The sequence below is a fragment of the Streptomyces sp. NPDC051909 genome (assembly GCF_040681095.1).
GTDB lineage: Bacteria > Actinomycetota > Actinomycetes > Streptomycetales > Streptomycetaceae > Streptomyces.
In genome coordinates, this window is record NZ_JBFAYA010000001.1 from 220,280 (window position 1) to 275,678 (window position 55,399).

Annotated in this window: 57 protein-coding genes, 4 tRNA genes and 2 pseudogenes; 40 read left to right on the plus strand and 23 right to left on the minus strand. The window is 72.0% G+C overall.

Annotated features, from left to right (window positions below; all coding sequences use genetic code 11):
• Positions 1–27 precede the first annotated feature (27 nt).
• Positions 28–156: a hypothetical protein gene (locus AB0M18_RS01125; protein ID WP_365754461.1), complete on the minus strand. Its 129-nt coding sequence runs from the start codon at positions 154–156 to the stop codon at positions 28–30.
• 79 nt (positions 157–235) lie between these two features.
• Positions 236–565, minus strand: a complete 330-nt coding sequence (locus AB0M18_RS01130) for a hypothetical protein (protein ID WP_365754463.1) — start codon at positions 563–565, stop codon at positions 236–238.
• A 365-nt stretch (positions 566–930) separates the two neighbouring features.
• Here AB0M18_RS01130 and AB0M18_RS01135 point away from each other — a divergent pair.
• Positions 931–1,332, plus strand: a pseudogene (locus AB0M18_RS01135) (DUF4157 domain-containing protein); the annotation flags it as partial.
• Between the two features lie 1,322 nt (positions 1,333–2,654).
• Here AB0M18_RS01135 and AB0M18_RS01140 read toward each other — a convergent pair.
• Positions 2,655–3,500: a helix-turn-helix domain-containing protein gene (locus tag AB0M18_RS01140; protein WP_365754465.1), complete on the minus strand. Its 846-nt coding sequence runs from the start codon at positions 3,498–3,500 to the stop codon at positions 2,655–2,657.
• Between the two features lie 405 nt (positions 3,501–3,905).
• On the opposite strand from AB0M18_RS01140, the gene AB0M18_RS01145 reads away from it, so the two are divergent.
• The 4 genes from AB0M18_RS01145 (at position 3,906) to AB0M18_RS01160 (ending at position 6,848) form a co-directional block, all read left to right on the plus strand.
• Positions 3,906–5,021: a hypothetical protein gene (locus tag AB0M18_RS01145; protein WP_365754467.1), complete on the plus strand. Its 1,116-nt coding sequence runs from the start codon at positions 3,906–3,908 to the stop codon at positions 5,019–5,021.
• A 72-nt stretch (positions 5,022–5,093) separates the two neighbouring features.
• Positions 5,094–5,609 (plus strand): DUF1203 domain-containing protein, encoded by a 516-nt coding sequence (locus tag AB0M18_RS01150; RefSeq protein ID WP_365754468.1) that lies wholly within the window; start codon positions 5,094–5,096, stop codon positions 5,607–5,609.
• A gap of 10 nt (positions 5,610–5,619) precedes the next feature.
• Complete coding sequence (locus tag AB0M18_RS01155) at positions 5,620–6,324, plus strand: DUF6882 domain-containing protein (RefSeq protein ID WP_365754470.1); 705 nt, start codon at positions 5,620–5,622, stop codon at positions 6,322–6,324.
• Positions 6,321–6,848: an ATP-binding protein gene (locus tag AB0M18_RS01160; RefSeq protein ID WP_365754472.1), complete on the plus strand. Its 528-nt coding sequence runs from the start codon at positions 6,321–6,323 to the stop codon at positions 6,846–6,848. The genes AB0M18_RS01155 and AB0M18_RS01160 overlap by 4 nt, the downstream gene beginning before the upstream one ends.
• A 73-nt stretch (positions 6,849–6,921) precedes the next feature.
• Here AB0M18_RS01160 and AB0M18_RS01165 read toward each other — a convergent pair whose 3' ends face one another.
• The gene (locus AB0M18_RS01165) at positions 6,922–7,374 is read right to left on the minus strand and encodes a VOC family protein (RefSeq protein WP_365754474.1); all 453 of its coding nucleotides are present in this window, start codon (positions 7,372–7,374) and stop codon (positions 6,922–6,924) included.
• Between the two features lie 87 nt (positions 7,375–7,461).
• On the opposite strand from AB0M18_RS01165, the gene AB0M18_RS01170 reads away from it, so the two are divergent.
• Positions 7,462–7,779, plus strand: coding sequence for a DUF6401 family natural product biosynthesis protein (locus AB0M18_RS01170; RefSeq protein WP_365754476.1), 318 nt, complete (start codon positions 7,462–7,464; stop codon positions 7,777–7,779).
• An 18-nt stretch (positions 7,780–7,797) separates the two neighbouring features.
• Here the strand turns inward: AB0M18_RS01170 and AB0M18_RS01175 are convergent, their stop codons facing one another.
• The 3 genes from AB0M18_RS01175 to AB0M18_RS01185 all read right to left on the minus strand — a co-directional run bounded on the left by AB0M18_RS01175 (position 7,798) and on the right by AB0M18_RS01185 (position 10,773).
• Positions 7,798–8,616: a hypothetical protein gene (locus AB0M18_RS01175; protein ID WP_365754477.1), complete on the minus strand. Its 819-nt coding sequence runs from the start codon at positions 8,614–8,616 to the stop codon at positions 7,798–7,800.
• A gap of 94 nt (positions 8,617–8,710) precedes the next feature.
• Positions 8,711–9,736 (minus strand): EamA family transporter RarD, encoded by a 1,026-nt coding sequence (gene rarD / locus AB0M18_RS01180; protein WP_365754478.1) that lies wholly within the window; start codon positions 9,734–9,736, stop codon positions 8,711–8,713.
• Positions 9,737–9,906: 170 nt separating this feature from the next.
• A complete protein-coding gene (locus tag AB0M18_RS01185) occupies positions 9,907–10,773 on the minus strand; it encodes an SDR family oxidoreductase (protein WP_365754479.1) in 867 nt (288 codons plus the stop codon).
• 97 nt (positions 10,774–10,870) lie between these two features.
• Between AB0M18_RS01185 and AB0M18_RS01190 the strand changes: the two genes are divergently transcribed.
• The 4 genes from AB0M18_RS01190 to AB0M18_RS01205 all read left to right on the plus strand — a co-directional run bounded on the left by AB0M18_RS01190 (position 10,871) and on the right by AB0M18_RS01205 (position 16,806).
• Positions 10,871–11,305, plus strand: a complete 435-nt coding sequence (locus tag AB0M18_RS01190) for a helix-turn-helix domain-containing protein (RefSeq protein ID WP_365754480.1) — start codon at positions 10,871–10,873, stop codon at positions 11,303–11,305.
• A 100-nt stretch (positions 11,306–11,405) separates the two neighbouring features.
• Entirely contained in the window at positions 11,406–12,239 is an 834-nt protein-coding gene (locus tag AB0M18_RS01195) for a hypothetical protein (protein ID WP_365754482.1), read from the plus strand.
• A gap of 128 nt (positions 12,240–12,367) precedes the next feature.
• A complete protein-coding gene (locus tag AB0M18_RS01200) occupies positions 12,368–14,602 on the plus strand; it encodes a bifunctional serine/threonine-protein kinase/ABC transporter substrate-binding protein (protein WP_365755016.1) in 2,235 nt (744 codons plus the stop codon).
• 2 nt (positions 14,603–14,604) lie between these two features.
• Positions 14,605–16,806, plus strand: coding sequence for a bifunctional serine/threonine-protein kinase/ABC transporter substrate-binding protein (locus tag AB0M18_RS01205; RefSeq protein WP_365754483.1), 2,202 nt, complete (start codon positions 14,605–14,607; stop codon positions 16,804–16,806).
• Between the two features lie 34 nt (positions 16,807–16,840).
• Here the strand turns inward: AB0M18_RS01205 and AB0M18_RS01210 are convergent, their stop codons facing one another.
• The 5 genes from AB0M18_RS01210 to AB0M18_RS01230 all read right to left on the minus strand — a co-directional run bounded on the left by AB0M18_RS01210 (position 16,841) and on the right by AB0M18_RS01230 (position 23,636).
• Entirely contained in the window at positions 16,841–17,929 is a 1,089-nt protein-coding gene (locus tag AB0M18_RS01210) for a 2-oxoacid:ferredoxin oxidoreductase subunit beta (protein ID WP_365754484.1), read from the minus strand.
• Positions 17,922–19,859: a 2-oxoacid:acceptor oxidoreductase subunit alpha gene (locus AB0M18_RS01215; RefSeq protein WP_365754486.1), complete on the minus strand. Its 1,938-nt coding sequence runs from the start codon at positions 19,857–19,859 to the stop codon at positions 17,922–17,924. The genes AB0M18_RS01210 and AB0M18_RS01215 overlap by 8 nt, the downstream gene beginning before the upstream one ends.
• 349 nt (positions 19,860–20,208) lie before the next feature.
• The gene (locus tag AB0M18_RS01220) at positions 20,209–20,898 is read right to left on the minus strand and encodes a response regulator transcription factor (RefSeq protein WP_365754488.1); all 690 of its coding nucleotides are present in this window, start codon (positions 20,896–20,898) and stop codon (positions 20,209–20,211) included.
• Positions 20,899–21,022: 124 nt separating this feature from the next.
• Entirely contained in the window at positions 21,023–22,309 is a 1,287-nt protein-coding gene (locus AB0M18_RS01225) for a sensor domain-containing protein (RefSeq protein ID WP_365754489.1), read from the minus strand.
• Positions 22,310–22,436: 127 nt separating this feature from the next.
• Positions 22,437–23,636 (minus strand): sensor domain-containing protein, encoded by a 1,200-nt coding sequence (locus AB0M18_RS01230; protein ID WP_365754491.1) that lies wholly within the window; start codon positions 23,634–23,636, stop codon positions 22,437–22,439.
• Between the two features lie 179 nt (positions 23,637–23,815).
• Between AB0M18_RS01230 and AB0M18_RS01235 the strand changes: the two genes are divergently transcribed.
• From AB0M18_RS01235 to AB0M18_RS01300, 14 genes are all read left to right on the plus strand, one after another.
• Complete coding sequence (locus AB0M18_RS01235) at positions 23,816–24,283, plus strand: NADH-quinone oxidoreductase subunit A (RefSeq protein ID WP_365754493.1); 468 nt, start codon at positions 23,816–23,818, stop codon at positions 24,281–24,283.
• A complete protein-coding gene (locus tag AB0M18_RS01240) occupies positions 24,274–24,849 on the plus strand; it encodes an NADH-quinone oxidoreductase subunit B family protein (protein WP_365754495.1) in 576 nt (191 codons plus the stop codon). The genes AB0M18_RS01235 and AB0M18_RS01240 overlap by 10 nt, the downstream gene beginning before the upstream one ends.
• A complete protein-coding gene (locus AB0M18_RS01245; protein ID WP_365754497.1) occupies positions 24,846–26,033 on the plus strand; it encodes an NADH-quinone oxidoreductase subunit C in 1,188 nt (395 codons plus the stop codon). Before AB0M18_RS01240 ends, AB0M18_RS01245 begins: the two co-directional genes overlap by 4 nt.
• Positions 26,030–26,998 (plus strand): complex I subunit 1 family protein, encoded by a 969-nt coding sequence (locus AB0M18_RS01250; RefSeq protein WP_365754499.1) that lies wholly within the window; start codon positions 26,030–26,032, stop codon positions 26,996–26,998. The genes AB0M18_RS01245 and AB0M18_RS01250 overlap by 4 nt, the downstream gene beginning before the upstream one ends.
• Positions 26,999–27,562, plus strand: a complete 564-nt coding sequence (locus AB0M18_RS01255) for an NADH-quinone oxidoreductase subunit I (protein ID WP_365754501.1) — start codon at positions 26,999–27,001, stop codon at positions 27,560–27,562.
• 2 nt (positions 27,563–27,564) lie between these two features.
• A complete protein-coding gene (locus tag AB0M18_RS01260) occupies positions 27,565–28,125 on the plus strand; it encodes an NADH-quinone oxidoreductase subunit J (protein WP_365755018.1) in 561 nt (186 codons plus the stop codon).
• Positions 28,125–28,487 carry an NADH-quinone oxidoreductase subunit NuoK gene (gene nuoK / locus AB0M18_RS01265; protein WP_365754503.1) on the plus strand — a complete coding sequence of 121 codons (363 nt, stop codon included), beginning with the start codon at positions 28,125–28,127 and terminating at the stop codon, positions 28,485–28,487. The genes AB0M18_RS01260 and nuoK overlap by 1 nt, the downstream gene beginning before the upstream one ends.
• Entirely contained in the window at positions 28,484–30,529 is a 2,046-nt protein-coding gene (locus tag AB0M18_RS01270) for an NADH-quinone oxidoreductase subunit L (RefSeq protein WP_365754505.1), read from the plus strand. Before nuoK ends, AB0M18_RS01270 begins: the two co-directional genes overlap by 4 nt.
• A 27-nt stretch (positions 30,530–30,556) precedes the next feature.
• Entirely contained in the window at positions 30,557–32,119 is a 1,563-nt protein-coding gene (locus AB0M18_RS01275) for an NADH-quinone oxidoreductase subunit M (RefSeq protein ID WP_365755020.1), read from the plus strand.
• Positions 32,116–33,666, plus strand: a complete 1,551-nt coding sequence (locus tag AB0M18_RS01280) for an NADH-quinone oxidoreductase subunit N (protein WP_365754506.1) — start codon at positions 32,116–32,118, stop codon at positions 33,664–33,666. Before AB0M18_RS01275 ends, AB0M18_RS01280 begins: the two co-directional genes overlap by 4 nt.
• 38 nt (positions 33,667–33,704) lie before the next feature.
• On the plus strand, positions 33,705–34,175 hold the full coding sequence (gene mscL, locus AB0M18_RS01285) for a large conductance mechanosensitive channel protein MscL (protein WP_365754508.1): 471 nt from the start codon (positions 33,705–33,707) through the stop codon (positions 34,173–34,175).
• Between the two features lie 170 nt (positions 34,176–34,345).
• On the plus strand, positions 34,346–35,209 hold the full coding sequence (htpX, locus tag AB0M18_RS01290) for a zinc metalloprotease HtpX (RefSeq protein ID WP_365754510.1): 864 nt from the start codon (positions 34,346–34,348) through the stop codon (positions 35,207–35,209).
• On the plus strand, positions 35,206–35,619 hold the full coding sequence (locus AB0M18_RS01295) for a YccF domain-containing protein (RefSeq protein WP_365754512.1): 414 nt from the start codon (positions 35,206–35,208) through the stop codon (positions 35,617–35,619). The genes htpX and AB0M18_RS01295 overlap by 4 nt, the downstream gene beginning before the upstream one ends.
• A gap of 9 nt (positions 35,620–35,628) precedes the next feature.
• On the plus strand, positions 35,629–36,636 hold the full coding sequence (locus AB0M18_RS01300; protein ID WP_365754514.1) for a hypothetical protein: 1,008 nt from the start codon (positions 35,629–35,631) through the stop codon (positions 36,634–36,636).
• Here the strand turns inward: AB0M18_RS01300 and AB0M18_RS01305 are convergent.
• Positions 36,602–37,834 (minus strand): amino acid permease, encoded by a 1,233-nt coding sequence (locus AB0M18_RS01305; protein ID WP_365754515.1) that lies wholly within the window; start codon positions 37,832–37,834, stop codon positions 36,602–36,604. The genes AB0M18_RS01300 and AB0M18_RS01305 overlap by 35 nt on opposite strands.
• A 57-nt stretch (positions 37,835–37,891) precedes the next feature.
• Here AB0M18_RS01305 and AB0M18_RS01310 point away from each other — a divergent pair, with 57 nt between their 5' ends.
• Positions 37,892–38,161: a GlsB/YeaQ/YmgE family stress response membrane protein gene (locus AB0M18_RS01310; RefSeq protein WP_365754516.1), complete on the plus strand. Its 270-nt coding sequence runs from the start codon at positions 37,892–37,894 to the stop codon at positions 38,159–38,161.
• A gap of 7 nt (positions 38,162–38,168) precedes the next feature.
• Here AB0M18_RS01310 and AB0M18_RS01315 read toward each other — a convergent pair whose 3' ends face one another.
• The 3 genes from AB0M18_RS01315 to AB0M18_RS01325 all read right to left on the minus strand — a co-directional run bounded on the left by AB0M18_RS01315 (position 38,169) and on the right by AB0M18_RS01325 (position 39,883).
• Entirely contained in the window at positions 38,169–38,801 is a 633-nt protein-coding gene (locus tag AB0M18_RS01315; protein ID WP_365754517.1) for an alpha-ketoglutarate-dependent dioxygenase AlkB, read from the minus strand.
• On the minus strand, positions 38,794–39,315 hold the full coding sequence (locus AB0M18_RS01320) for a methylated-DNA--[protein]-cysteine S-methyltransferase (protein WP_365754518.1): 522 nt from the start codon (positions 39,313–39,315) through the stop codon (positions 38,794–38,796). Before AB0M18_RS01320 ends, AB0M18_RS01315 begins: the two co-directional genes overlap by 8 nt.
• A gap of 76 nt (positions 39,316–39,391) precedes the next feature.
• Positions 39,392–39,883, minus strand: coding sequence for a YajQ family cyclic di-GMP-binding protein (locus AB0M18_RS01325; RefSeq protein WP_362523583.1), 492 nt, complete (start codon positions 39,881–39,883; stop codon positions 39,392–39,394).
• 170 nt (positions 39,884–40,053) lie between these two features.
• Here AB0M18_RS01325 and AB0M18_RS01330 point away from each other — a divergent pair.
• Positions 40,054–40,135: transfer RNA gene (locus AB0M18_RS01330), tRNA-Tyr, on the plus strand.
• A 77-nt stretch (positions 40,136–40,212) separates the two neighbouring features.
• On the opposite strand, the gene AB0M18_RS01335 is transcribed toward AB0M18_RS01330, so the two are convergent.
• The 5 genes from AB0M18_RS01335 to AB0M18_RS01355 form a co-directional block, all read right to left on the minus strand.
• Positions 40,213–40,809 carry a hypothetical protein gene (locus AB0M18_RS01335; RefSeq protein WP_365754520.1) on the minus strand — a complete coding sequence of 199 codons (597 nt, stop codon included), beginning with the start codon at positions 40,807–40,809 and terminating at the stop codon, positions 40,213–40,215.
• A 660-nt stretch (positions 40,810–41,469) separates the two neighbouring features.
• On the minus strand, positions 41,470–42,549 hold the full coding sequence (locus AB0M18_RS01340) for a hypothetical protein (RefSeq protein ID WP_365754522.1): 1,080 nt from the start codon (positions 42,547–42,549) through the stop codon (positions 41,470–41,472).
• Between the two features lie 9 nt (positions 42,550–42,558).
• Positions 42,559–42,903 (minus strand): hypothetical protein, encoded by a 345-nt coding sequence (locus AB0M18_RS01345; RefSeq protein WP_365754523.1) that lies wholly within the window; start codon positions 42,901–42,903, stop codon positions 42,559–42,561.
• Between the two features lie 89 nt (positions 42,904–42,992).
• Complete coding sequence (locus tag AB0M18_RS01350; RefSeq protein ID WP_365754525.1) at positions 42,993–43,649, minus strand: SDR family oxidoreductase; 657 nt, start codon at positions 43,647–43,649, stop codon at positions 42,993–42,995.
• A 2-nt stretch (positions 43,650–43,651) separates the two neighbouring features.
• A complete protein-coding gene (locus AB0M18_RS01355) occupies positions 43,652–44,935 on the minus strand; it encodes an amidohydrolase family protein (RefSeq protein ID WP_365754527.1) in 1,284 nt (427 codons plus the stop codon).
• Positions 44,936–45,178: 243 nt separating this feature from the next.
• On the opposite strand from AB0M18_RS01355, the gene AB0M18_RS01360 reads away from it, so the two are divergent.
• The 7 genes and pseudogenes from AB0M18_RS01360 to AB0M18_RS01390 all read left to right on the plus strand — a co-directional run.
• Positions 45,179–45,251, plus strand: a tRNA-Thr gene (locus AB0M18_RS01360).
• 44 nt (positions 45,252–45,295) lie between these two features.
• Positions 45,296–45,368 (plus strand) — tRNA-Met (locus AB0M18_RS01365).
• Between the two features lie 88 nt (positions 45,369–45,456).
• The gene (rpmG, locus tag AB0M18_RS01370; protein WP_003956487.1) at positions 45,457–45,621 is read left to right on the plus strand and encodes a 50S ribosomal protein L33; all 165 of its coding nucleotides are present in this window, start codon (positions 45,457–45,459) and stop codon (positions 45,619–45,621) included.
• A gap of 85 nt (positions 45,622–45,706) precedes the next feature.
• On the plus strand, positions 45,707–46,159 hold the full coding sequence (locus tag AB0M18_RS01375; protein WP_365754528.1) for a MaoC family dehydratase N-terminal domain-containing protein: 453 nt from the start codon (positions 45,707–45,709) through the stop codon (positions 46,157–46,159).
• Between the two features lie 2 nt (positions 46,160–46,161).
• Positions 46,162–46,590 (plus strand): MaoC family dehydratase, encoded by a 429-nt coding sequence (locus AB0M18_RS01380; RefSeq protein ID WP_365754529.1) that lies wholly within the window; start codon positions 46,162–46,164, stop codon positions 46,588–46,590.
• A gap of 64 nt (positions 46,591–46,654) precedes the next feature.
• Positions 46,655–47,713 (plus strand): UDP-N-acetylmuramate dehydrogenase, encoded by a 1,059-nt coding sequence (locus tag AB0M18_RS01385; protein WP_365754531.1) that lies wholly within the window; start codon positions 46,655–46,657, stop codon positions 47,711–47,713.
• 60 nt (positions 47,714–47,773) lie between these two features.
• Positions 47,774–48,010 (plus strand): annotated as a pseudogene (locus tag AB0M18_RS01390) (TetR/AcrR family transcriptional regulator); the annotation flags it as partial.
• A gap of 20 nt (positions 48,011–48,030) precedes the next feature.
• On the opposite strand, the gene AB0M18_RS01395 reads toward AB0M18_RS01390, so the two are convergent.
• Both AB0M18_RS01395 and AB0M18_RS01400 read right to left on the minus strand, forming a co-directional pair.
• Positions 48,031–49,065, minus strand: coding sequence for an adenosine deaminase (locus AB0M18_RS01395; protein WP_365754533.1), 1,035 nt, complete (start codon positions 49,063–49,065; stop codon positions 48,031–48,033).
• A 125-nt stretch (positions 49,066–49,190) separates the two neighbouring features.
• Positions 49,191–50,417, minus strand: a complete 1,227-nt coding sequence (locus AB0M18_RS01400) for a pyridoxal phosphate-dependent aminotransferase (RefSeq protein ID WP_365754535.1) — start codon at positions 50,415–50,417, stop codon at positions 49,191–49,193.
• A gap of 225 nt (positions 50,418–50,642) precedes the next feature.
• On the opposite strand from AB0M18_RS01400, the gene AB0M18_RS01405 reads away from it, so the two are divergent.
• The 7 genes from AB0M18_RS01405 (at position 50,643) to rplJ (ending at position 55,351) form a co-directional block, all read left to right on the plus strand.
• Positions 50,643–50,715 (plus strand) — tRNA-Trp (locus AB0M18_RS01405).
• Between the two features lie 106 nt (positions 50,716–50,821).
• Entirely contained in the window at positions 50,822–51,106 is a 285-nt protein-coding gene (secE, locus tag AB0M18_RS01410) for a preprotein translocase subunit SecE (RefSeq protein WP_265863989.1), read from the plus strand.
• Positions 51,107–51,150: 44 nt separating this feature from the next.
• The gene (gene nusG / locus AB0M18_RS01415; RefSeq protein WP_365754538.1) at positions 51,151–52,047 is read left to right on the plus strand and encodes a transcription termination/antitermination protein NusG; all 897 of its coding nucleotides are present in this window, start codon (positions 51,151–51,153) and stop codon (positions 52,045–52,047) included.
• 159 nt (positions 52,048–52,206) lie between these two features.
• Positions 52,207–52,641: a 50S ribosomal protein L11 gene (rplK, locus tag AB0M18_RS01420; RefSeq protein ID WP_365754539.1), complete on the plus strand. Its 435-nt coding sequence runs from the start codon at positions 52,207–52,209 to the stop codon at positions 52,639–52,641.
• A 103-nt stretch (positions 52,642–52,744) separates the two neighbouring features.
• Complete coding sequence (gene rplA / locus AB0M18_RS01425; protein ID WP_365754541.1) at positions 52,745–53,473, plus strand: 50S ribosomal protein L1; 729 nt, start codon at positions 52,745–52,747, stop codon at positions 53,471–53,473.
• Positions 53,474–53,638: 165 nt separating this feature from the next.
• Positions 53,639–54,562, plus strand: coding sequence for a hypothetical protein (locus tag AB0M18_RS01430; RefSeq protein WP_365754542.1), 924 nt, complete (start codon positions 53,639–53,641; stop codon positions 54,560–54,562).
• A 258-nt stretch (positions 54,563–54,820) separates the two neighbouring features.
• A complete protein-coding gene (rplJ, locus tag AB0M18_RS01435) occupies positions 54,821–55,351 on the plus strand; it encodes a 50S ribosomal protein L10 (RefSeq protein ID WP_265863992.1) in 531 nt (176 codons plus the stop codon).
• Positions 55,352–55,399 lie beyond the last annotated feature (48 nt).

The window sequence follows — 55,399 nt, forward strand, 5'->3', positions numbered from 1 at the left end:
CTCACCTCATCTTTCTCGCTGGTCTCGTCAGTCGCAGGTGTGGAAGGTGCAGCGGCGGACATAGACGACTCCGGGCAGATCGGCGAGCTCGTCCCTGAGATCGCCCTCGGTATTGCCGCCGGTGAAGGTCTCCGGCATGCCCACGTCGAGGACCAACTGTCCGGTCGGGCCGGCTGATCTGGTGGACGATCAGGGCGGAGACCGCCGCCGCGACGAGGGGCGTGATCGCCGAGAATCAGGGGCCCGGCCGACTGCCGGCGCCGGGGCCCACGAAGGCGCCGATCACCAGGATCAGGGCCGCCGGTATGAACAGGAACATCCCGATGACCGCGCCGATCAGTGCCCAGACCAGCAGGCCGAGCCCGGTGACGAGGCAGGTCCACGCGCAGATCCTCGGGCTGTCCCGCATCGACAGCGGTAAGAGGGTCACGAGCGCGGTGCCCACGAACAACCCGCCGAGGAGCGGGCCGATCACCAGCCCCAGGGCGGCGGCGAGCCCTGCCGCCACGATCCCCGCCACGATCCACGCCCGCTGCCGGGCGGACGCTCTCCGACCTTCCTCCATTGCTCTTCCCCCTCTTCCTTGAACACGTTCAAGTCATCTTGAACGTGTTCAAGTTAGCACTCGGTGGAGATGTCGGCCACCGCTCCCGAGCGAGCAGGACCGGCTCCTTCTCGGCGCGACATCCGATGGCCCGGTAGGGCAAGGGATCGTGCCCTGAGGGCTGCCTCAAAAGCTCTGGCGGCGGGTGCGGCCGGCCGGTGGTGTGGCGGGTAACGATTCGTCGAAAGGCATGTCCGTTGTCTCATCACGAGCACCGCCCGGAACCGGCCAAGACCAATCCGCCGGAACCCCGTAGACCGGCCCCCGCAGACCACGTGGGGCTCCTCGCGCTCCAGCGCACCGCGGGCAACGCCGCCGTCCTGCGCATGCTCCAGCGAGCCGGCCACCAGCGGAGCGAGCAGCCCGCCGGCCGGCGTTCCGCCGTCCACGACGTCCTCGCCGGGGCCGGCCGCCCCCTCGACACGCCCCTCCGCGAGGAAATGGAGGCCCGCCTCGGCGCCGACTTCTCCGACGTCCGCATCCACGACAACACCACCGCCCGCGCCTCGGCCGCCGAGATCGGCGCCCGCGCCTACACCAGCGGCAACAACGTCGTGATCGGCGACGGCGGAAACGACAAACACACCCTCGCTCACGAACTCACCCACGTCGTCCAACAGCGCCGAGGCCCCGTCGCCGGGACCGACAACGGCGCCGGCCTGCGTGTCAGCGACCCGTCGGATCGGTTCGAACGCGAGGCCGAGGCCAACGCCACACGAGTGCTGGCGGGTCCCGTACCCGACGCCGTCCAGCGCGTTCGGAACGAGACGGCCGCCCCGTCACTGGACGCCGCGCAGACCGTGCAGCGTTACCACACACAGCCACAGCAGATCAGGACGGCCGGAGGAGACGGTCCGCACTTCCAGGCGCAGTCGCCGAACCCGGTGTTGGACGACAACAATGTCGCCGGCCAGCTGCCATGGGCCATCGACCACGTGGTCACCACCTACACGCCGACCGCCGAAACACCGGTGAACGTGCGCGTCTCGCAGGACTACTCACTCGCCGTGCTGGACAGCGAGGACGAGCCGAAGGAGTTCTACGCCAGCGAAGCCCGTCTCGCCGAAGCCAACGCGGCTCTGCTCGCCGCGGGAAGCGCGATCCAGCTCACGGCGGTCGGGAACACCACGATCACGGTCGACGCCGCCGGCACGCCTGCGACCCTTCTGAGGGTGACCGCGGTCAGACGCGACAGCGCCCATCAGGCCGAGCAGTTCGCAAGTCTCGTCGAGCACCAGTGCATCCGCCTCGCGGGCGGCATCATCGGGATGACGATCAGGCGTGACTTCCACGGCAGGGAGAACTTCACGCAGGCGCCCCAGAGGCACACGGCACCTGACGGGGCGATCCTCGATTCGAGAGGCCTCGCCAGCAGACTGGTCGACGGCCCGGGCGTCGAGGCGGGAGACGAGGCAACCCTCGGTGAACGCTATGGCAGGGCTCATGCGGCCGGAGCGTTGCACGATGCCGAGGAGCTCGGCGCCAACGAGCACGCCGCCCCGGGGATCGGCGAGGCGTTCGGCATCTTCTCCATCGGCCAGACAGGCGAGCCCAACGAGACGGACTACGCGTTCCCGGGTGGCCCCGCGCCGTCGGAACTGCCGACGTGGAACTACCACTTCGCCGGCGTGGTCGCCCAGGCCGGCGACGACCGCGTGACCCTGGAGAACTACACCCGGGGCGACAGCTTCAGCGACGCCCAGAGAATGCTCTACAGCGAGTTGGTCGTGCGCTACCGGGAGACCTTCATCGGGAAGATCAAGGAGCTCTTCGGCGCCGGATACAAGCAGAACCCCGCTGACACGGAGTTCCTGCCGCTGCTGGAAGAGCTGCTGAAGAAGGAGGCGGCGAGCGCCAGGGTCGATGCGAGGTCGGAGTTCGCGCGGCTCGTCCAGGACGCTCAGATGCCCACACGCTGGTTCTTCCGCATGTACGGCACCGAACAGGGCCAGTCCTTCCACGAGCAGCAGTACGGCGGCGGCCGGAACCAGCTCATCAACCCGCTCACCACGCGCAGCCGAAAGCCGTCACAACCCGCGCAGCAGCCCGGTTAGGCAGCCACGGTGTCGGTGTCGGTGTCGGTGTCGCGGCAGTCGCGGCACCGGCCGGTGGGTGGGGGAGCGCCGCGGAAGGGGCGGCCGCAGTCGGAGCATTCCTCGAAGGGGGAGCGCGGCGAGGTCAGGGTCATGCGGCCGGTAGGAGGAGGGGCCGGGATGTGCACCGGCGGCGGGAGAAGTTCCGTGAGGCGGTGGGCGAGGAGGCCCGCCGGGTGGGCGAGGTCGTCGGGGAGGCACGCGGAGAGGGTGCGGCTGACGGCGTCGGGGAGGGCGCCGCGGTCGAGCCAGGCCGTGACGCCGGGGGCCAGACGCTGGATGTCGCGCTCGGAGAGCAGCAGTCGGGGGTCGTGGACGCGGAGGTTCGCCAGCAGCTCCGCGGCGGCGCGGTGGGATTCCGCGAACGGAATCGGGGGCGGGGTCGGGGGCGGCGGTGGAGTCGGGGGCGCCGCCGGCTTCTTCCGTACGGGCGGCGGGGGCGGCGTCTCCCGTACGGGCCCGGGCTCAGCCCCCGGCCGGTTGTACGAGACCGTACGGTGCGCGAACCGGCCGTCCGGCAGCCGCTCCCGGAAGCGTTTCAGATAGCCGACGGCCTCCAGCTCCCGCATGGCCCGGGCGATGGACAGCTCGCTGTTCGGGCACTGGGCCGCGATCGCCTTGATGCCGACGGAGGCCCCGGCGGGCAGCGATTGGAGGTAGAGCGCGAGCCCCCGCGCCTGCATCGAGAGCTTGCGGTGCTGGGCGAGATCGTTGCCGACCACCACATAGCGCGTAGTGAGCCGGACATTGACGTGAATGAGCCCGGAGGCGCGCGAGGGCGCGCTAGGGTGCTTGAAAGCCATCGGGAAGGTTCTGCTTCCTCGTTGGTCAGGCCCTCGATCGGGATGCCAGTCCCGGCCGGGGGCCGACGTACGTCTGGAGTTGTCGCGGCGAGCATATGCCAGGCAACCAGCAACAAATCCAGTCCAGTTGGCCCAAGTCACCCATGTGAGTGACGGGTGGGCGGCGGGGAGGCTGGAGGGGTTGGGTAGGGGATTCCCCCCCGGGATTTGACTCCTTTACGTCGTGACTCACCGCGACGCGGGAACCCACGACGCGGCCACCTACGACAGGGCCGGCTCCGCCCACACCGCTCCAAGGTCGCCGAGGGCGCCCGACTCGCCCTCGGGCCCGCCGCCTGGGCCGGGTTCGTCGCGTTCGCCGCCGGCGAGTAGGGCGCGTCCGCGGGCTGACCTACGCTGCTCCGCGTGGACATAGACCTCGGCAACGGCATCGTCGGCGCGATCCTCGGCGTCGTCTTCGCGACCCTGTTCCAACAGTGGACCCAGGACGTGTGGTTCAGGGTCCGGCGGCGGTCGGCCGGGGCGGTGCGGAGCTTCACGTACCGGCGGGCGCGGAGCGGGGGCGGGCCCGTGGCCTGGTCGACGTTCTCCATCGGGCCGCTGCACACGTCCACACTGCTTGTCGAGGGGGACGGGGACCAGGCCATCGCGCCCGAGTCCGTGCACGTCCAGGTCCTGGAGGGCGAGGTGCGGCTGCCGGAGGAGATGGAGCCGTGGCGGGGCGAGATCGAGGCGGAGGAGCGGCGGGCCGCCGAGGCCGGGGAGCGGGCGCCCGTGTGGAACGGGCCGCGGTACGCCGTCGAGTCCGTCGACGTGTCCCGTACCGCGCTCGACGAGCGGCCCGAGGTGCACCTGCGACTTCGCGCCACCGACTACTTCACCTTCCTCGCCGCCCAGCAGCTCGACCGCCGGCTGCCCGACGGCACCACCCCGCGCGGCCGCTACCTCGACCCGGCCGATCCCCTGACCGCGCCCGAGTTCCTGCAGTGCAGCTTCGGCGCGAACATCGCCGTCGTCACCGCCGACCACCTCCTCGTCGTCACCCGCCGCAGCAACCGCGTCCGGGTCGGCTCCGGAGTCTGGAACTCCTCCGTCAACGAGGGGCTCGCCCGGCACATCGACTCCGCCGGCCGCAACGCGCCCGACCTGCACGCCGTCGCGCGGCGCGGGATGCGGGAGGAGCTGTCGCTCGAACCCCACGAGTACACACTGGAGTTGCTCGCCTTCGCCCTCGACGTCGAACGGCGCCAGTGGTGCGCCCACTTCTACGCCCGCCTCAAGGACCTGACCGGTGACGGTCTGCGCGAGCGGATGAGCCGGGGCGTCGCGGACCGCTGGGAGCACCAGCACATCGAGTACGTGCCGTTCCGCACGGCCGACGTCACCCGCTTCCTCCTCGCCCCCGAACGCCTCCACCACTGGGCCCCGGTCGCCCCGTCCCTGTTCCACCTCGCGCTCGTGCACGTCCACGGGCGGGCGTCGGTGGAACGGGCCGAGGCGCAGGTGATCCGCAGGCTCTGAGGCCCGGGAGCGCGAGTTACGCGTCCGAATACCGCCAGCGGCCGCCCCCGTACGCGCGTGACCCTGGTGCTCATGACCACCACCTACACCGCACTCGCCATCCCGCCCGCCGCCCTCGCCCAGCTCCGAGCCGTCGACGACGCGGGCCGCGCCTGCCGGGCCTTCACGGCCGACGAGGAAGCCGCCGGGAGTCCGCTGCGCTGCTGTCTGCGCGGGGTGCGGGCCGGGGAGCGGATCGCGCTCGTGTCGTACGCGCCGCTGCGGCGGTGGGCGGCCGGGAACGGGGCCGAGCCCGGGGCGTACGACGAGCAGGGGCCCGTGTTCATCCACGCCGAGGAGTGCGGCGGGCCGGAGGCGGAGCCGGGGTCGTACCCCTTCGACCGGCCGGGCGCGCTCCGCACCCTGCGGCGGTACGACGCCGGCGGGCGGATCGTCGGCGGGCGCCTGTTCGAGATCCCGGAGGCGGCCACGGACGGGTTCGACCGGGCGTTCGCGGAGGCGTTCGCCGATCCGGCGGTCGCGCTCGTGCACGTACGGGCCGTGGAGTACGGGTGCTTCCACTTCGAGGTGCGGCGAGACACCCCATAGGGTCGACCACATGGTCGATGCATTCAGTGACGCGTTTCTGTTCGAGGCCGAGCGCCATGCCGCCTGGGGCGCCGCCCAGTTGGAGGCCCTGATGGGCTTCGTGCCCGAGGGGGAGTGGTCGGCCGACCTGGAGACCTGCCGGTATCGGCAGGGCGGGGTCGAGCTGCGGGTCGGCGTCCTCGGGACGTACGACATGAACGACCACTCCTGGATGTGGGGTTGGGCCAACCCCGGGTTGCGCGGGCGGGAGGTCTCCGCCCTCGCCGGGGCCGTCGAGCGGTACGGGCGGGCGCACGGCATCCCCGAACTCACCGCGGAGGTCCTGGACCTGAGCGGCTTCGAGGACCCGCGGCGGGCCGCCGAGACGCTGGCCTTCGCCGGGATGGGCGTGGCCGAGGCACCCGGCTACATCGGCGCGCCCGCCGGCCCCACCACCCAGGTCTACTTCCTGCCCGACGACCCCCAGGTCCCGCGCCCCGCCCTCGACGCGGTCGCGCTGCCCCGCGTGCTGCTCACCGGCGCCGGCCTGATCGGCCGCTCGCCCCGCCATGTCGTCGAGGGCTACTTCGACCACCACGCCGTCCCGTACCGCGCCGAGCCCTCCCGTATCGTCGCCGACCTTCCGGGCGGCGCCGGGACGGCGGACGTCGCCTTCGACGCTCTCGGCCGCATCGCGGGCGTGGAGATGAAGCTCCTGCCGAAGACGGGCCGATGACGACCCTCTTCCTGATGGTCGGCCTGCCCGGGGCCGGAAAGACCACCGAGGCGCGCCGACTCGCCGACGAGCACGGCGCGCTGCGCCTGACCCCCGACGAGTGGATGCTGCCGCTGTTCGGCACGGCCGAGGCGGACGGCAAGCGCGACGTGCTGGAGGGGCGCATGCTCTGGCTCGCCCTGGAGGCGGTGAAGCTGGGCACCGACGTCGTGGTCGACTTCGGCTGCTGGTCCCGGGACGAGCGGTCCGCGATCCGGTGGCTCGCGGAGGCGGAGGGCGCGGCCTTCCGCATGGTCTACCTGTCGGTCGATCCCGCGACCCAGCGCGCCCGGATCGCCCGCCGCCAGGAGAGCACCCCGGAGGGCACCTTCCCGATGACCGAGGCCGACCTCGCGCAATGGCGGGCGTACTTCGAGGAGCCCGACCCGGTGGAGGCGGAAGGGCGCGCGGCCGTCGGGCCGCCGCCCGCCGGGTGGGCGGGGTGGCGGGAGTGGGCGGCCGGGCGGTGGCCGTCGTTCGAGTGACGGGGGCCGGGGGTGGGCCGGGGCCGTGAGTGCAGGCCCCGCGTTCCACCCCGTCCCACCCGTCCCACCCGTCTCACTGCACGCAGAACTCGTTGCCCTCCGGATCTTCCATCACCGTCCATGAACCGCCCTGCTCCGCGACCTTCCGCAGCACCTTCGCCCCCAGGGCGGTGAGCCGGGCGACCTCCGCGTCGCGCGTGCCCGCCGGCGGGTGCAGGTCGAGGTGGACGCGGTTCTTGACGGTCTTCGGCTCGGGAACACGCTGGAAGAGGATCCGGTGGCCGAGGCCCGCGTCGGTGGCCGGGTCGAAGGGCTCGTCCGGGTGGCGGACGGCCGCGAGGTCGCGCCAGGCGAGGCGGCCGCGGACGGTGGCCGTCGCTTCGGCGGGGGCGGCGCCCGCTTCGAGGAGCCGGGTGATGAGGGGGCTGTGGTCCTCCTCGTGGTACGCGAGGGCGGCGGCCCAGAAGGCGGCCTGGGCGTGCGGGTCCGCCGCGTCGATGACGAGCTTCCAGTGGAGTGCGGTCATGGCTCCTTTATAGGGGTGGGCTCCGACAGCCGCGGCTGCGACGAAGCTCACGGCCGGAATCCACCCCGTCGCGCGTAATGTAAAGGAATGAACGATTCGCCCGACTGCCCCCTGGTCGGCGTCGCCGCCACGTACATGCCCCGGCTCTCGGAGTTCGGCTTCGAACCGGGGCTGGTGGCCGCCGTCGATCAGCACGCGGCGGCCGTGTGCGACGCCCTGATCCCCGCCCAGCGCGGCCCGCGCCCGCGCACCGTGCACCGCGAGGAACTCGCGGACTACGTTCTCGGGTTCACGGACTGGCTGACCGAGGTCGACTGGGTCGAGCCGGTCGGCCACGACTTCGCCACCCTGCGGCTGACCGCCGTCTGCTGGCTGATCCGCGAGCACGACCTGCTGGCGGCGTAGTCGCCCAGCTGCTCTGCCTCACCGCGTCTGCGGCGGCTCCTCGCCACCCTCCCGGTGCATCCCCTGCATTCCCTGCCGCTCCTGCGCGGAGGGCAGGCCGCGCTGCGCGTCCTCGCGGCCCTGCTGGTACGCCGAGATCTGGTCCTTCGCGCGGGCCGTCTCCGTCTCCGCGGTCGAGAGCCAGCGCTCCCAGCGGGACCGCATCGGGGTGATCATGCCGCCGCCGACACCGACGATCACGACGCCCGCGATGGTGGCGAGCACGGCGGTGAGCATCGGGCCGGTGATCGCGGTGGCGATGCCGGCCTGGCCGAGCGCGGCGATCACGCCGAGCGCCACGATGAAGGCCCAGATCGCCGTCGCGACGACCTTGCCGTACGACATCTGCGCGAGCGCCCCGCCCACGATGTCCCGGACGGCGCGGGCGATGGCCATCGCCACGACCACGATGACGCAGGCGACGATCGCGCGGGGCAGCCAGGCCACGATGCCGTTGATCATGACGCTGACCGGGTTGGGGCCGAAGACCCCGAAGGCCAGCTGCAGGGCGATCAGCAGGACCGCGTAGTAGAGGATCTTGACGATGATGCCGGTGGCGTCGTACTTCGAGCCCTTCAGGGTGTTCGCGACACCACTGCGTTCGGCCATCCGCTCGAAGCCGACGCGGCGCAGCAGGCGGTCCGCGACCCGGGCGATGAGCTTCGCGACGAACCAGCCGATGAGCAGGATCGCGAGGAAGCCGATGAACTTCGGGATGAACTCGGCGACGGCCGACCAGGCGTCCGTGAATCCCTGGCCGAAATCCACCGAGAGGGCGAGGGGGAGGGGGTGCGTCATGGCGCGGTCTCTCTTCGGAGAGGCGGCGGGCCCGCCCTGGGGGCGCGCCCCTTGACTCCCGACGTAACACCGCCCCCGTCGCCCCCGCGCGCGGTCAGCGGCCGGGCTGCGCCGATGGGGTGGAAAGGGCCTCCGACGAGCCCAGAGGCGGCATCGAGGCCTCACCGACAGCCTCGGACTCGGTCACCGCCGCGGTCTCCGCCTCCGCCTTCGCCGCCTCCACCGCCGCCCGGCTCCGGCGCGCCGTGCGCAGGGCGTCCCAGCTGAGGATCGTCAGAGCGAGCCACACCAGCGAGAAGCCCGCCCAGCGCTCCGGCGGCATCGCCTCGTGGAAGTACGCGACGCCGAGCAGGAACTGGAAGATCGGCGCCAGGTACTGGAGCAGGCCGAGCGTGGAGAGCGGGACGCGGATCGCGGCCGCGCCGAAGCAGATCAGCGGGATCGCGGTCACCAGACCGGTCGAGGCGAGCAGCGCCGCGTGCCCGACGCCGTGCGCGCCGAAGGCCAGGGAGCCGGAGTTCCCCAGCCACAGCAGATAGGCGAGCGCGGGCAGGAACTGCACGGCGGTCTCGGCGGCGAGCGATTCCAGGCTGCCGATGTTCACCTGCTTCTTCACCAGGCCGTAGAGGCCGAAGGAGAAGGCGAGGGTGAGCGAGACCCACGGCGGGCGGCCGGCGCCGACCGCGAGGACGACCACGGCCGCGAAGCCGACGCCGACGGCGATCCACTGCGCCCGGCGCAGCCGCTCCTTGAGGACGAGGACGCCGAGGGCGATGGTGACGAGCGGGTTGATGAAGTAGCCGAGCGAGGCCTCGACGACCCGGCCGTCGTTGACGGCCCAGATGTAGAGGCCCCAGTTGACGCTGATCACGGTCGCGGCGACGGTGATGAGGGCGAGCTTGCGCGGGCTGCGCACCAGCTCGCGTATCCAGCCCCAGCGGCGCAGCGCGAGCAGCGCGAGGCCGACCACGGCGAGCGACCAGACCATCCGGTGGGCCAGGATCTCGATCGCGCCGGCCGGCTTGACCAGCGGCCAGAAGAGCGGGACCAGGCCCCACATGCCGTAGGCGCCGATCCCGTAGAGCAGTCCCGCTCGTGCCTCGTTCCGCTTCGTCTCCACCGGACCTCCCGCCTTGTCGGCCCTGCGCCGCGCATACCTGACGAAGGTAGCGCCGAGCAGGGCTGGCTGTCATGCCCGTATCGCCATACGGTCCTGACCGATCAAGGACGCCTGTGGAGAACGGTGACGAGGCGCTTGCGAGGCGCTTGCAAGGCGGCTTACGAGGCGGCTTACGAGGCCGCCAGCGCCGCCTTGATCGTCTCGGCGATCGGCGTGGTCGGGCGGCCGATGAGACGGGCCAGGTCGTCACCGCGGGCGGCGAGCACGCCGCGCGCGACGGCCTCGTCGACGTCGACCAGGATCTCGGCGAAGGGCTGCGGCACCCCGGCGCCGAGCAGGATCTCCAGGTGGGTCGCGGCGGGCACGTCGGAGTGGACGATCGCCTGGCCGGAGAGCCGGGCGACCTCGGCCGCGTACTCGGCGAAGGACCACGACACGTCGCCGCTCAGCTCGTACGCCCGGCCGGTGTGCTCGGCGAGCGGGCCGGTGAGTACGGCGGCGGCCGCGGCGGCGTAGTCGGCGCGCGTGGCGGAGGCGACCCGGCCCTCGCCGGCGTTGGCGACGACGGCGCCGTGCGCGAGCACGGGCGCGAGGTTCTCGGTGTAGTTCTCCGTGTACCAGCCGTTGCGCAGGAAGGTGTACGGCAGGCCGGAGTCGAGGACCGCCTGCTCGGTCGCCTTGTGCTCGTCGGCCAGCCGGAAGTCGGCGTCCGGTCCGCCGAGGACGCCGGTGTACGCGAGCTGGGCGACCCCGGCGGCCTTGGCGGCGCTGATCACGGCGGTGTGCTGCGCCACCCGCTGCCCGACCTCGCTGCCGGAGATCAGCAGCACCCGGTCCCCGGCCGTGAAGGCCCCGGCCAGCGTCTCCGGCCGGCTGTAGTCGGCGATCCGCAGCTCGACGCCGCGCTCGGCCAGGTCGGCGGCCTTGGCCCCGTCGCGGACGACGGCCGCGACGGTGCCGGCGGGCTCGGTGGCGAGGAGGGCGTCGATGACGAGGCGGCCGAGCTTTCCGGTGGCTCCGGTGACGACGATGCTCATGGGTCTCTTCCTTCACTCCGGTGTTCGTTGGTGGCGTACTCACCGTAGGTCAGGCGCTAACCTTTCGAAAGTACCCACTTTGAAGTAAGGTACTGGTATGCAGGTAAGTGGAGAGCCCGCGAAGAACTCGAAGAACGCGAAGGGCGTGAAGAAGCCCGACGTCAACGACGCGATGTGCCCCTCGCGCCTCGTCCTGGAGCACGTCACCAGCCGCTGGGGCGTCCTCATCCTCATCGCCCTGCTCGACCGCTCCTACCGCTTCAGCGAACTGCGCCGGAAGATCACAGGGGTCAGCGAGAAGATGCTCACCCAGACCCTCCAGACCCTGGAGCGCGACGGCTTCGTGCACCGCGACGCCCAGCCGGTCATCCCGCCGCGCGTCGACTACAGCCTCACCCCGCTCGGTGCCGAGGCCGCCCGCCTGATCGCGGAGCTCGGCCGCTGGACCGAGGACCGGCTCGCCGCCGTGGAGGAGGCCCGCGGGCGCTACGACGAGCGGCGCGCGGAGTCCCGCCGGGCGATGTCTCAATGATCCTGTTTCCAGGCCCCGTTGGGGATCCGCGTCGTACGATCTGCTGACCATGCGGGGAGCCCCGGACCAGGGTTCCCCGGAAGCGATGTGGGGGGGAATCGTGGCGCACACGAGGCGAAGACTGCTGCGCGCCGCCGGTGTCTGGGCGGCCGGAGCCGTCCTGTTACTGGCGGGCTGTTCAGGCGGTACGGACACGGGCGCGGCCCCACCCGGCAAGGCCTCCGCGAGCCCCGAGCCCGGCTCGAAACCCGAAGCCACCGCCACCCCCGCGCCCACCACCACCGCGCCACGCCCCGCCGCCCTCGACCCCCGGCGCGCGCCCCGCACCACCGCCGCCGCCGAGCACCTCGCGCGCGCGGTCGTGGCCGGCCCCGACGCCTGGGGCCCCGACTACGAGAAGCGCTCCCCGCACCTCAGCCCGGACGGCTACTGGCCCGTCCTCGGCGCCGACTGCGTCTGGGACACGGGCAGCCTGCCCCGTTCCGTGCTCGCCAGTGCCACCGCCTACAGCGAGATCCCGGCCGCCGGCGGCAAGGGCACGCTGCGGGTCGCCGCCACCATCACCATCCACCGCACCGAGTCCGACGCCGACTGGGAGTTGGCCGGGACCCTGGAGGAGGCGCTGCGCTGCCCGGACCAGGAGCTGCGCCAGGGCGAACGCGTCAACGGCCTCTCGTCGCTCGGCACCCCCTACGGCGACAGCGGCAACACCACCACCGCCGACTCCGTCCTGGAGCGCGGCTCGTATCTCGGCGACGCCTCCGGGAAACCGCAGTTCTACACCTGGTTCCAGACCCGCGTCGGCCAGGTCACCTTCGCCACCGTCGTCAAGGGAGCCCCCGGCTACACGGAGGCGGAGACCAACACCGCCCAGGTCCGGGCGAACGTCATCATGCAGGACCGTCTCAAGAAGCAGTGGGGAGCCCAGTCGTGAGCCCGACGGCCCAGCCCGGCCCCCAGCCCGTGCCCGAACCCGGCCCCCAGCCCGTCCCCGAACCCGGCTCCACGCCCGGCCCCCGGACCGGCGCGCTCCAGCCCCTCCTCCCCGCCGACCCGTCCACGATCGCCGGGTACCGCCTCCTCGGCCGGCTCGGCGCCGGCGGCATGGGCGTGGTCTACCTCGGGCGCACCGACACCGGCGAACTCGCCGCCGTGAAGGTCACCCACGCCGAGCAGGCCGACGACGCGGACTTCCGGGTCCGCTTCCGCCGCGAGGTGGCGGCCGCCCGGCGGGTCGTCAGCCCCTGGGCCGTGCCCGTGCTCGGCGCCGATCCCGACGCGCCCGAGCCGTGGATGGCCACCGCCTTCGTGCCCGGCCCGTCCGTCGGCGAGGCCGTCCGCGCACACGGGCCGCTGCCCGCGCGGGGCGTACGGATCCTCGGCGGCGCCGTCGCCCGCGCGCTGGCCGCCGTGCACGCGGCCGGGCTCGTGCACCGGGACGTGAAGCCCGGCAACGTCCTGCTGGCCGTCGACGGGCCGCGCCTCATCGACTTCGGCATCGCTCGCGCGACCGGGGAGACCGGGCTGACCTCGGCCGACATGGTGGTCGGCACCCCCGGCTTCCTCGCCCCCGAGCAGGCGGAGGCCCGCGCCGCCGAGATCGGCCCCGCCGCCGACGTCTTCGCGCTCGGCTGTCTGCTCGCGTTCGCGGCGACCGGCCGCCCGCCGTTCGGTACGGGCGCCCTGGACGCGCTCCTGTACCGCACCGTGCACGACGAGCCCGACCTCGCGGGCGTACCGGAGCCGCTGCTCGACCTCGTACGGCGCTGCCTCGCCAAGGACCCGGCCGCGCGTCCCACCGCCGAGGAGATCGCGGGCGAGCTCACCGAGGACGCCCCCGAGGCCCCCGCCGACTGGCTGCCCGCGCCCGTCGTCGCCACGATCGCCGCCCGCTCGGCGGGCATGCTGGCGCTCCCCGACATCGACCCGACCGCACCCGGCACGGGCGCGGCGGACCCGGCGGACCCCGCCGCTTCCGCCGCCTCCAGCAGACGCCGCTTCCTGCTGCTCGGCGCCGGTGCCGGTGCCGCCGTGCTCGCGGCGGGCGGCGGCGCCTTCGCCCTGCTCAGGCAGCGCGACGGCACCGACGGGACCGACGGCACCGACGAAGCCGACGGCAAGCAGCCCGCACCGACGACCCGGACCACCTGGTCCATCGGCGTCCTCGCCGACCTCACCGGCCCCGCCCAGGAGATCGGCCGGGCCCAGGAGCGCGGCGCCCGGCTCGCCGTCGAGGGGTTCAACGCCGTGCACAAGGGCAAGCCGTTCACTCTCGAACTCAAGGTCTCCGACGACCGCGGGGACGCCGCAGGCGCCCTCGCCGCCGCCCGCCGGCTCACCTCCGACCCCTCCGTGATCGCCGTCCTCGGCCCCACCTCCGACGACACCGGCATCGCCGCGCTCCCCGCCTTCGAGGAGACCGGCGTGCCGCTCCTCACCGTCTCGGCGGGCTACAACCTCCTCACCCTGGACGGCGGCGGCCCGCCCAACAGGACCGTGCTGCGCGCGATCCCGCACCACTTCATGGCGGGCGCCTATCTCGCCTGGGCCACGACGCTGCTGCCGCGGATCCGCCGCCCCGGGATCCTCCAGGAACGGACCGACGACCAGTACAGCTGGCAGTACACCAAGGGCTCCGGCTTCGGCTTCAAGTACGCCGGCATCACCCCGCACTTCCGGGTGGTCCCCGGCCGGGCCACCGACTACCGCCGGATCATCGGCGAGATGATCGACGCCGGCATCGACGCGTACGTCCACAACGGCGTCCGCTCCACGGCCGTGCTCGCCGCCCGCGCCCTGCGACAACTCGGCTTCACCGGACCCCGGTTCGGCGGCCAGCACGTCTTCGGGACGCAGTTCCTGAAGGAGGCCGGGAGCGACGCCGAGGGCTGGTTCGTCTGCGCGCCCGTCGTCGATCCCGTCCAGCGGGCCGCCGACACCAAGCAGAAGCCCGCCGACCGCAAGCTCACCCAGGACTTCCTCGACGCCCACCGCAAGCGCTACGGCACCACCCCGGCCTTCTACACCGGCGAGTCCTTCGACGTGGTCAACCTGGTCCTGGCGTGGCTCGGTTCGAGCGCCGTGAAGGGCCCGCTCAGCCGCAAGGGCCTGTGGGAGAACCTGCGCAAGCAGAAGTACACCGGGGCCATGGGCGGTTACCAGTTCCGCGACAACGGCGAGCTGACCGGCGTCGGCACCTTCCTCTACGGCGTGCGGAACGGCGCCTACACCTACCTCGGTCCCGCCCCGGGGGAGCCCAAGAAGGCCGGTAGGCCCGACAAGCCCGAGAAGGCCTGAGCATGCAGCCGCTCAAGAAGGCCGACCCCTCTGTCATCGCCGGCTACCGCCTCCTCGGGCGGCTCGGCGCCGGCGGCATGGGCGTGGTCTACCTCGCCCGGTCCGCCGGCGGCGCGCTCGCCGCGCTCAAGCTGATCCGCGCCGAGCACGCCGCCGACCCCGCCTTCCGGGCCCGCTTCCGCCGCGAGGCGGCCACCGCCGGGACCATCACCGGCCGCTGGGTGGTCCGGGTCCTCGGCGCCGACCCGGAGGCCCGCGAACCGTGGCTGGCCACCGAGTACGTGCCCGGGCCCTCGCTCGCCGAGGCCGTCGCCCTGCACGGCGCGCTGCCCGAGACCGCCGTCCGCGCCCTGGGCGCCCGGCTCGCCGCCGCCCTCGACGGCATGCACGGGGCCGGACTCGTCCACCGGGACGTCAAGCCCGGCAACGTCCTCCTCGCCCTCGACGGGCCCCGGCTCATCGACTTCGGCATCGCCCGGGTCAGCGGCGCCACCGCGCTCACCGCGACCGACGCGATGATCGGCACGCCAGGCTTCCTCGCCCCCGAACAGGCCCGGGTGACCGGGGCGGGCGAGGTCGGCCCGGCCGCCGACGTCTTCTCGCTCGGCTGCGTCCTCGCGTACGCGCTCACCGGCGAACGCCCCTTCGGTACGGGCGGGGTGGCCGCCGTGGTCTACCGCACCGTCCACGAGGAGCCCGACCTCGACGGCGTACCGGACACCCTGCTGCCGCTCGTCACCGCCTGCCTCGCCAAGGACGCCGCCGACCGGCCGAGCGCCGCCGAGGTGCGGGACGCCCTCGGCCCGTACGCCGGCCCCGCGCCGGGCGACTGGCTGCCGCCCGGCCTGCCCGCGCTGATCGCCCAGCGCTCGTCGCGGGTCCTGGACCTGCCGGTCGCCGACCCGACCGTGCTCAACGATGAGGAACCACAGGGGAGTTCGCGCCGCCGCCTCCTCGTGCTCGGCGCGGCCGGGGCCGTCGCGGCCACCGGCGGCCTCACCGCCTGGCTGCTCGGCCCCGACCCCTCCGGAGCAGGAACCGGCGGAGGTACGGGCGGCGGTACGGGCGGCGGTACGGGGGCGCCGAGGGCGGCGTACACGGTCGGCGTGCTCACCGACCTCAGCGGCCCGACGAAGGCCGACGGGCGCACCCAGGAACGCGGCCTCCGCCTCGCCGCTGAGACCTTCAACGCCCGCCCGGACCGGCCCTTCGACCTGGCGCTCAAGGTGACGGACGACGGGGGAGACCCCGAGCGTGCCGCCGCCGGGGCCCGCGACCTCCTGCGGAACCCGGCCCTGGCCGCCGTCCTCGGCCCGACCACCACCGAGACGGCGATCGCCGCGGCGAACGTGCTCGTCGACGCGAAGATGCCGGTGCTGAGCGTGGTGGCGTCCGTCCCGGAGGGGGAGATCCGGGGGCAGATGCCGGACATGCGCACGTACTTCCAGACGCGGCCTTACCCCGACGTGATGATCGTGCCCTTCGGCCGCTGGCTCAGCGACCACGGACGGGGCCGCACCGCCGTCGTCGAGGACCGGGCGGCCGGCACCTACAGCTGGCTCGCCGCCCGGAGCATCACGAACTCGCCGCCCGCCGGCGGCACCGTCACCGTGCACCGGGTCGCGGCGGACGGCGAGGACTTCGGCCCGGCGGTCCGGGCCGCGCTCGCGACCTCGCCGACGGGCGTGTTCTACGTGGGGAGGTCGCCGCGCCGGGCCGCCCTGTGCGCCAAGGCGCTGTGGCAGCAGGGATACCGGGGGCCGTGCGGAAGCGTCGAGCCCGCGCTCGGGCCGGAGTTCCTCTCCGTCGCCGGACCGGCCGCCGAGGGCTGGTACTTCGGGACGGGCTACACCGATCCCGACACGGTCCCGGCCGCGCGGGAGTTCGCCGCCGCGTACCGCAGGCGCTGGCGGCTGGCCGCCACGGACCCGGTCGAGCGGTTCGCGGTGGAGTCGTACGACGCCCTGTACTGGACGGGGCAGGCGCTGCGTACCGCGCTCAAGAGGAACGCGGGGCAGCCGGGCGCGGCGATCTCGAACGCGTTCATGAAGGACGACACGGTGTACCGGGGCCTGGCCAGGTCCTACAACGCCCGGGCCGACAGCAGCTCGGCGGCCCAGCTCGAAGGCCTGGCCCTGTGGCGGATCAGGTCCGGAAGGCCCCGCTGCCTCGGCCCGTACGCCGAGGCAGCGAAACGCGACTGACGCGAAACGCGACTGAGGGCCGCTCGCGCGGACGTCAGCCCACCACCGTCCAGGTGTCCCTGCCCGTGAGCAGCTGCGCCAGGTCGCCCTTGCCCTGCTGCTCGACGGCCTTCTCCAGCTGCTCCGCCATCAGCGTGTCGTACACCGGCCGCTCCACCGACCGGAACACCCCGATGGGGGTCTGGTGGAGGGTGTCGGGGTCGGCGAGCCGGGACAGCGCGAACGCGGTCGTCGGGGAGGCGGAGTGGGCGTCGTGGACGAGGATCGCGCTCTCGTTGTCCGGGGTGACGGTCACGACCTTGAGGTCGCCGGTGGCCGGGTCGCGGACCACGCCCTTGTCGAGCTCGGCGCCGAAGCGGATCGGCTGCCCGTGCTCCAGGCGGATGACGGCCTCCTTGGCCTGCTCGTTGTCCTTGAGGACCTCGAAGGCGCCGTCGTTGAAGATGTTGCAGTTCTGGTAGATCTCCACCAGCGCCGTGCCGTTGTGCTCGGCGGCCTGGCGCAGCACGCCGGTGAGGTGCTTGCGGTCGGAGTCGACCGTCCGGGCGACGAAGGAGGCCTCGGCGCCGAGAGCCAGCGACACCGGGTTGAAGGGCGCGTCCAGGGAGCCCATCGGGGTCGACTTGGTGATCTTGCCGAGCTCCGAGGTGGGGCTGTACTGGCCCTTGGTGAGGCCGTAGATCCGGTTGTTGAACAGCAGGATCTTGAGGTTCACGTTGCGGCGCAGGGCGTGGATGAGGTGGTTGCCGCCGATGGACAGCGCGTCGCCGTCACCGGTGACCACCCACACCGACAGGTCGCGGCGCGAGGTCGCCAGGCCGGTGGCGATGGCCGGGGCGCGGCCGTGGATGGAGTGCATCCCGTAGGTGTTCATGTAGTACGGGAAGCGGGAGGAGCAGCCGATGCCGGAGACGAAGACGATGTTCTCCTTCGCCAGGCCGAGTTCGGGCATGAAGCCCTGCACGGCGGCGAGCACGGCGTAGTCGCCGCAGCCGGGGCACCAGCGGACCTCCTGGTCCGACTTGAAGTCCTTCATGGACAGCTTGGCCTCGGACTTCGGCACCAGCTGCAGAAGGGACTCGCCGGACTCCGCCGACTCGGTCGTGGCAGCCGACTCACTCATCGATGACCTCCTTGAGGGCCGCGGCGAGCTGCTCGGCCTTGAACGGCATTCCGTTGACCTGGTTGTGGCTGCGGGCGTCGACGAGGTACTTCGCCCGCACGAGGGTGGCGAGCTGGCCCAGGTTCATCTCGGGCACGACGATCTTCTCGTACCCCTTCAGGACCTCACCGAGGTTCTTCGGGAAGGGGTTGAGGTGCCGCAGGTGCGCCTGCGCGATGGGGCGGCCGGCGCGGCGCAGCCGGCGCACGGCGGCGGTGATCGGCCCGTAGGTGGAGCCCCAGCCGAGCACCAGGGTGTCCGCGCCGTCCGGGTCGTCGACCTCGATGTCCGGCACCTCGATGCCGTCGATCTTGGCCTGCCGGGTGCGGACCATGAAGTCGTGGTTCGCCGGGTCGTACGAGATGTTGCCGGTGCCGTCCTGCTTCTCGATGCCGCCGATGCGGTGTTCGAGACCCGGGGTGCCGGGCAGCGCCCACGGGCGGGCCAGGGTCTCGGGGTCGCGCTTGTACGGCCAGAAGACCTCGGTGCCGTCGGCCAGGGTGTGGTTCGGGCCGGTGGCGAACGTCGTGGTGAGGTCGGGGAGTTCGTCGGTGTCCGGGATCCGCCAGGGCTCGGAGCCGTTGGCCAGGTAGCCGTCGGAGAGCAGGAAGACCGGGGTGCGGTACGTGAGGGCGATCCGGGCCGCGTCCAGTGCGGCGTCGAAGCAGTCCGCCGGGGTCCTCGGGGCCACGATCGGCACCGGGGCCTCGCCGTTGCGCCCGTACATGGCCTGGAGCAGGTCGGCCTGCTCGGTCTTGGTGGGCAGACCGGTGGACGGGCCGCCGCGCTGGATGTCGACGATCAGCAGCGGCAGTTCGAGGGAGACGGCGAGGCCGATGGTCTCCGACTTGAGCGCCACACCCGGGCCGGACGTGGTCGTCACGGCCAGCGAGCCGCCGAAGGCCGCGCCGAGCGCGGCGCCGATGCCGGCGATCTCGTCCTCGGCCTGGAAGGTGCGCACGCCGAAGTTCTTGTGCCTGCTCAGCTCGTGCAGGATGTCCGAGGCCGGGGTGATCGGGTACGAGCCGAGGTAGAGCGGCAGGTCCGCCTGGCGGGACGCGGCGACCAGGCCGTACGAGAGGGCCAGGTTCCCGGAGATGTTGCGGTACGTGCCGGTGGGGAAGGCCCGGGTGGCCGGGGCCACCTCGTAGGAGACGGCGAAGTCCTCGGTGGTCTCGCCGAAGTTCCAGCCGGCCCGGAAGGCGGCCACGTTGGCCTCGGCGATCTCGGGCTTCTTCGCGAACTTGCTGCGCAGGAAGGCCTCGGTGCCCTCGGTGGGCCGGTGGTACATCCAGGAGAGCAGTCCGAGCGCGAACATGTTCTTGCTCCGCTCGGCCTCCTTCCTCGACAGGCCGAAGTCCTTCAGCGCCTCCACCGTGAGGGTGGTGAGCGGCACCGGGTGGACGTGGTACCCGGCCAGTGAGCCGTCCTCCAGCGGCGAGGTCTCGTAGCCCACCTTGGCCATGGCGCGCTTGGCGAACTCGTCGGTGTTGACGATGATCTCGCCGCCGCGCGGCACGTCCCCGAGGTTGGCCTTCAGGGCCGCCGGGTTCATCGCGACCAGGACGTTCGGCGCGTCGCCCGGGGTCAGGATGTCGTGGTCGGCGAAGTGCAGCTGGAACGAGGACACACCCGGCAGCGTGCCGGCGGGCGCGCGGATCTCCGCGGGGAAGTTCGGCAGCGTGGAGAGGTCGTTCCCGAAGGACGCGGTCTCCGAGGTGAACCGGTCACCCGTGAGCTGCATGCCGTCACCCGAGTCACCCGCGAAGCGGATGATCACCCGGTCGAGCCGGCGGACTTCCTTCGCGGAGCCGTGCTCGGCCGTCGCCGGGGCACTGCGCTGCTCCCCGACCAGGGCCTCACCGGCCTCGCTGCTGACCTGGCTGGTCACTGAACTGGACCTCCCTCGCGGCAAGGGTTCTCTCCGTCGAGACTGCACCCGCGGAGAAGGCTCGTGAGACGGCCGGCTGCCCGGTCGTCCCGTGGCCCACCCTACGACTGCACGGTGGGCCTTCCCGGGACTTCTCGCATCGTGGACCTCGTTTCGAGACGCCCGTGACGCCTTTATATGGCCAATTGTCGCTCTCTGTGACCCCTGCGGTCCAGTGACGCTCCAGCCGGGGGTCGCGCTCCGCGCATCGCCGGTGACGGGGCGGAGTCGATGTCCACCTGGATAGCTGACGGTGTGTCAGAAGTCCAGGAAGTCGGTGCTCCGGGGCGTCTACCGGGCTCTGCGGGGGCTACGAATTGAGATAGGTGAGTACGGCGAGCACCCGGCGGTGGTCCCCGTCGCTCGGCGAGAGCCCCAGCTTCAGGAAGATGTTGCTGATGTGCTTCTCGACCGCCCCGTCGCTCACCACCAGCTGTTTCGCGATGGCCGAATTCGTGCGCCCCTCGGCCATCAGCCCCAGGACCTCCCGCTCGCGCGGCGTCAGCCCCGCGAGGACGTCCTGCTTCCGGCTCCGGCCCAGCAGCTGCGCCACGACCTCCGGGTCGAGCGCCGTACCGCCCCGGGCCACCCGCACCACCGCGTCCACGAACTCCCGGACCTCGGCGACCCGGTCTTTCAGCAGATACCCCACCCCGGTGCTCGAACCGGCAAGCAGTTCGGTGGCGTACTGCTCCTCCACGTACTGCGACAGGACGAGCACCCCGAGCCCCGGATGCTCCTTCCGCAGCCGCACCGCCGCCCGTACCCCCTCGTCGGTGTGCGTCGGCGGCATCCGCACGTCGGCGACCACCACGTCCGGCAGCGCGCCCTCGCCCGCCAGGTCGGACACCGTCTTCACCAGCGCCTCGCCGTCCCCGACCCCGGCCACGACCTCGTGCCCCAGATCGGTGAGGAGCCGCGTCAGACCCTCGCGCAGCAGCACCGAGTCCTCGGCGATCACCACCCGGACGCCCGCGGCGCCGCCCCTGTCCGGTCCCATCCCCGATCCCATCCCCGGTCCCATCCCCGTCACGCCCCTGTCTGTCCGCTGCCGGCCCTCAGCATCGCAGCCGTAGGGACGCAGGGGGCGGGAACAGGGTTCAACTCGGCCAGGAAGCTGTCGGTCAGGCGCGCCAGGGAATCTCGGCGGTGACCGTGGTCGGCCCGCCGGCCGGGGAGTCGACGGCGAGGACCCCGTCGACCGCGTCGAGCCGCTCGGTCAGCCCGGCCAGGCCGCTGCCGGCCGCCGGGTCGGCGCCGCCGACGCCGTCGTCGCGCACCTGGAGCATCAGCCGCCCCTCCGACCGCCACACGTCCACCCACGCCCGCCGGGCCCGGGAGTGCTTGGACACGTTCTGCAGCAGCTCGGACACCGTGAAGTACGCGATGCCCTCGATCGCCGCGGCCGGCCGCCGCGGCAGGTCCACCTCCACCGACACCGGCACGGTGGACCGGGCGGCGAGCGCGGACAGCGCCGCGTCCAGACCGCGGTCGGTGAGGACCGCCGGGTGGATGCCGCGGGCGAGGTCCCGCAGCTCCTGGAGCGCGAGCTTCACCTCGCCGTGCGCCTCGTCGACCATCACCGCCGCGGCCAGCGGATCCCCGGCCAGCTTCTCCTTCGCGAGCCCCAGGTCCATGGCCAGGGCCACGAGCCGCGCCTGCGCCCCGTCGTGCAGGTCGCGCTCGATGCGCCGCAGGTCGGCGGCGGCGGTGTCCACGACCACGCCCCGGTCCGACTCCAGCTCGCTCACCCGGCTGGCGAGCCGCGACGGCCCGAGCAGCCCGGCCACCATGAACCGGTCCACCGCCACCATGCCGCGCAGGATCCACGGCGAGACCAGCACGAAGACGAGGCCCACCAGGCTCGTCACCGCGATCTCGAAGGACGAGTCCAGATGGACGGAGTGCGCCTCGTCGCCGTAGACCTGCAGCCCGGCCTGGCCCGCGTACATCGGAAGCACCCACTGCCACAGCGGATACGTGAAGAGGCTCCAGCCCCACGACCACAGCGCCACCGCCACCGAGAACGTGAACACCGCCCACGGGAAGTGCAGCAGCGCGTAGAGCAGGTGCCGCCAGGACGCCCCGCTCTTCAGCGTCGCGCCCATCCAGGACAGCGGGCCGCCGGTCTTCCCGCGGACCGGCTCCGGCGCCGCCACGTCGAGCCCGAGCATCCCGCGCGCCCGCGCCCGCTCCACGGCCCCGAACCCGCGGCACATCGCGAGCGCCCCGGCCAGGACCGGGATGCCGAGGAAGGTGACGAGCAGCCCGGCGCCGGCCGACACCAGGGACACGGCGAGACAGAAGTAGAGGACGCTCAGCGGGAAGCCGGTCAGGACATAGCCCAGCTCGCGCCAGGTGCGTCCTTCGAAGGGGGCGCGGAGGCCGGCGGGCAGGCGGTGGGAGGCCATCGGAGATCCGTTTCTCACGCGGGGGCGGTCGTGTCTCAGCCTCTCGGTACGGAGGGGGCCGGGACCATGAGGCAGGTGGGCGTCTGCGGTGGGGGGTTTTCCCTACCGGCCGACGGAGGCACGGGCCCTACGAGACAGCCGGGCGGTCCCGGTCCCGGTCCTGGTCCCGGTCCCGGTCGCGCCACGGCAGTTCGGCGGTGACGACGGTGGGCCCGCCGGCCGGGGAGTCGACGGCGAGGACCCCGTCCACGGCGCCCAGCCGCTCGCCCAGCCCCGCGAGGCCGCTGCCGGCGGCCGGGTCGGCGCCGCCGGCGCCGTCGTCGCGCACCTGGAGCATCAGCCGCTCCTCCGTCCGCCACACGTCCACCGCGGCGGACCGGGCACGGGCGTGCTTGGAGACGTTCTGCAGCAGCTCGGAGACGGTGAAGTAGGCGATGCCCTCGATCGCGTCGGCGGGCCGTTCGGGCAGGTCGACGGAGACCTTCACCGGCACCGTGCAGCGGGCGGCGACCGCCGAGAGGGCCGCGTCGAGACCGCGGTCGGTGAGGACCGCCGGGTGGATGCCGCGGGCGAGGTCCCGCAGCTCCTGGAGCGCGAGCTTCACCTCGCCGTGCGCCTCGTCGACCATCGCGGCGGCGGCCTCGGGGTCGTCGAGCAGCTTCTCCTTGGCGAGGCCGAGCCCCATGGCGAGGGCCACGAGCCGGGCCTGCGCGCCGTCGTGCAGGTCGCGCTCGATGCGCCGCAGGTCGGCGGCGGCGGTGTCGACCACGACCCCCCGGTCCGACTCCAGCTCGGCGATGCGCCGTTCCAGCTCGTCGGAGGGGGACAGCAGCCCGCGCACCATCGCCCGGTCGGCGTTGGCGAGCCCGCGCGCCACGAAGGGGAGCACCGGCCAGAGCACGATCAGCGACACCAGCGTCACGGTGAAGGTGAGCACGCCCCAGGGCAGCCGGATGAAGCCGTACAGCTGGCTGCGCCACGCCACCGGGTCCGTCAACTGCGCCCACAGCCACGGCAGGAAGCCGTCCCGGTGCGGCAGCCGGCTCGGGCTCTCCACGTGCACCCCGAGCAGCCCGCGGGCCCGGCCCCGTTCCGCGCCCGCCATGCCGCGCGCCCCGGCCAGGCCGAGCGCGAGGAGCGGCAGGCCGATGACGGTGACCGCCAGGCCCACGCCGAGGGCGATCGTCACCACCGCGTACACGAACCCGGCCAGCGCGCAGGGCAGATCGGCGAGGAGGTGCGCGACCTCCTTCCAGGTGTGCCGGCCGTAGGCGAGGCGTGCGGGTGGCGGCGGGGTGTCGGTGCCGGTGTCGGTGAGGCTGCTCATGGGGTAAAGGCTGCCTGCCGCAGGGCCGGGCACGCCATGGGGGAAGTGGGCCGGAGTGGAGGGGGGATATCCCTACCGGGGCCCGCCGGCGCCTGCTTACGCTGCTTTTAGCAGGGCCTAGACTCGCGTGCGTACAGAGGGCAGAGGGACGAGACACCGAGACCGAGGGGCGGACGGACGTGCGGGAACCGACCGTCGTCGCGGCGGCGCGCGCGACGCACCACGCGACGACGCACACGGCGACGAACAGCGCGGCGACGAACGCGGCGACGAACGCGACGGACTATTTCGAGACGTACTCCGTCGTCGGACTGCTCGCCGTGCTCGGCGTGCTCTTCGTCGCGGTCGCCTTCGGCGCGGGCCGGCTGCTCCGCCCGGTCGTCCCGACCCCGGAGAAGCTCCTCACCTACGAGTGCGGCGTCGACCCGGTGGGAGAGGGCTGGGCCCACACACAGGTCCGCTACTACGTGTACGCCTTCCTCTACGTGATCTTCGCCGTCGACTCGATCTTCCTCTTCCCCTGGGCCACGGTCTTCGCCGCGCCCGGATACGGGGCGACGACGCTGGTCGAGATGTTCGTCTTCCTCGGCTTCCTGGCCGTGGGCCTGCTCTACGCGTACAAGAAGGGCGTCCTGGCATGGCTGTGACCCCGCCCCCCCTGCCCGCCCCCAGGCTGGGCCCGCTCGCCCGACTGGCGCCGGAGCCCATGAAGGTGGTCCTGAACTGGGGCCGCCGCTACAGCCTGTGGGTCTTCAACTTCGGCCTCGCGTGCTGCGCGATCGAGTTCATCGCCGCGTCGATGGCCCGCCACGACTTCATCCGGCTCGGCGTGATCCCCTTCGCGCCCGGCCCGCGCCAGGCCGACCTGATGATCGTCTCCGGCACGGTGACCGACAAGATGGCGCCGGCGGTCAAGCGTCTGTACGAGCAGATGCCCGAGCCGAAGTACGTCATCTCCTTCGGCGCCTGCTCCAACTGCGGCGGGCCCTACTGGGACTCGTACTCCGTCACCAAGGGCGTGGACCAGATCATCCCGGTGGACGTGTACGTGCCGGGCTGCCCGCCCCGCCCCGAGGCCCTGCTCCAGGGCATCCTCAAGCTCCAGGAGAAGATCGCGCGCGAAAGCCTGGGCGAGCGATACGGGAGTGCTCCCTCGGTCGCCCAGCTGACGAGCGGTCTGGTGCGGCCCCCGGCGCCGGGAGGCACCGCATGAGCGAGAACTTCGCGGACAGCTACGCGACGCTCCCGGACGCCGTCGCCGAGGTCTTCGGCGAGGAGGCGACGGCGGAGCGGGCGTACGACCTGCTGACGGTCGACGTCCCCGTCGGCTCGTGGATCGCCGCCCTCGAAATCGCCCGCGACAAGCTGGGCCTCACCTACTTCGACTGGCTGAGCGCGGTCGACGAGCCGGGCGTGGGCTTCCGGGTGTGCGCGCACGTGGCGTCGGTGGGCCCGGGCGGTGTCCGCCGCCTGCTGGTCCGTACGACGGTCCCGCACGCGGCTGCTTCCCTGCCGTCCGCCGTCGCGGTCTACGCGGGCGCGGCCTGGCACGAGCGCGAGACCCACGAGATGTTCGGTGTCACCTTCACCGACCACCCCCACCTGGTCCACCTCCTCCTGCCCGACACCTTCGAGGGCCACCCCCTCCGCAAGGACTTCGTCCTCGCCGCCCGCGTCGCCAAGGCCTGGCCGGGCGCCAAGGAACCGGGCGAGTCCCACGACCCCAACGCCCCCAAGCGCCGCCAGATGCTCCCCCCGGGCGTCCCCGACCCCAACGACTGGGGCCCCCTCAAGGGCCAGCTCCCCCCTGCCCCCTCCCGCCCGTCCCGCGCCGCGGCCGCCACCGGCGACCGCCCGGCGCGTCGCACGCGCACGGCGGGCGAGGGCTCCGTGAGCCAGCCCCCGACGGCGCCCCAGGCCCCGGAGGCCCCGGCGTCCGGTCCGCGCCGCACCCGCAGCGCGAGCGCGGGTTCGGCAAGCCAGCGCGCGGAGGCCGCCACGGCGGCGCCCGCCACAGGGACCCCGACGTCCGGTCCGCGCCGCAGCCGTACGGCGAGCGGCGGCTCCGCAAGCCAGCGGGCCGAGGGCCCGGAGACCGCCGCACCCGCCGAGGGTGGCGCGCCGTCGGAGCGGGCCGAGGCCTCGCCCCGTACCCGTGGCTCGGACGCCCCGTGGCACCACGCACGGCCGGCCTTCGACGAGGAGCCGCCGGCGCCGGAGCCCGAAGCGCCCAGCACTCCGGCCGCGCCCGCCGAGGGCGAACCGACCTCCGAGGCCGCGCCCGCCCAGGGCGCACCCGCCCCCGACGCCCCGCCCGCCGAGGGTGACACCGGCACCGGCGACACCCCGCCCACCCCCACCCCCGATCCCGACCCCGCCGGAGGCGACCCCGCGTGAACGACGTACTCGACGTCGCCCTCCGGCTGATCATCGTCTTCGCCGTGTTCCTCGTCATGCCGCTCGTCGTCGGGCAGACCGAGCACAAGGTCATGGCGCACATGCAGGGCCGGCTCGGGCCCATGTACGCCGGTGGGTTCCACGGGTGGGCGCAGCTCGTCGCGGACGGGGTGAAGTTCGCGCAGAAGGAGGACGTCGTCCCGAAGGACGCCGACCGGCGGGTGTTCCAGCTCGCGCCGGCCGTCGCGCTCCTCCCGTACCTCCTCGTGCTCGTCGCGATCCCGATCGGGCCCGGTGCGGGCGCCGTCGGGCAGGTCGTCGACGCCGGCATCTTCTTCGTGCTCGCCGTGATGGGCGTCGGGGTGCTCGGCAGCCTGATGGCCGGGTGGGCGTCCGCCAACAAGTTCTCGCTGCTCGGCGCGCTGCGCACCGCCGCACAGCTGCTCGCGTACGAGCTGCCGATGCTGCTCGCCGCCGCGTCCGTCGCGATGGCGGCCGGCACCGTCTCCCTCCCCGGCATCCTGAACACCTTCGAGTGGTGGTGGGTGCCCTGGCAGATCGTCGGCGCGCTGGTGTTCTTCACCGCCGGGCTCGCCGAGCTGCAGCGCCCCCCGTTCGACATGCCCGTCGCCGACTCGGAGATCATCTTCGGCGCGTACACCGAGTACACCGGTCTGCGCTTCGCGCTGTTCCTGCTCGCCGAGTACGCCGGCATCGTCGTGCTCTGCGGCCTCACCACCGTCCTCTTCCTCGGCGGCTGGCACGGGCCCGGCGGGGCCGACGGTCTCGGCTGGGTGTGGACGCTCCTGAAGACCGCCGTCCTGGCCTTCGTCGTGATCTGGCTGCGGGTGTCCTACCCGCGCCTCCGCGAGGACCAGCTGCAGAAGCTGGCCTGGACGACCCTCGTACCGCTCGCCCTCGCGCAGATCGCGCTCACCGGCATCGTGAAGGTGGCGATCAGCTAAATGTCCCCGATTCCCGGCTCCGGCCTCGCCAAGGGCCTCGCCGTCACCCTCCGCACGATGACCCGCAGGTCCGTCACCGCGCAGTACCCGGATGCGCAGCCCGAGCTGCCGCCCCGTACCCGCGGGGTCATCGGGCTGTTCGAGGAGAACTGCACGGTGTGCATGCTGTGCGCCCGCGAGTGCCCCGACTGGTGCATCTACATCGACTCCCACAAGGAGACGGTGCCCCCGGCCGCCCCCGGCGGCCGCGAGCGCAGCCGTAACGTCCTCGACCGCTTCGCCATCGACTTCTCGCTCTGCATGTACTGCGGGATCTGCATCGAGGTGTGCCCCTTCGACGCGCTGTTCTGGTCGCCCGAGTTCGAGTACGCGGAGACCGACATCCACGAGCTGACGCACGAGCGCGACAAGCTCCGCGAGTGGATGTGGACGGTGCCGGAACCGCCCGCGCTCGACCCGCGCGCGGAGGAGCCGAAGGAGATCGCCGCCGCGCGCAAGGCCGCGGAGAAGGCCGCCGCCCAGGCCGCCGCCGAGGCGGCCCAGCAGCAGGAGGGCCCGCAGTGAACCTGGCAGCGCAGACCCTGGCGGCACAGAGCCACGGCTTCCTCTCGCCCACCGGCGTCGAGATCGCCTTCCTCCTCGTCGGCCTCGTCACCCTCGGCGCGGCCCTGGTCGCCGTCACCACCAAGCAGCTCGTGCACGCCGCCCTGTGGCTGGTCGTCGCGCTCGGCGGGCTCGCCGTCGAGTACCTCCTGCTCACCGCCGAGTTCATCGCCTGGGTGCAGGTGCTGATCTACGTCGGTTCCGTCGTCGTGCTCCTCCTGTTCGGGCTCATGCTCACCCGGGCCCCGATCGGCCGCTCCCCGGACTCCGACTCCGGCAACCGGCCGGTCGCCCTCGCCGTGGCGGTCGCCGCCGCCGCGGCCCTGGTGTGGGTGGTCGTGGACGCCTTCCGGACCACCTGGATCGACCTCGAAGGGCCGGCCCTCGGCTCCACGCGGGTGACCGGCGAGATCCTCTTCCAGCACTGGGTGCTGCCCTTCGAGGCACTGTCCGTGCTGCTGCTCGCCGCCCTGGTCGGCGCCATCGTCCTGTCCCGCAAGAAGCAGGAAGGGGAGCGGGACTGATGCACCTCGCCTACCCGGCCGTCCTCGCCGCGCTCCTCTTCTCCGTCGGCCTGTACGGCGTCCTCGCCCGCCGCAACGCGATCCTCGTCCTGATGTCCGTCGAGCTCATGCTCAACGCCGTCAACCTCAACCTGGTCGCGTTCGACGTCTGGCTCCGCGACACCCTGCACGCCGGCCAGGCGCTCACCCTCTTCGTCATCGCCATCGCCGCCGCGGAGATCGGCATCGGTCTCGCGATCGTCCTGATGGTCTACCGCAACCGCGGCACCTCGGACATCGACCGCCTCCGCGACGCCAGGGAACAACCGGAACCCGCCGACGGGACCCCGTCCGCCGACGAGAAGGCCGAGGCCACCGCGTGACCACCACGACCCTCGCCGTCCTCGTCCCCCTCCTTCCCTTCCTCGGCTCCGCCGCCGGTCTCCTCCTCGGCCTCCCGCCCGTCTCCCACCGCCACCCTTCCAAGGGGCTTCGCGCTCTTTCTCATCTCCCCGGCTTCGTCCGCCCCCTCGCCGTCCTCCCGACGCTCGCCGCCGCCGTGCTGGCCGTGGTCGTCGCGGCCCGGCAGGGCGGCGGGAAGGCGATCGACGCGGCCACCCAGCTCACCCCGACCGGCTCCGTCCCGATCGACCTCGCCCTGCACATCGACGGCTTCGCCGCCCTCGTCGCCGTCCTCGTCGGGGTGGTCGCCACCTGTGTGCAGATCTACTCGACCGGCTATCTGCGCCACGACCCGCGCTACTCCTCGTACGCGGCGCTCGTCTCCCTCTTCACCGCCGCGATGCTGCTCGTCGTCTACTCCGGCGACCTGATGGTGCTCCTGGTCGGCTGGGAGGTCATGGGCATCTGCTCGTACTTCCTCGTCGGGCACTACTGGGAGACCCCCGAGGCCCGCTCGGCCTCCCTCAAGGCCTTCCTCGTCACCAAGCTCGGCGACGTGCCCTTCCTCATCGGCCTGTTCGCCCTGGCCACCGACGCGGGCACCTTCCGGATCACCGGCGTGCTCGGCGCGGTCGCCACCGGCGGCCTCGACCACCCCACCCTGATCGCGCTGCTGCTGCTCGCCGGCGTCGCCGGCAAGTCCGCGCAGTTCCCGCTGCACACCTGGCTGCCCGACGCGATGGCCGGCCCCACCCCCGTCTCCGCGCTCATCCACGCGGCGACCATGGTCGCCGCCGGCATCTACTTCGTGGCCCGGCTCCTTCCCGTCTTCGCCGCCTCCGCCGCCGCGCTGACCGTGCTCGCCGTCATGGCCGCCCTCACCATGGTCGGCTCGGCGCTCGCCGCGCTCGCCCAGGACGACATCAAGCGGGTCCTCGCCTACTCGACGATCGGCCAGCTCGGCTACATGGCCGGCGCCCTCGCCGTCGCCGACCGCGGCGCCGCCGTCTTCCACCTCATGGCGCACGGCGCCTTCAAGGCCCTCCTGTTCCTCGCCGCCGGCGCGGTCATCCACGCCGCCGGCACCAACTCGCTCACCGCCATGTCCCGGATGAGCGGACTGACCAAGCGCATCCCGGACGCCTACTGGACGATGACCGTCGGCCTGCTCGCGCTCGCCGCGATCCCGCCCTTCGCCGGCTTCTTCTCCAAGGAAGCCGTCCTCGTCGCCGCCGAGCACACCGCCACCGGCGAGGCCACCGTCGCCCCGGCCGGCGCCGGCTGGATCGTCCTTGTCGCCGGCCTGCTGACCGCGCTGCTCACCGCCGCGTACGCGATGCGGCTGTGGCTGCTCGCCTTCCGCGGGCGCGGTGCCGAGGCCCCCGACCACGGCCGGCAGCCGATCGCCATGACCACCGTCCTCTGGGTGCTCGCCGTCCCCTCCCTCGGCTTCGGACTGACCGCCGGCTACCTCGACGACTGGTTCGACGGACACCCGCTGACCCCGACCCTGGCCACCGCCGTCCTCGGCACCGGCCTCGCCGTCGTCGGAGGCGCCGTCACCTACGCCGTACGCCGCTCGCTCGCCACGAAGACGGCCGAGGCCGCCCCGGCCGGCGTCCCGAACGGCACCCCGCACGTCGCCCACCCCGACGCCGAGGCCGGCCAGGTCGAGGCGGAGGCCCTGGACCTGCCGCACCCGGCGACCGACCCCGCCGACCCCGGCCGCGCCCTGCTCGGCGGGCTGCATCCGCACGCCGCCGACGGCTTCCACCTGGACGCCGTCTACCGGACCCTCTTCGTCCGCCCCGTGCTCGCCGGCGCCTCCCTGGTCCGCTTCCTCGACCGCGAGGTCGTCGACACCTACGTGAGCGGCGCGGGCAGCACCGCCAAGGGCCTCGGCCGGCTCGTCCGCCGCGCCCAGACCGGCAACGTGCAGACCTACCTCAGCGCGCTGCTCGCCGGCTCCGTCGTCCTGGCGATCGTCGCCGTCGTCCTCGCCAACGTCGCCGCCGGAGCGTGAGCCGTGATCGATATCAGCGAATCCGTGATGCAGTTCCTTCTGGCGTTGATCGTCGCCGGCCCGCTCCTCGGCGCCGCCGCGGCCCTCCTGCCGGCCCCGCCCGGACTCAAGGGGACGTCACCCGACCAGGCCGTGCTCCGCCACGGCGTGACCGTCACCGGCGTCATCCTGATCGCCGCGATCGTCCTCGCGCTCGGCTTCGACCACGACCACCCCTCGACGATGCAGGCCACCACCGACATCACCTGGATCAAGGCGCTCGACGTGCGGATCCACCTCGGTGTCGACGGCATCTCCCTCCCCCTCCTGCTCCTGACCGCGCTGCTGACCTTCCTCTGCGCGCTCTACAACTACTTCAAGCCCCCCACAGGCCCCACGGGCCCCGCCCCCAAGGCCTTCGTCGCCCTGCTGCTCGTCCTCGAGTCCGGCACCCTGGCGACCTTCGCCGTCCTCGACCTGGTCCTGTTCTTCCTGGCCTTCGAGACGGTCCTCATCCCGATGTACTTCCTCATCGCCCGCTGGGGCGGCGCGGGCCGGCGGGCGGCCGCCTGGAAGTTCATCCTCTACACACTGCTCGGCTCCGTCGTCATGCTGCTCGGCCTCCTCCTCATCGGCATCAAGGCGGGCACGTTCGACATGGTGGCACTGGCCACTGACAACGGCCGCGGACTGACCACATCCGTGCAGGTCATCGCCGTTCTGGCGATCGGTCTCGGGCTCGCCGTGAAGACCCCGATGTGGCCGCTGCACAGCTGGCTCCCGGACGCCCACACCGCCGCCCCGACCGTCGGCTCCGTCCTCCTCGCCGGCGTGCTCCTGAAGATGGGCACGTACGGGTTCGTCCGCATCGTGCTGCCGATCGCCCCCGAGGGCATGCGCACCTTCGCCCCGTACCTCGCGGCCTTCGCCGTCGCCGGGATCATCTACGGATCGCTCGCCTGCCTCGCCCTCGCGAAGCCCGGCGCCAAGGGCGACCTCAAGCGCCTCATCGCCTACTCCTCCGTCGGACACATGGGCTTCGTGCTCCTCGGCATCGCCACCATGACCCCCACCGGCGTCAACGGCGCGCTCTTCGCCAACATCGCCCACGGCCTCATCACCGGCCTCCTCTTCTTCCTGGTCGGCGCGCTCAAGGACCGCTACGGCACCGCCGACCTCGACACCCTCGCCGGGGCCACCGGCGCCGCCCTCTACGGCCGCGCCCCCCGCCTCGGCGCCCTGCTCGCCTTCGCCGCCGTCGCCTCCCTCGGCCTGCCCGGCCTCGCCGGGTTCTGGGGCGAGATGCTCGCCCTGTTCGGCGCCTTCGAACCGGCCGCCGGGCTCAGCCGGCCCGCCTTCCTCACCTTCATGGCGATCGGCGCCTTCGGCACCCTGCTCACCGCCGCCTACCTCCTCGTCGTGGTCCGCCGGGTCTGCATGGGCGGCCCCCGCCCGGCCGGCGAGACCGTGATCGCCGACGTCCAGGGCTACGAGTTCGCCGCCTGGACCCCGCTCGTCGCCCTCACCGTCCTCGCCGGACTGTGGCCCGCCGTCCTCCTCGGCCTCACCGACCCGGCCGTCCAGCAGCTCCTCGCGGGAGGCAACCAGTGACCGCCCCGGCCCCGACGCCCGCCCTCGCCCAGGGCGCCGACCTCGTCCAGTCCGTCGACTGGCTCGCCATCGCGCCGCCCACCCTCACCGCCGTGGTCGCGCTCGTCGTCCTCGTCGCCGACCTGTTCGTCCCCGAGGCCCGCAAGCGGCTCCTCGGCTGGACCGCGATCGGCGGCCTCGCCGCCGCGCTCGCGCTGCTCGCCCCGCTGCGCGCCGCCGACCGCTCCACCTTCTGCCTCACCCCCGCCACCGAGCTGCGCGCCTGCAGCTACACCGCTGACACCTTCACCCTGGTCATCCAGTTCCTGGTGCTCGCGGGCGCGCTCGTCACCGCGCTGCTCTCAATGGACGACACCCGCCGGAAGCTGCCCGCCGGCGAGTACTGGTTCCTGCTGCTCTCCTCCGCCGCAGGCGCCGCCCTGCTGCCCGCCTCCCGCGACCTCGCCACCCTCGTCGTCGCCCTCGAAGTGGCCTCGCTGCCCGCGTTCGCGCTCGTCGGCCTGAGGCGCGGCGACCGCCTGTCCGGCGAGGCGGCGCTGAAGTTCTTCCTGTCCTCGGTCACCGCCACCGCCGTGACCCTGCTCGGCGTCAGCTTCGTCTACGCGGCCACCGGCACCCTCCACCTCACCGAGGTCGCCCAGCGCCTCGGCGACGTGGACGCCCGGCTGCAGACCCTCGCCCAGGCGGGCGTGGTCCTCACCCTCGTCGGCTTCGCCTTCAAGACGGCCGCCGTCCCCTTCCACTTCTGGGTGCCCGACACCTACGTCGGCGCCCCGCTGCCCGTGGCGGCGTACCTCTCCGTGGTCGGCAAGGCCGTCGGCTTCACCGGGCTCATCCTGGTGACCGTCGTCGCCTTCCCCTCCTACGCGGACGTGTGGGGCCCGGCGCTCGCCGTGCTCGCCGCGCTCACCATGACCGCCGGCAACGTCGCCGCCCTGCGCCAGGTCGCCACGCGCGCGTGGAGCGCGGTCCGCCTCCTCGCCTGGTCGTCCGTCGCCCAGGCCGGCTACCTCCTGGTGCCGATCGCCGCCGCCGCGTACTCCGGCGACGACCAGATCGGCTCCACCGTCGCGTACGCCCTGATGTACGCGGCGGTGAACCTCGGCGCCTTCGCGGTGGTCGCCCTGGTCGCCCGTACGCACCCCGAGGCCCGGATCTCCGACTTCCGCGGCCTGTACGCGGCGAGCCCCGCCGCCGCCCTCGCGATGGCCTTCTTCCTCCTGAACCTGGCCGGACTGCCCCCGGGTATCATCGGCCTCTTCGCCAAGGTGACCGTCTTCTCGTCGGCCGTCGACGCCGGCCTCGGCTGGCTCGCGGTGATCATGGGCCTCAACGTCGTGATCGGCCTCGCCTACTACCTGCGCTGGACGGCCCTGCTGTTCCGCGGGCCGGAGAGCGGGCGGGAAGGCGCGCCCGAGGGCACGGTCGTACGGATGCGGGCGACGGTCCCGGTCACCCTGGCGGTCGCGCTGACGGCGGCCGCGGGCGTCGTGCTGTCGGGCTGGCCGCAGTTCGCGCTCCGCTACGCGTCGAACAGCCTCTTCTGACCTCCCCGCCTCCCCACCTCCCAAGGAACGGAACCACCGTGCTGAACGGCTTCAAGGACTTCATACTTCGCGGGAACGTCGTCTCGATGGCCATCGGTCTGGCCGTCGGCTCGGCGTTCACGGCCGTCGTGACCGGCTTCAGCAAGGCGTTCATCACCCCCCTCATCGGTCTCGCCACCGGCTCCGTCGGCGACTTCAGCGAGGCGAAGTTCACCATCGGCAAGACCGTCTTCCCGTACGGTCTGGCGATCGCCGCGGCCATCGCGTTCCTCATCACCGCCCTCGTCCTCTACTTCCTCTTCGTCGTCCCCATGGCGAAGTTCCAGGCCAAGTTCGCCAAGGAGGAGGCGGCCGACCCCAAGTCGGCGAAGCGCGACTGCCCCCGCTGCTTCACCGAGATCCCGGCCATCGCCACCCGCTGCGGCCACTGCACCAGTGAGGTCGAGCCGCTCGACGAGGCCCTGAAGAAGGCCGGCCTGGACAAGGTGGCCGTCCCGAGCCCCCGCTAGGGAGCACGCCCCGGTCACCCGTACGGCGGACACCGCACCCCCGCCCGGCCCCGGCGCGGCCGGGGAACCCGTACCTCCCGCGTGGCGTTGACCAGGTGGGGAGGGTCCACTGGACGGTGGACTCCCACAGAGCAAAGGGTTCCCCTGCCGCACCACTTGGAGGGCGTACCGTGCACCGCCGGCACAACGGGCTGAGGACCGCCGTACTCCTCGGAGGGCTCTCGGCCCTCATCATCGTCATCGGCAGCTTCTTCGGGCGTACGGGACTGATCGTCGCGGTCCTCGTGGCGCTCGGCACCAACGCGTACGCGTACTGGAACAGCGACAAGCTGGCCCTGCGCGCCATGCGCGCCCGGCCCGTGAGCGAGTTCGAGGCCCCGGCCCTCTACCGGATGGTCCGCGAGCTCTCCACCCAGGCCCGGCAGCCCATGCCACGGCTCTACATCTCGCCCACCCAGGCGCCGAACGCCTTCGCCACCGGCCGCAACCCGCGCAACGCGGCCGTGTGCTGCACCGAGGGCATCCTCGCGATCCTCGACGAGCGCGAGCTGCGCGGTGTCATCGGACACGAGCTGAGCCACGTCTACAACCGGGACATCCTGATCTCCTCGGTGGCCGGCGCGCTCGCCTCGGTGATCCTGTTCCTGGTGAACTTCGCCTGGCTGATCCCGGTCGGCCGCTCCGACGACGACCGCGGCCCCGGACTGCTCGGCATGCTGCTGATCATGATCCTGGGCCCGATCGCCGCCTCGGTCATCCGGCTGGCCATCTCCCGCTCCCGCGAGTACGAGGCGGACGCCTCCGGCGCCCAGCTCACCGGCGACCCGCTCGCCCTCGCCAGCGCCCTGCGCAAGCTGGAGGCGGGCACCAGGCAGCTCCCGCTGCCGCCCGAGCCCAAGATCGAGACCGCCAGCCACATGATGATCGCCAACCCCTTCCGCCCCGGACAGGGGATGTCCAAAATGTTCTCCACCCACCCGCCGATGGCGGAGCGCATCGCCCGGCTCGAACAGATGGCAGGTCGCCGCCCGTGAAGACAATCCTCAACATCATCTGGCTGGTGTTCAGCGGCCTCTGGCTGTTCCTCGGCTACCTCGCCGCCGGCGTGCTGCTCTGCATCACGATCATCGGCATCCCCTTCGGCATCGCGGCCTTCCGCATCGCCCTCTACGCCCTGTGGCCCTTCGGACGCACGGTCGTCGACCGCCGCGACGCGGGCGCGCCGTCCTGCATAGGCAACGTGCTGTGGCTGATCCTGGCCGGCTGGTGGCTGGCCCTCGGCCACATCGTCACCGGCATCGCGCAGTGCGTCACGATCATCGGCATCCCGCTCGGCATCGCCAACTTCAAGATGATCCCGCTGTCGCTGCTCCCGCTCGGCAAGGAGATCGTCCCCACCGACCAGCCCTACCCCGGCTACGGGTACGGCTACCAGGGCCGGTAGCGGACACCGGTGGACACACCCCGCTACGCGCTGCTGACCGGCATCCACGCCGTGGCCCTCTGCAAGGACGTCGACGGCCTGTACGGGGAGCCCGCCCCGACGCCCCGCGTCGTGTACGAACTGCGCGGCTGCGAGCCCCGCGGCGAGCTCGCCCGGGCCGCCACCGAGGCCGTCGTCGAGGGCTCGGCCCCGCTCGGCGACCCCCTCCACGTCCGCACCCCCGACGGCCACGCGTGGTTCTTCACCGCGGTACGGGTACTCGGCGCGCGCGGCGACGTCGTCACCGTCGAGTCGAACGGCGGCCCGCGCCGCTCGTACGCCGCAGACCTCGCCGTCCCCTGCGGCAACCTCGTCCGCGTCTCACCGCCCGATCCGCCCGAGCTCACCCACACCGAGGTCACCTTCCTCGGCTGCTCCCCGCGCGGGGCGCTGCGCGACGCGCTCGCCGCCGGGGCGGAGGACTTCGAGACGGTCCGGTACCAGGTCCTCAACCGGGTGGGGAGCATGGCGGCGGAGGCCGAGGCCGGCCGCATCACCGCCTGGGACACCTCCGCCACCTACCGCGGCCTGCTCGACCTGACCGTGGCCTTCCCCCGCACCGGGCTCATCCCCCCGCAGCGGAGGGAGGTCTGGGACCTGTTCTTCGGATACGCCGGACCCGCCGAGCCCGGCACCTGGCGCCGCTTCACCGGCGCCGACCGCGAGGAGTGGCTGAACCAGGCCGCCCGGCGCGGCACCCACGGCGTCCGCGGGATCGTCCCCGGAGGCACGTACGAGCTCGACGGCACCGACATCGTCGACGAGGTCTCCTTCGACTGCGCCCTGGGGGAGGCCGTCCACGGCCCCGGCCGGGCGGTCTCCGGGAGCCTCGCCCACACCACCCTGGTCTGGCACCGCTCCGACGTGGCCCGGGCCCGGATGGGCGTCCTGCCGTTCGTGGAGCGGCACCGCCCGGCCTCGTTCGCCGAACTCGTCGACCGGCTCAGGTCCGAGGGGGTTCGGGTCGTCCTCGCCTGACGGCGTGGGCCACCACGCCGACCGCGAGCACCCCGAGCCCGGCGAGCACGGAGGTCGGCGGCAGCGAGAACGCGAGGGCCGCGCAGCCCGCCAGGCCGAGCACGGCCAGCGGCCGGTCCCGGCGGCCCAGGGTCCAGGCGGAGGCGTTGGCGATCGCGTAGTAGACCAGCACGCCGAAGGACGAGAAGCCGATCGCGCCCCGCACGTCCACCGTGGCCGCCACCACGGCCACCACCGCGCCGACCGCGAGCTCCGCGTGGTGCGGCACCCGGAAACGCGGGTGGACGGCCGCCAGCGTGGCCGGCAGATGCCCGTCCCTGGCCATGGCCAGGGTGGTACGGGACACCCCGAGGATCAGCGAGAGCAGCGAGCCGAGCGCGGCGACCGCCGCGCCCACCGTGACCACGGGCACCAGCCACTCGGCGCCCGCCGCGCGCGCCGCGTCCGCGAGCGGGGCGGGGGAGGCCGCCAGGGCCCGCGGCCCGAGGACGGCCAGCACGGACACGGCGACGGCCGCGTAGACGACGAGGGTGATGCCGAGGGCGAGCGGCACGGCCCGCGGGATGGTCCGCTCCGGGTCGCGCACCTCCTCGCCGAGCGTGGTGATCCGCGCGTACCCGGCGAAGGCGAAGAAGAGCAGCCCGGCCGCCTGGAGCACCCCGCCGGGCGGAATCTCCCCGGCGAGCGCGAGCCGCCCGGCCTCCCCGGCCCCGGCGATCGCCGCGACGGCGGCCGCCAGGACGGCCAGGACGACCGCCACGATGACCCGCGTGAGCAGCGCGGACTTCTGCATGCCGCGGTAGTTGACGGCGGTCAGGAGGACGACGGAGGCCACCGCCACGGCGTGCGCCTGCTCCGGCCACACATACGCGCCGACGGTCAGCGCCATCGCCGCACAGGAGGCCGTCTTGCCGACGACGAACGCCCAGCCGGCCAGATAGCCCCAGAAGGCGCCAAGCCGCTCCCGCCCGTAGACGTAGGTGCCGCCGGAGGCCGGGTAGCGGGCGGCGAGCCGGGCCGAGGCCATGGCGTTGCAGTAGGCCACGACGGCGGCGACGCCGAGAGCCGGGAGCAGACCCGGGCCCGCAGCACGGGCCGCGGGTCCGAGCGCCGCGAAGATTCCGGCGCCGACCATCGAGCCGAGCCCGATGACGACGGCGTCGAACACCCCGAGGGTGCGGCGCAATTCCTGTGTCATGCCCCGCACATTAGGGGGTCCGGCAACCGCCCGGGACCGGCGGGCGTCCTCCAGGACATGAACATCATCAGCTGGATAGTCCTCGGACTGCTCGCCGGCGTCATCGCCAAGGTCCTGCTGCCGGGCCGCGACCCGGGCGGCCTGATCGGCACGACAATCATCGGCGTCGTCGGCGCCTTCCTCGGCGGCTGGCTGTCCGCCCACTTCCTGGACCGCCCCATCGCGCAGGACTTCTACGACGGCGCGACCTGGCTGTCGGCGATCGGCGGCTCTCTGGTGCTCCTGATCGCGTACCGGATTCTTTTCGGCCACTCGCGCGAGCGCTAGAGACGGCTCAAAGGCCCGTCTCCCTGAGGGTGATGTTCAGCCGCCCCCTGAGCCCCAGACCGGGGGCGGCGGTCCCGGCGTACACCTTCGGCACCCCGTGGTACGCGAGACGCGACGGCCCGCCGAAGACGAACAGGTCCCCGGACGCCAACTCCACGTCCGTGTAGGGCCGTCCACGGTCCTCGGTGTTCCCCAGCCGGAACACGCAGGTGTCGCCGAGACTCAGCGACGCCACAGGAGCCGGCGAGCGCTCCTCCCGGTCCTGGTGCATGCCCATCCGGGCGCCGTCACCATAGAAGTTGACGAGCGCGGTGTCCGGCCGGAAATCGCCGTACGCGCCGCCGTACACCTCTGCGATCGCCGCGCGCCCCAGGTCGCCCAGCCAGCCGGGCAGTTCGACAAGGTTGTCTTCCCTCCCCAGGTAGCGGTACGGCTCCCAGCGCCGCCCCAGACAGAGCGAGCGCACCGACATCACCCCGCCCCCGGGCAGCACGGTCTGCTCGTACGAGAGCAGGCCCCGCCCGAACTCCCGGCAGGCGGCCACCAGTTCCCGCTGCCGCGCGAACGACAGCCACCCGGGCACATACACCGCCCCCGGCGCCGGCGTACTCCGCTCCCGCGGAAACAGCCCCTCAGCCACCGCTCTCCAGGGCCGGGGCCAGGGCCCCTTCGAGCGCAAGGAGCCGCTCCTTGCGCTCAAGCCCGGCCGCGTAGCCGCGCAGGCTCCCGTCGGCCCCGATCACCCGGTGACAGGGCCGCACCACGAGCAGCGGATTCCGCCCGATCGCGGTCCCCACCGCCCGCACCCCGGCCCCCTCGGAACCGACGCGCCGCGCGATCTCCCCGTACGAGACGGTCGTCCCGTACGGAATCTCCTCCAGGGCCCGCCACACCTTCCGCTGGAACTCGGTCCCGGTCTCCTCGCACGGCAGGTCGAAACCGTCCCGCCGCCCGGCGAAGTACGCGCCCAACTGCTCCAGGACGTCCACGAACGCCCCGTCCGCGCGCACCCAGCCGTCCTCGACGACGGCCCCGCCCTTCTGCCCCTCCAGGGACACCGACCGCAGCACGACCCGACCCCCTTCGACGCCCCGCCCCACCAGGAGCATCGCGCCGAGGGGACCGTCGGTCCGGGTGTAAAGAGTGCTGTTCATGCCTTCCAGTGTGCGCGGCCGCCGGGGAGCCGGGCTGGCGGTTTTCGGACGCGGCCCTCGGGCCCGTCCTGCCGGCCTACCGGTAGTTGACGAACTGCAGCGCGAAGTCGAAGTCCTTGCCCTTGAGCAGCGCGATGATGGCCTGCAGGTCGTCCCGGCTCTTCGAGCTGACCCGCAGCTCGTCGCCCTGCACCTGCGCCTTGACGCCCTTCGGGCCCTCGTCGCGGATGACCTTGGCGACCTTCTTCGCGTTCTCCTGGGAGATGCCCTCCTGGATGGACGCGAAGAGCTTGTACTCCTTGCCGGACAGTTGCGGCTCGCCCTCGACGTCCAGCGACTTCAGCGAGATGCCCCGCTTGATCAGCTTGGACTGGAAGATGTCGAGGATCGCCTTGACCCGCTCCTCGCCGTTCGCCTGCATCAGGATCTTCTCGCCCGACCACGAGATCGTGGCGTTGGTGCCCTTGAAGTCGTAGCGCTGCGTGATCTCCTTCGCGGCCTGGTTGAGGGCGTTGTCGACCTCCTGCCGCTCGACCTTGGAGACGATGTCGAAACTGGAGTCGGCCATGAGGTGAGGCTCCTTGCTCGGATGCGTTCGGTACAACGCAAAGCGTAGCCACCTGGGCCGCTGCCAACCCGTGATCAATCCGGTGGCGAAGCACCCCTGGGGATCAGGTATTGTTTACGTCGTTGCCAGGGAGCGCAGCCGAGAAAGCGGCTCCAAGGTAGCGATCCCATGGCGGTGTGCCCGAGTGGCCAATGGGAGCGGACTGTAAATCCGTCGGCTAAGCCTACCCAGGTTCGAATCCTGGCGCCGCCACTGGAAGAACGGCCCCTGATCTGCGGAGACGCAGTCAGGGGCCGTTCTCGTTGGTGCAAGCTGAGTAGCCGCGCTTCTTATGGCTGCGGTGCGGGCTGGGTGGCCTTGGGGAAGCCCAACTCGTCCAGCAGCACGCTGAACAGTTCTTCCACGAAGGTCTCCTTCGCACGCAGCAGCTCCTCGATCCGAGATTGCTGTGCCCTGGCCCGGATGCCAGCGGCTGAAGCCCACAGGAGAGCGCCTTCAGCGTCGGCCGGCACCTCCGTATCGAGCTCTGCGCGCTTGCGGTCCACGGCCGCGTCGAACTCAGGGGTGGCTGCCCACAGGCTCACGTCGTCCAGGTCCTCTGGTTCCTCGACAAGGAGTGCTGCGGCGTCGTCCAGGTTGAGCCATGCCTGCCAGCGTTGCCCGGTGCCATCCAGGCCGGTGACGAGGGCGATGCTGCTGTCGGAGACGTCGGCGACGCAGGCCGGTGTACCAGTCCATTCGACCAGGGCGAAGAGGTGGTCGTCCTCCCAGATTCCCTGATCCAGTTGTATGGTCTGCCAGCCGCCCGGCCGCGGCCGCCACGTGTGCACGCTCCCCTGGAGCCCTCGACCGATGCTGTCGAACGGGGGTGCTTCCAGCAGCGGACGCTCGCTGCGAGCAAAGACCAAGTGACCTGAAAAGCCCACGGAACCTCCTCGTTGAAGACGAGCGCACCCTACGGGCTGCCACTGACAACACAAGGGTTGGCCAACCCCAGCTGTTGTGGTCGGTCAAATCCGTCGGCTTAGCGTCTCTGATCAGCTACACGATCCCGAGCCGAGACGGTCATCGTCTCTGGCGCGGATTCTGCCCACCGTGGTGGCGAGGCATGGGCGTGGAGGTGGAATCCCGCGCCCAGTGCCGCCCCTCTCGGCCGGTGCCGATGCCTGGTGGGTGTGCTGGTCGTGTGCGCGCCCTGGTGCCGGTCGGCTGCGCGGGGCAGTCGGGGGCGGTCCGTGTGAGCGTGTCCCTCCGGACGCTTGCCGGCCGGGGTGGTTGGCCCGGCCGGGGAGGGTGCCCTGCGTCGCCTGGGCGCGGGGCGGGTGGATCGGGGGTGGGTGGGGCCGGTCTTGGACCTGTCCCGGTGGGGGTGTGCAGGGCTGGGGGCGATGACCGCCCTGGCTTCGAAGGCCTCGACGACCGTGTGGATGGCCATGGTGCCGGTGGTGCGGTCAGTGAGGGTCTTGGTCTGGTGGGTGAGGCCGCGTGCGGCGATTCTTCGCCACGCGCCCGCGTCGCGGTCGCCCTGCCAGCGGCAGTCGGGGTTCGGGTAGAGTGCCCATTTCCAGCCGGGTGCAGTGGGCCGGTCAGGGGCGCGGCGGTGCCGGAGCGGGGTGAGGCACTGTGGGCAGTGTTTTGGAGGTGTCCCGGGCCGGGACGGCGACAACGGCGATGCCCACCTCGGCGGCGAGATGCCGCAGCCGGGTCACGATCTCGCCGCGCACCTGTTGGGAGAGCCGGGTGTTCAGGCTGCGTCCTTTGCCCCGGGCTTCGAGCGACCGGAGGTCCTCGATGTAGATCACCGTGGCCCGTGCGGCGATGGCCTGGTCCACGGTCCAGCGGGCGGCGGCCCGGACCAAGGCGTGGTTGAGGTTCGACCGGCGCTCGGAGACGCGTCGGAGTTCCTCGGTGAGTGTCTGGTGCTTGGCGGCCAGGGGGTGGTCGGCGTCCTGACCCATGAGCCGGCCGTAGCGGTCCGCCTTGGCGCGCAGGTGTTCGCTCTGACGGCGTAGGCGGTGCTGTTTCGCGAGGACTCCGGCGGCCCGGAACATGCCGCCCGCACCGCTGGCGGTGATCTGGCGGGCGTCGTCCAGCCGGACCGCCCCGGCGGAGAGGAGGGTGTTGAGTCCCCAGTCCACTCCCAGCGCGACCTGATGACCCTTCCCGAGCGGCCGGGGTACTGCATGGGTGAAGGCGAGGTCCGCCCGGACCCGGTTCTGGACGATCCGGAGGGTGGGCAGGTGCAGTACGGCGCTCGTGGGAATGGTCGGGGGCAGGGAGATCGGGCAGGCCACCCATGTCCACTCGGCGTACGACCGAGGGTCGGGGCGGGTGGGCAGTTGGAGGCGCAGGAGTGCCCGACCGGGTGTGTCGCCGCGCTCGATCGTGGCCTGCTGGCCGTCGCAGGCGGACAGCAGGAGCAGGCGTGCTGCGCGTGGCGCGGTCTCCAACTCGAAGACGTCGACCGGCACGCGGCCGTGTTTCTCGGTGAAGGAACGCACCTGCCGGGTGCGGGACTTGATGGTGCTGGACGGCAGGTCCCGGCCACCGGGCACCGCGTCACGTACGGCCGCCCACTCCCATGGCGTGCGCTTTGCCGGATCGGCGGGCCAGGTCGCCAGGACCCCGGCCGTGAGGTCCGCACGCCACTTCGCCGACCGCAGCACCCGGCCGGCCTACTCCTGGGCCATGCGCACGATTCGGTCGTTGGCACGGAGACCTTCGCCCGGGGCGGCGGCCCAGCCCAGGCGTCGTAAGGCCATCCAGGCCTGTGACGGCAGCTTTCGGCCTCCGGCGTCCTCGCCCGAAGCCAGCGTCTCCACGTCGGCGCTGTTCCAGTGCGCGGCCAACAGGTCGCCGGCCATGCCGGACACCAGGTCTGCCGCCCACCCCACCCGCTCGGCCAGGGCGGAAGCGGTCATCAGTGCGCCGGTCTTCGCATCCACGGCGGTGTACAGAGCGGCACGGGTGCAGCCGGTTCGTGCCGTCTCCCCGTCGGCAAGCTGCAGCTTTCGGCTCAACGCTCGCCTCCCCCGCGACCGCCGGTGCTGTCATCGAATCAACGACACCGCTCGCGAAAGGTCACCCATTCGATGAGCGAACGGGCTTCTCAGTTGCCCGCGATGTCCTTCACCGCCACCGACAGCGGGATGCCGCCCGAGATCAGTTCCAGGGTCAGGCCGGCGGTGGCCGGGGTGTCGAGGAGTTCGGCGAGGGTGGCTGCCACGTCGTCGCGGGGGATCGGGCCGCGGCCGGTGTGGGCTTCCAGGCGGACCTGGCCGGTGCCCGCGTCGTCGGTGAGCATGCCGGGGCGGAGGATGGTCCAGTCGAGGCCGGGGCGGGAGCGGATGTCGTCGTCGGCGGCGCCCTTGGCGCGCAGGTAGGCGTCGAAGATCTCGTCGCCGGGGTGGTACGCGTCGGCGCCCATCGAGGAGACGACGAGGAAGCGCCGTACGCCCGCCGCCTCCGCCGCGTCGGCGAGGAGGACGGCGGCGGCGCGGTCCACGGTGTCCTTGCGGCCGGCGCCGCTGCCGGGGCCGGCGCCGGCCGCGAACACGGCGGCGTCGGCGCCCTCAAGAGCGGCGGCGACCTCGGCCGGGGAGGCCGACTCCAGGTCCAGGACGACCGGTTCGGCGCCGGCCGCGCGCAGGTCCTCGGCCTGTTCGGGACGGCGGATGATCCCCACCGGTTCGTGTCCGCCCGCGGCGAGCAGCCGCTCCAGACGCAGGGCGATCCGACCGTGTCCTCCAGCGATGACTACGCGCATACTCACGACCGTACGACGCCGGGTCCGCCCGGGCCTCCCGAGTCCGGCCGCGTCGGCCGGGCCTGTCGCGGCAGGTCGAGGGCCGCCGCCGAGTCGCAGTACTCGCGTACCGCGCTGGTCCGCGCGACGACCCGCCCGCGGTGCACCACGATCCGGCTGTACGCGAGGGAGAGCACGCCCGTCAGGCGCTCGCCCCGGACCGCGAGGAGCTCGGCGGGGAAGCCCGCCTCGACCCGTACCTCCGGCAGACCCATCGCCGCCCGCGCGTCCGTGCTGACCGCCGCGTACGCCTCGGGGGCCGGCAGGCCGCTCAGGGCGGCGAGCAGGTAGGCGGCCTCCAGCGGATCGCCGCGCCCCACCGGGTTGGACACGTCCCGCAGTGCCCCGCCGCCCGCCGCGACCCGTACGCCGGCCGCCCGGAGGAGGCGTACGGGAGCCGTACCGCGCAGTCCGGTCGCGCCGCAGCCGCCCTGCGGCAGACAGACCACCGTCACGCCGGCGGCCGCCAGCTGGTCCGCCGCCCGGCGGGCCTGGTCGGCGGGCAGCCGGGCCAGGCCCGCGCAGGGGCCGATCGTCACCCCGGGCCGCAGCCCGCCGGCCATCGCGGCGAGCCGGGCGAGGCGCGCCGGGTCGTCGCCGTCGGTGTGCAGGTCCACGGGGCAGCCGTGCTCGGCCGCGACCTCCAGGAGGGCCTCCACGTAGCCGGTGGGGTCCGGGTCCAGGTCGGGGCAGCCGCCGATCACGCCGGCGCCCATCTTCACCGCGTCCCGCAGCATCGCGAGCCCGTCCGCGCCGGCCGCCCCGGTGAGCAGCCGGGGCGTCGCCACCGTCGTCAGTTCGGCGAGCCCGCGCAGCGAACGCCGGGCCTGCAGCGCCGCCTCCAGCGGTCCCAGGCCGTGCACGTCCCCGATCCGTACGTGCGCGCGCAGCGCCGTCGCGCCGTGCCCGAGCTGGAGGAGGGCGGCCTCGGTGACGCGCCGCTGGACCTCGTCGGCGGCGTACGAGACGGGTCCGGCGGAGTCGGCGGTGAGTGCCGTGTCGAGGTGTGCGTGGGGTTCGGCGGGTGCGGGGAGCAGCAGGTAGCCGGAGAGGTCGACGCGGGCGCCCACGGCGGTCAGGCTGCCGGCCGTTCCGACCGCCTCGATCCGGCCGCGGCCGAGGCGTACGTCGACGGTGCGGCCGTCGGTGAGCCGCGCGTTCGAGAGCAGCAGCGACGTGGCGTCGTCGGCGGTGGCCGGGGCCCGGTCGTCGGGCGACGGCTGGGGCTGCTTGCTGTCGGCTGACAATCGGGCTCCTCGGGGTCCGGGCACACGGCTCGCCAAGATCAAGATCACGCAGCGTGGGCCCGAGCCTAGGGGCGGCCGGTGCGGCCTTCGAGGAGGAGCGCAATAGTCGTACTGATGACTGCACGTGTGGCCTACGAGGCGGCCGGGAAGGCGCAGCGCAGAGGCCGTGCGCAGGGCACGGGAAGGGGTGCGGGAAACGGATTTGGGGGATGGGCCGGAGAGCGTGTAATGTCTTCCTCGCTCGCCCCAATAGCTCAGTCGGTAGAGCGTCTCCATGGTAAGGAGAAGGTCTACGGTTCGATTCCGTATTGGGGCTCTGGTGAGAGGGATCCCGCCTTCGGGCGGGGTCCGGATCATCAAAGCGGTGTAGCTCAGTCGGTAGAGCAAGCGGCTCATAATCGCTGTGTCACCGGTTCAAGTCCGGTCACCGCTACACACGGTAGCCGATTGTGGGGTCGGTCCTGCGATCGGCTACTCTGCTATGCGTTCATCCATCCATCCGTCCGTCAAGGAGCACTCACGTGGCTGCCACCGACGTCCGCCCGAAGATCACGCTGGCCTGCGTGGAGTGCAAGGAGCGGAACTACATCACCAAGAAGAACCGGCGCAACAACCCGGACCGTCTTGAGATGAAGAAGCACTGCCCTCGCTGCAACTCGCACACCGCGCACCGCGAGACGCGCTAATCAGGCTCGTACACGAGGCCGCCCCCACTCAGGGGGCGGCCTCGTGTCGTTGTACGCACGCACAAGATCCAGGAGGTACGAGGCCATGGCGCTCGACCAGTCCTTCGTGGGCCGGACCTATCCGCCCACCGCGCCGTACGAGGTCGGCCGCGAGAAGATCCGCGAGTTCGCCGAGGCGATCGGGGACGCCAACCCCGCGTACACCGACCCGGAGGCCGCCAAGGCCCTCGGCCACCCGGACGTCGTCGCCCCGCCGACCTTCCCCTTCGCGATCACCTTCAAGGCCGCGGGCCAGGTCATCGAGGACCCGCAGCTGGGCCTGGACTACAGCCGCGTGGTGCACGGTGACCAGAAGTTCGTCTACACCCGGCCGGTGCGCGCCGGTGACCGCCTCACGGTGACCACCACCATCGAGGCGATCAAGTCGCTGGCCGGCAACGACATCATGGACATCCGCGGCGAGGTCCACGACGAGAGCGGCGAGCACGTCGTGACCGCCTGGATCAAGCTCGTGTCCCGCGCCCCCGAGGAGGCCTGACCGTGACCGCGAAGATCGCCTACGACGAGGTCGAGGTCGGCACCGAGCTGCCCGCGCAGACCTTCCCCGTGACCCGCGCCACGCTGGTCCGGTACGCCGGCGCCTCCGGTGACTTCAACCCGATCCACTGGAACGAGAAGTTCGCCAAGGAGGTCGGCCTGCCCGACGTCATCGCCCACGGCATGTTCACCATGGCCGAGGCGATCCGCGTCGTGACCGACTGGGCCGGCGACCCGGCCGCCGTCGTCGAGTACGGCGTCCGCTTCACCAAGCCCGTCGTCGTCCCCAACGACGACAAGGGTGCCGTGATCGAGGTCTCCGCCAAGGTGGCCGCGAAGCTGGACGACGGCCAGGTGCGGGTGGATCTGACCGCGACGAGCGCCGGGCAGAAGGTGCTCGGCATGAGCCGGGCCGTGGTCCGGCTCGCCTGACGGCCGCCGTGTGACGAGTGACACGGGCCCCTTCCGTACAGGAGGGGCCCGTACCCTTGTGCGCGTGCAGGTACTTCACGACGCCCCCCTCGCCCCCCTGACCACCTTCCGGCTCGGCGGGCCCGCCGCCCGGCTCGTCACGGCCACCACCGACGACGAGGTGATCGCGACGGTCCGCGAGGCCGACGCGGCCGGGACCCCGCTGCTCGTCATCGGCGGCGGCTCCAATCTGGTCATCGGCGACAAGGGCTTCGACGGCACCGCCCTGCACATCGCCACCAAGGGCTTCGCCCTCGACGGGACCCGCCTGGAGCTGGCCGCAGGCGAGGTCTGGACGGACGCGGTCGCGCGGACCGTCGAGGCGGGGCTCGCCGGTGTCGAGTGCCTGTCCGGCATCCCCGGCTCGGCCGGCGCCACCCCGATCCAGAACGTCGGCGCCTACGGCCAGGACGTCTCCGCCACCATCACCGAGGTCGTCGCGTACGACCGCCGGGCCGAGGAGACGGTGACCCTCACCAACGCCGAGTGCGCCTTCTCGTACCGGCACAGCGTCTTCAAGGACCAGCCCGACCGCTATGTCGTGCTGCGGGTCCGCTTCGAGCTCGCCGACGCCGACGGGATGTCCGCGCCGATCGCGTACCCGGAGACGGCGCGCGCCCTGGGCGTCGAGGCCGGCGACCGGGTGCCGCTGAGCGTCGCCCGCGAGACCGTCCTGCGGCTGCGCTCCGGCAAGGGCATGGTCCTGGACCCGGAGGACCACGACACGTGGTCGGCGGGCTCCTTCTTCACCAACCCGATCCTCACGGCGGGGGAGTACGAGGACTTCCTCGGCCGCGTCGCCGAGCGGCTCGGCCCGGACACCGCCCCGCCCGCGTACCCGGCGGGCGAGGAGGGCCGGATGAAGACCTCCGCGGCCTGGCTGATCGACAAGGCCGGCTTCACCAAGGGGTACGGCTCCGGGCCCGCCCGGATCTCCACCAAGCACACCCTCGCGCTGACCAACCGGGGCGAGGCGACCACCGAGGACCTGGTGGCGCTCGCCCGCGAGGTCGTCGCCGGGGTCCGGGACGCGTTCGGGGTCACCCTGGTCAACGAGCCCGTCACCGTGGGCGTCGAGATCTAGTACGCCACGCCCACGCCCTGCTCGACGGTCGCCGGGTCGCCGGGTCGTCGACCGTCGCCCCGCCGCGCCGCGCTCTTCTACGAGCAGACGTTCCCCATGGCCGCCTCCCTCTACGCCGAGCAGCAGCACGGCCGCATCGCGGCCGACGCCGACCCGCTCGCCGCGGCCTCCCTCCTCCTCGGCGCCTGCGTCCACCGGGCCTTCGCCTGGGAGATGACCCCGGGCGGGCAGCCCCCGCAGGACCTCGACGCGTTCGCCCGCTCGATCGCCCGCACCCTGATGGCCGGGATCGGCTGACGGGACTCGGCCGGCGGGACTCAGCTGACGGGGGCCGCCAGCCAGTCGTCGATCCCGGACAGGAGCTTCTGCCGCACGTCCTCCGGGGCCGCCGAGCCGCGGATCGACTGGCGGGCCAGTTCGGCCAGCTCCGCGTCCGTGAAGGCGTGGTGCCGGCGGGCGATCTCGTACTGCGCGGCCAGGCGCGAGCCGAAGAGCAGCGGGTCGTCCGCGCCGAGCGCCATCGGGACGCCGGCCTCGAACAGGGTGCGCAGCGGGACGTCCTCGTGCTTGTCGTAGACGCCGAGGGCCACGTTGGACGCCGGGCACACCTCGCAGGTGACCCCGCGCTCGGCGAGCTTGCGCAGCAGTCGCGGGTCCTCCGCCGCGCGGACGCCGTGGCCGACCCGGGCCGCCCGCAGGTCGTCCAGGCAGTCCCGTACGGAGGAGGGGCCGGTCAGCTCGCCGCCGTGCGGGGCCGCGAGCAGACCGCCCTCGCGGGCGATGGCGAAGGCCCGGTCGAAGTCGCGGGCCATGCCACGCCGCTCGTCGTTGGAGAGCCCGAAGCCCACCACGCCCCGGTCCGCGTAGCGCACCGCGAGCCGGGCCAGGGTGCGCGCCTCCAGGGGGTGCTTCATGCGGTTGGCGGCGACCAGGACCCGCATCCCGAGCCCGGTCTCCCGGGAGGCCGAGTCGACGGCGTCGAGGATGATCTCCAGGGCCGGGATCAGACCGCCGAGCAGCGGCGCGTACGAGGTGGGGTCGACCTGGAGCTCCAGCCAGCCGGAGCCGTCCCGGACGTCCTCCTGGGCGGCCTCCCGCACCAGGCGCTGGATGTCCTCCGGCTCGCGCAGACACGAGCGGGCCATGTCGTACAGGCGCTGGAAACGGAACCAGCCGCGCTCGTCCGTGGCCCGCAGCTTCGGCGGTGTGCCGCTCTTGAGGGCCTCGGGGAGGTGCACCCCGTACTTGTCGGCCAGTTCGATCAGGGTCGAGGGCCGCATCGAACCCGTGAAGTGCAGGTGCAGATGGGCCTTGGGCAGCAGGCTGAGGTCGCGATGAGGAAGGTGCTCCATCGGCCGATACTGCCGCACCCGAATGGACGAATACAGTCCGTTTCCCCGATCGGGACCTTGCTAGAACGTAAAAACGGCCCCCGCTTCCGGAGAAGCGGGGGCCGGACACGGAGATCCGCAGGTGATCAGTCGCGGGCCTCGGCGAGCAGCTTCTGGATCCGGGACACGCCCTCCACCAGGTCCTCGTCGCCCAGCGCGTACGACAGACGCAGGTAGCCCGGCGTGCCGAAGGCCTCACCCGGGACGACCGCGACCTCGGCCTCGTCCAGGATCAGCGCGGCCAGCTCGACCGAGCTCTGCGGGCGCTTGCCGCGGATCTCCTTGCCGAGCAGCGCCTTCACCGACGGGTACACGTAGAACGCGCCCTCCGGGGTCGGGCAGAGGACGCCCTCGATCTCGTTGAGCATCCGCACGATCGTCTGGCGGCGCCGGTCGAAGGCGCGGCCCATCTCCGCGACGGCCTCGAGGTCGCCCGAGACGGCGGCGAGGGCGGCGACCTGGGCCACGTTGCTCACGTTCGACGTGGCGTGCGACTGCAGGTTGGTCGCGGCCTTCACGACGTCCTTCGGGCCGATGATCCACCCCACGCGCCAGCCGGTCATGGCGTAGGTCTTGGCGACACCGTTGACGACGATGCACTTGTCGCGCAGCTCCGGCATGACCGACGGCAGGGAGACCGCGGAGGCGCCGCCGTAGACCAGGTGCTCGTAGATCTCGTCGGTGAGGACCCACAGACCGTGCTCGACGGCCCAGCGGCCGATCGCCTCGGTCTCGGCCTCGCTGTAGACGGCGCCGGTCGGGTTGGAGGGGGAGACGAAGAGGACGACCTTGGTCTTCTCCGTGCGCGCGGCCTCCAGCTGCTCCACGGACACCCGGTAGCCGGTGGTCTCGTCGGCCACGACCTCGACCGGGACACCGCCGGCGAGGCGGATCGACTCGGGGTAGGTGGTCCAGTACGGGGCGGGGACGATGACCTCGTCGCCCGGGTCGAGGATCGCGGCGAACGCCTCGTAGATGGCCTGCTTGCCGCCGTTGGTCACCAGCACCTGGGAGGCGTCGACCTCGTAGCCGGAGTCGCGCAGCGTCTTCGCGGCGATCGCGGCCTTGAGCTCGGGCAGACCGCCGGCCGGCGTGTAGCGGTGGTACTTGGGGTTCTTGCAGGCCTCGACGGCGGCTTCGACGATGTAGTCCGGCGTCGGGAAGTCGGGCTCACCCGCGCCGAAGCCGATGACCGGGCGCCCGGCGGCCTTGAGGGCCTTGGCCTTGGCGTCCACGGCGAGGGTGGCGGACTCGGAGATCGCACCGATGCGGGCGGAGACCCGACGCTCGGTGGGAGGGGTAGCAGCGCTCATGCGGCCATCGTCCCAGACCCCGTCCGGGCCCGGCACACAGGTTTCACGGAGCGGACAGGACCGGTCAATCCCGGTCGTACGCACGGTTCGCGAGGCCCTGCGAACCGTCCTTCGGCAGGTCGGCACGGTTCCTGTTCGACGTAGAGGCCCAAGACCACGTACACTCACTGCTCGTTGGCCCGCACCGACCACATCTCACGATGCGGTAGGTTGGGGAAGCCACAAAGGGTCGTAGCTCAATTGGTAGAGCACCGGTCTCCAAAACCGGCGGTTGGGGGTTCAAGTCCCTCCGGCCCTGCTACACACACCGCCAGGTTGTGTGCGCATGTACGTACTCCTTGCACCGCCGTGCGGCTCCATTTCCGGGCGCGGCACGGCCACGACCCGGAATCAGGTGAGACATCGTGACGGATGCCGTAGGCTCCATCGACATGCCTGATGCCGAAGATGCCGCGCCGGAGTCCAAGAAGACCCGGAAGGGCGGCAAGCGCGGAAAGAAGGGCCCTCTCGGCCGTCTGGCGCTGTTCTACCGCCAGGTCATCGCGGAACTCCGCAAGGTTGTCTGGCCCACTCGCAGCCAGCTGACGACGTACACCACTGTGGTGATTGTCTTCGTTGTCATCATGATCGGTCTTGTGACCGTGATTGACTATGGCTTCCAGGAAGCAGTCAAGTACGTCTTCGGCTGACTTTTTGTTCCACCCCATCTGTAGCGCAGGAAGAAGCAGCCACCGTGTCTGACGCGAACCTGAACGACGCCTTCGAGTCCGAGTCCGTCGAGGACGAGACGGACATCGTCGAGGCGGCCGACGAGGACCAGGCCGAAGCTGCGGACGCCGAGGCCGGCGAGGCCGCCGAGGAGGCCGCTCTCGAGATCGAGGCCGAGGCCGACGAGGTCGCGGACGTCGAGGACGAGGACGGCACCGAGGTCGCCGAGATCGAGGCCGCCGAGGAAGAGGCCGAGGAGGCCACCGAGGTCGAGGACGCGGTCGAGGCCGAGCCCGCCGCCCCGGTCGACCCGATCGCCGCCCTCCGCGACGAGCTGCGCGGTCTGCCCGGCGAGTGGTACGTGATCCACACCTACGCGGGCTACGAGAAGCGCGTGAAGGCCAACCTGGAGCAGCGCGCCGTCTCGCTGAACGTCGAGGACTTCATCTACCAGGCCGAGGTCCCCGAGGAAGAGATCGTCCAGATCAAGAACGGCGAGCGCAAGAACGTCCGGCAGAACAAGCTGCCCGGTTACGTGCTCGTCCGCATGGACCTGACGAACGAGTCCTGGGGCGTCGTCCGCAACACCCCCGGTGTCACCGGCTTCGTCGGCAACGCCTACGACCCGTACCCGCTGACCCTGGACGAGATCGTCAAGATGCTCGCCCCGGAGGCCGAGGAGAAGGCCGCCCGCGAGGCCGCCGAGGCCGAGGGCAGGCCGGCTCCGGCCCGCAAGGTCGAGGTCCAGGTGCTGGACTTCGAGGTGGGCGACTCGGTCACCGTCACCGACGGCCCCTTCGCCACCCTCCAGGCCACGATCAACGAGATCAACGCCGACTCGAAGAAGGTCAAGGGCCTCGTCGAGATCTTCGGTCGCGAGACCCCGGTCGAGCTCAGCTTCGACCAGATCCAGAAGAACTGACGACTCAAGTTTCCGGACAGGTCAGAGGGGCTGCCACAGCCGCTCTGACCTGCTCGGTTTTTGGACGCGCAGCTATACCCGTTATCGTTGTGCGGTATGCCTCCATCCGGATGACCGGATGGATCGGCTGAAAACTCTCACTAGGACCCGGAGAGAGCTATGCCTCCCAAGAAGAAGAAGGTCACGGGGCTTATCAAGCTCCAGATCAACGCCGGTGCGGCCAACCCGGCCCCGCCGGTCGGCCCCGCGCTCGGTCAGCACGGCGTCAACATCATGGAGTTCTGCAAGGCCTACAACGCCGCGACCGAGTCGCAGCGCGGTTGGGTCATCCCGGTGGAGATCACGGTCTACGAGGACCGTTCCTTCACCTTCATCACGAAGACCCCGCCGGCCGCGAAGATGATCCTCAAGGCCGCGGGCGTGGAGAAGGGCTCCGGCGAGCCGCACAAGACCAAGGTCGCCAAGATCACCGAGGCGCAGGTCCGCGAGATCGCCACCACCAAGATGCCCGACCTGAACGCCAACGACCTGGACGCCGCCGCGAAGATCATCGCCGGCACCGCCCGTTCCATGGGCGTCACGGTCGAGGGCTGATCAGCAGCCTGCACCCGGCGGTAGCCGGAAATCGATACCGCCCAGTGGTAGGGCCGGCGCTGGCCCGCACCACGACTCCATACCTGAACCCCCAGGAGCAGAAGTGAAGCGCAGCAAGTCCCTCCGGGCTGCCGACGCCAAGATCGACCGGGAGAAGCTGTACGCCCCGCTCGAGGCCGTGCGTCTGGCCAAGGAGACCTCCACCACCAAGTTCGACGGCACCGTCGAGGTGGCCTTCCGTCTGGGCGTCGACCCGCGCAAGGCCGACCAGATGGTCCGTGGCACCGTGAACCTTCCGCACGGCACCGGTAAGACCGCCCGGGTCCTGGTCTTCGCGACCGGTGACCGTGCCGAGGCCGCGACCGCCGCGGGCGCCGACATCGTCGGCTCCGACGAGCTCATCGACGAGATCTCCAAGGGCCAGCGCCTGAACGAGTTCGACGCCGTCGTCGCCACCCCGGACCTCATGGGCAAGGTCGGCCGCCTCGGCCGCGTGCTCGGTCCGCGTGGTCTCATGCCGAACCCCAAGACCGGCACCGTGACCATGGATGTCGCCAAGGCTGTCAACGACATCAAGGGCGGCAAGATCGAGTTCCGCGTCGACAAGCACTCGAACCTGCACTTCATCATCGGCAAGGTGTCCTTCGACGACACCAAGCTGGTGGAGAACTACGCGGCGGCCCTGGAGGAGATCCTCCGTCTGAAGCCGTCCGCCGCCAAGGGCCGCTACATCAAGAAGGCCGCCATCGCCACCACGATGGGCCCCGGCATTCCGGTCGACTCGAACCGCACCCGCAACCTCCTCGTCGAGGAGGACCCGGCCGCGGTCTGAGCCTGACGGCTCGGGAGCCCTCCCGTAGGGCTCCAGCGTCCTGAAACCGCCCCTCGGGCCTCTTCGGAGGCCCGGGGGGCGGTTTTTCGTTGGGGGACTGTCGGTGCCCTGGGTTACGGTGCGACGGGGAACCAAGCGAACGATCATCACAAGGGGTGGGGACTCATGAGCATGTCCGCGTGGAAGCGCACGGGCGTCGCACTGACCGCGGCGGCCGTCGTGGCGGGCGTGGCAGGCTGTCAGGGCGACGACGCCAAGAAGGCGGCCGAGGCGCCCGCGAAGGTGGCGGCACAGGGCATCGAGGACGTCACGAAGGCGCTCACCGCCGCGTTCGAGAAGACCTCCGCCGCCAAGTCGGCGAAGGTCACCATGACGATGAGCATGGAGGGGATCGGCGCCGAGTCCGGGACCATGACGATGAGCGGCGTCCAGGGCTGGGACCCGGCGTCGATGGACATCACCATGAAGAGCTCCCTGCTGGGCGCGGGTGACCCCGACGCCCCCGAGCAGGTCCGCATGATCATGCTGAACAACGTCATGTACATGGACCTGGGAGCCGAGGCGGCCGCCGAGACGGGCGGCAAGCGCTGGATGAAGATCGACCTGAAGGCCGCCGCGGAGGCCGGCGGGGACAAGGCCCTCCAGAAGCAGATGTCCGGCGGCCTGGAGGACATGAACCAGGACCCGGCCCAGCAGCTCGCCCTGCTCCTCGACTCCCCGGACCTGAAGCACGTGGGCGCCGAGAAGGTCAACGGCATGGAGACCGAGCACTACAAGGGCACGCTCAGCTTCGAGCAGATGCTCAAGGCCAACAAGTCGTCGAAGCTGCTCTCCAAGAAGCAGTACGACGAGCTCATCGCCAACGTGAAGAAGACCGGCCTCAAGGGGTACGACACGGAGGTCTGGGTCACCGAGGAGGGCTACCCGGCCCGGATGGACATCGGCATGACCATGGCCCAGGGCACGGTGCACCTGCGCGCCGACTACAGCGACTACGGGGCGAAGGCCGCCGTCCAGGCGCCGCCGGCCAAGGACACCTTCGACGTCTCCGAGATGATGAAGGGCGCCGGGGCGGGCGCCGAGGGCTGATTTGCGCCCGGTCGGCACCGTCACGTACTCTTCCACAGAAGCCAAAGACCGCTGGTCGTCACTGTGCCTGCAAGGGCGCGGTGGCCGAAGGATTCGCTGAGAGATGCGAGCGACCCGCGCAGGTGACAGTGGAAGAGTTCCCGGTCCGGTTCACTCCGGTTCGGTCGAGCTGAGCCCCGTGCGCCTGCGCCCGGGGCGTTTTCGTTTGTTCAGCCCCTTCTGAGCGGTCCTCATCACCCGGAAGGAGGCTGAAGCACTATGCCGACGCCCAACAAGGCTGCATCGGTGGCCGAGCTCGCGGACGCGTTCCAGAGCTCCACCGCCGCCGTGCTGACCGAGTACCGGGGTCTCACCGTGGCGCAGCTCAAGACGCTGCGCCGTTCGCTCGGTGAGAACGCCCAGTACGCCGTGGTGAAGAACACGCTGACCAAGATTGCGGCCAACCAGGCTGGGATCACCGCGCTGGACGACCACTTCGCTGGTCCGACGGCGGTCGCCTTCGTCACCGGTGACCCGGTGGAGTCGGCGAAGGCTCTGCGTGACTTCGCCAAGGAGAACCCGAACCTCATCATCAAGGCCGGTGTCCTTGACGGTAAGGCTCTCTCCGCCGACGACATCAAGAAGCTTGCGGACCTCGAGTCCCGCGAGGTTCTGCTCAGCAAGCTGGCCGGCGCCTTCAAGGGCAAGCAGTCTCAGGCTGCTCAGCTCTTCCAGGCTCTGCCGTCGAAGCTCGTCCGCACCGTGGACGCGCTGCGCGCCAAGCAGGCCGAGCAGGGCGGTGCCGAGTAACTCGGCTCGCGCATTGATCCGTACCGCCATACGGGCGGAACGGGTCAC

Bases quoted from the DNA above. Each gene is read 5' to 3' on its own strand.
- AB0M18_RS01150 (WP_365754468.1), top strand. From the start codon at position 5,094: ATGACCACCACCTACACCGCACTCGCCATCCCGCCCGCCGCCCTCGCC.
- AB0M18_RS01275 (WP_365755020.1), top strand. From the start codon at position 30,557: ATGCAGTTCCTTCTGGCGTTGATCGTCGCCGGCCCGCTCCTCGGCGCC.
- AB0M18_RS01190 (WP_365754480.1), top strand. From the start codon at position 10,871: ATGCAGGTAAGTGGAGAGCCCGCGAAGAACTCGAAGAACGCGAAGGGC.
- AB0M18_RS01165 (WP_365754474.1), bottom strand. From the start codon at position 7,374: ATGACCGCACTCCACTGGAAGCTCGTCATCGACGCGGCGGACCCGCAC.
- AB0M18_RS01395 (WP_365754533.1), bottom strand. From the start codon at position 49,065: ATGGAGCACCTTCCTCATCGCGACCTCAGCCTGCTGCCCAAGGCCCAT.
- AB0M18_RS01175 (WP_365754477.1), bottom strand. From the start codon at position 8,616: ATGACGCACCCCCTCCCCCTCGCCCTCTCGGTGGATTTCGGCCAGGGA.
- AB0M18_RS01430 (WP_365754542.1), top strand. From the start codon at position 53,639: ATGAGCATGTCCGCGTGGAAGCGCACGGGCGTCGCACTGACCGCGGCG.
- AB0M18_RS01205 (WP_365754483.1), top strand. From the start codon at position 14,605: ATGCAGCCGCTCAAGAAGGCCGACCCCTCTGTCATCGCCGGCTACCGC.
- AB0M18_RS01245 (WP_365754497.1), top strand. From the start codon at position 24,846: ATGAGCGAGAACTTCGCGGACAGCTACGCGACGCTCCCGGACGCCGTC.
- AB0M18_RS01155 (WP_365754470.1), top strand. From the start codon at position 5,620: ATGGTCGATGCATTCAGTGACGCGTTTCTGTTCGAGGCCGAGCGCCAT.
- AB0M18_RS01230 (WP_365754491.1), bottom strand. From the start codon at position 23,636: ATGAGCAGCCTCACCGACACCGGCACCGACACCCCGCCGCCACCCGCA.
- AB0M18_RS01255 (WP_365754501.1), top strand. From the start codon at position 26,999: ATGTCCCCGATTCCCGGCTCCGGCCTCGCCAAGGGCCTCGCCGTCACC.
- AB0M18_RS01240 (WP_365754495.1), top strand. From the start codon at position 24,274: ATGGCTGTGACCCCGCCCCCCCTGCCCGCCCCCAGGCTGGGCCCGCTC.
- AB0M18_RS01170 (WP_365754476.1), top strand. From the start codon at position 7,462: ATGAACGATTCGCCCGACTGCCCCCTGGTCGGCGTCGCCGCCACGTAC.
- AB0M18_RS01130 (WP_365754463.1), bottom strand. From the start codon at position 565: ATGGAGGAAGGTCGGAGAGCGTCCGCCCGGCAGCGGGCGTGGATCGTG.
- AB0M18_RS01320 (WP_365754518.1), bottom strand. From the start codon at position 39,315: ATGAACAGCACTCTTTACACCCGGACCGACGGTCCCCTCGGCGCGATG.
- AB0M18_RS01310 (WP_365754516.1), top strand. From the start codon at position 37,892: ATGAACATCATCAGCTGGATAGTCCTCGGACTGCTCGCCGGCGTCATC.
- AB0M18_RS01225 (WP_365754489.1), bottom strand. From the start codon at position 22,309: ATGGCCTCCCACCGCCTGCCCGCCGGCCTCCGCGCCCCCTTCGAAGGA.
- AB0M18_RS01140 (WP_365754465.1), bottom strand. From the start codon at position 3,500: ATGGCTTTCAAGCACCCTAGCGCGCCCTCGCGCGCCTCCGGGCTCATT.
- AB0M18_RS01185 (WP_365754479.1), bottom strand. From the start codon at position 10,773: ATGAGCATCGTCGTCACCGGAGCCACCGGAAAGCTCGGCCGCCTCGTC.
- AB0M18_RS01400 (WP_365754535.1), bottom strand. From the start codon at position 50,417: ATGAGCGCTGCTACCCCTCCCACCGAGCGTCGGGTCTCCGCCCGCATC.
- AB0M18_RS01160 (WP_365754472.1), top strand. From the start codon at position 6,321: ATGACGACCCTCTTCCTGATGGTCGGCCTGCCCGGGGCCGGAAAGACC.
- AB0M18_RS01220 (WP_365754488.1), bottom strand. From the start codon at position 20,898: ATGGGACCGGACAGGGGCGGCGCCGCGGGCGTCCGGGTGGTGATCGCC.
- AB0M18_RS01325 (WP_362523583.1), bottom strand. From the start codon at position 39,883: ATGGCCGACTCCAGTTTCGACATCGTCTCCAAGGTCGAGCGGCAGGAG.
- AB0M18_RS01350 (WP_365754525.1), bottom strand. From the start codon at position 43,649: ATGCGCGTAGTCATCGCTGGAGGACACGGTCGGATCGCCCTGCGTCTG.
- nuoK (WP_365754503.1), top strand. From the start codon at position 28,125: ATGCACCTCGCCTACCCGGCCGTCCTCGCCGCGCTCCTCTTCTCCGTC.
- AB0M18_RS01375 (WP_365754528.1), top strand. From the start codon at position 45,707: ATGGCGCTCGACCAGTCCTTCGTGGGCCGGACCTATCCGCCCACCGCG.
- AB0M18_RS01210 (WP_365754484.1), bottom strand. From the start codon at position 17,929: ATGAGTGAGTCGGCTGCCACGACCGAGTCGGCGGAGTCCGGCGAGTCC.
- AB0M18_RS01305 (WP_365754515.1), bottom strand. From the start codon at position 37,834: ATGACACAGGAATTGCGCCGCACCCTCGGGGTGTTCGACGCCGTCGTC.
- rplK (WP_365754539.1), top strand. From the start codon at position 52,207: ATGCCTCCCAAGAAGAAGAAGGTCACGGGGCTTATCAAGCTCCAGATC.
- rplJ (WP_265863992.1), top strand. From the start codon at position 54,821: ATGCCGACGCCCAACAAGGCTGCATCGGTGGCCGAGCTCGCGGACGCG.